General features: G+C 61.7%; 49 protein-coding genes (2 of these 49 running past the window's edge). 22 read left to right on the forward strand and 27 right to left on the reverse strand.

Annotation, left to right across the window (positions count from 1 at the left end):
* Together RB548_RS00805 and RB548_RS00810 are read right to left on the reverse strand one after the other, a co-directional pair.
* A protein-coding gene (locus tag RB548_RS00805; RefSeq protein ID WP_331373183.1) for a S24 family peptidase crosses the window boundary here: on the reverse strand, window positions 1–403 show its 5' portion. The gene continues 257 nt to the left of window position 1, outside the view; 403 of the gene's 660 nt are visible here — the first part of the coding sequence; its start codon is at window positions 401–403; its stop codon lies beyond the left edge, outside the window.
* A 193-nt stretch (window positions 404–596) separates the two neighbouring features.
* Complete coding sequence (locus RB548_RS00810; protein WP_331373184.1) at window positions 597–1112, reverse strand: winged helix-turn-helix transcriptional regulator; 516 nt, start codon at window positions 1110–1112, stop codon at window positions 597–599.
* 283 nt (window positions 1113–1395) lie between these two features.
* On the opposite strand from RB548_RS00810, the gene RB548_RS00815 reads away from it, so the two are divergent.
* Window positions 1396–1869: an SRPBCC family protein gene (locus RB548_RS00815; RefSeq protein ID WP_331373185.1), complete on the forward strand. Its 474-nt coding sequence runs from the start codon at window positions 1396–1398 to the stop codon at window positions 1867–1869.
* A 27-nt stretch (window positions 1870–1896) separates the two neighbouring features.
* Here RB548_RS00815 and RB548_RS00820 read toward each other — a convergent pair whose 3' ends face one another.
* From RB548_RS00820 to RB548_RS00845, 6 genes are all read right to left on the reverse strand, one after another.
* Window positions 1897–2475, reverse strand: coding sequence for a LysE family translocator (locus RB548_RS00820; protein ID WP_331373186.1), 579 nt, complete (start codon window positions 2473–2475; stop codon window positions 1897–1899).
* Between the two features lie 69 nt (window positions 2476–2544).
* Entirely contained in the window at window positions 2545–2958 is a 414-nt protein-coding gene (locus RB548_RS00825) for a TIGR02391 family protein (RefSeq protein WP_331373187.1), read from the reverse strand.
* Window positions 2959–3100: 142 nt separating this feature from the next.
* Window positions 3101–3805 (reverse strand): hypothetical protein, encoded by a 705-nt coding sequence (locus RB548_RS00830; protein WP_331373188.1) that lies wholly within the window; start codon window positions 3803–3805, stop codon window positions 3101–3103.
* Window positions 3806–4027: 222 nt separating this feature from the next.
* Window positions 4028–6241 carry a 3-hydroxyacyl-CoA dehydrogenase NAD-binding domain-containing protein gene (locus RB548_RS00835; protein WP_331373189.1) on the reverse strand — a complete coding sequence of 738 codons (2214 nt, stop codon included), beginning with the start codon at window positions 6239–6241 and terminating at the stop codon, window positions 4028–4030.
* A 20-nt stretch (window positions 6242–6261) separates the two neighbouring features.
* Window positions 6262–7470, reverse strand: coding sequence for an acetyl-CoA C-acetyltransferase (locus tag RB548_RS00840; protein WP_331373190.1), 1209 nt, complete (start codon window positions 7468–7470; stop codon window positions 6262–6264).
* A gap of 109 nt (window positions 7471–7579) precedes the next feature.
* Window positions 7580–9376: an acyl-CoA dehydrogenase C-terminal domain-containing protein gene (locus RB548_RS00845; protein ID WP_331373191.1), complete on the reverse strand. Its 1797-nt coding sequence runs from the start codon at window positions 9374–9376 to the stop codon at window positions 7580–7582.
* Window positions 9377–9806: 430 nt separating this feature from the next.
* Here RB548_RS00845 and RB548_RS00850 point away from each other — a divergent pair, with 430 nt between their 5' ends.
* From RB548_RS00850 to RB548_RS00870, 5 genes are all read left to right on the forward strand, one after another.
* A complete protein-coding gene (locus RB548_RS00850; RefSeq protein ID WP_331373192.1) occupies window positions 9807–13493 on the forward strand; it encodes a peptidoglycan-binding protein in 3687 nt (1228 codons plus the stop codon).
* A gap of 614 nt (window positions 13494–14107) precedes the next feature.
* The gene (locus tag RB548_RS00855) at window positions 14108–15034 is read left to right on the forward strand and encodes a sulfite exporter TauE/SafE family protein (protein WP_331373193.1); all 927 of its coding nucleotides are present in this window, start codon (window positions 14108–14110) and stop codon (window positions 15032–15034) included.
* Entirely contained in the window at window positions 15034–15837 is an 804-nt protein-coding gene (locus tag RB548_RS00860; protein ID WP_331373194.1) for a TIGR02186 family protein, read from the forward strand. The genes RB548_RS00855 and RB548_RS00860 overlap by 1 nt, the downstream gene beginning before the upstream one ends.
* Before the next feature lie 335 nt (window positions 15838–16172).
* A complete protein-coding gene (locus tag RB548_RS00865; RefSeq protein ID WP_180940087.1) occupies window positions 16173–16409 on the forward strand; it encodes an Lrp/AsnC ligand binding domain-containing protein in 237 nt (78 codons plus the stop codon).
* 259 nt (window positions 16410–16668) lie between these two features.
* Window positions 16669–17226, forward strand: a complete 558-nt coding sequence (locus RB548_RS00870) for a dihydrofolate reductase family protein (protein WP_331373195.1) — start codon at window positions 16669–16671, stop codon at window positions 17224–17226.
* Window positions 17227–17416: 190 nt separating this feature from the next.
* Here RB548_RS00870 and pdeM read toward each other — a convergent pair whose 3' ends face one another.
* The 4 genes from pdeM to RB548_RS00890 form a co-directional block, all read right to left on the reverse strand.
* Window positions 17417–18142, reverse strand: a complete 726-nt coding sequence (pdeM, locus tag RB548_RS00875) for a ligase-associated DNA damage response endonuclease PdeM (RefSeq protein ID WP_331375038.1) — start codon at window positions 18140–18142, stop codon at window positions 17417–17419.
* A 98-nt stretch (window positions 18143–18240) separates the two neighbouring features.
* Window positions 18241–20793 (reverse strand): ligase-associated DNA damage response DEXH box helicase, encoded by a 2553-nt coding sequence (locus RB548_RS00880; protein ID WP_331373196.1) that lies wholly within the window; start codon window positions 20791–20793, stop codon window positions 18241–18243.
* Window positions 20794–20921: 128 nt separating this feature from the next.
* Window positions 20922–21557, reverse strand: coding sequence for a YitT family protein (locus RB548_RS00885; protein ID WP_331373197.1), 636 nt, complete (start codon window positions 21555–21557; stop codon window positions 20922–20924).
* 152 nt (window positions 21558–21709) lie between these two features.
* Entirely contained in the window at window positions 21710–22648 is a 939-nt protein-coding gene (locus RB548_RS00890; protein WP_331375039.1) for a class I SAM-dependent methyltransferase, read from the reverse strand.
* Window positions 22649–22800: 152 nt separating this feature from the next.
* On the opposite strand from RB548_RS00890, the gene RB548_RS00895 reads away from it, so the two are divergent.
* The 3 genes from RB548_RS00895 to RB548_RS00905 all read left to right on the forward strand — a co-directional run bounded on the left by RB548_RS00895 (window position 22801) and on the right by RB548_RS00905 (window position 25089).
* Window positions 22801–23067, forward strand: a complete 267-nt coding sequence (locus tag RB548_RS00895; protein WP_331373198.1) for a DUF6460 domain-containing protein — start codon at window positions 22801–22803, stop codon at window positions 23065–23067.
* Between the two features lie 2 nt (window positions 23068–23069).
* Window positions 23070–23573, forward strand: a complete 504-nt coding sequence (locus RB548_RS00900) for a CAP domain-containing protein (RefSeq protein WP_331373199.1) — start codon at window positions 23070–23072, stop codon at window positions 23571–23573.
* A gap of 148 nt (window positions 23574–23721) precedes the next feature.
* Window positions 23722–25089, forward strand: coding sequence for an MATE family efflux transporter (locus tag RB548_RS00905; protein ID WP_331373200.1), 1368 nt, complete (start codon window positions 23722–23724; stop codon window positions 25087–25089).
* On the opposite strand, the gene RB548_RS00910 is transcribed toward RB548_RS00905, so the two are convergent.
* Both RB548_RS00910 and RB548_RS00915 read right to left on the reverse strand, forming a co-directional pair.
* Complete coding sequence (locus tag RB548_RS00910) at window positions 25065–26153, reverse strand: quinone-dependent dihydroorotate dehydrogenase (RefSeq protein ID WP_331373201.1); 1089 nt, start codon at window positions 26151–26153, stop codon at window positions 25065–25067. The genes RB548_RS00905 and RB548_RS00910 overlap by 25 nt on opposite strands.
* Window positions 26150–26497, reverse strand: a complete 348-nt coding sequence (locus tag RB548_RS00915) for a DUF952 domain-containing protein (RefSeq protein ID WP_331373202.1) — start codon at window positions 26495–26497, stop codon at window positions 26150–26152. Before RB548_RS00915 ends, RB548_RS00910 begins: the two co-directional genes overlap by 4 nt.
* A gap of 105 nt (window positions 26498–26602) precedes the next feature.
* On the opposite strand from RB548_RS00915, the gene RB548_RS00920 reads away from it, so the two are divergent.
* Window positions 26603–27037, forward strand: coding sequence for a hypothetical protein (locus RB548_RS00920; protein WP_331373203.1), 435 nt, complete (start codon window positions 26603–26605; stop codon window positions 27035–27037).
* A gap of 89 nt (window positions 27038–27126) precedes the next feature.
* Window positions 27127–27774 (forward strand): response regulator transcription factor, encoded by a 648-nt coding sequence (locus tag RB548_RS00925; RefSeq protein WP_331373204.1) that lies wholly within the window; start codon window positions 27127–27129, stop codon window positions 27772–27774.
* A 40-nt stretch (window positions 27775–27814) separates the two neighbouring features.
* On the opposite strand, the gene RB548_RS00930 is transcribed toward RB548_RS00925, so the two are convergent.
* The gene (locus tag RB548_RS00930; RefSeq protein WP_331373205.1) at window positions 27815–31321 is read right to left on the reverse strand and encodes a PAS domain-containing hybrid sensor histidine kinase/response regulator; all 3507 of its coding nucleotides are present in this window, start codon (window positions 31319–31321) and stop codon (window positions 27815–27817) included.
* 354 nt (window positions 31322–31675) lie between these two features.
* On the opposite strand from RB548_RS00930, the gene mscL reads away from it, so the two are divergent.
* Window positions 31676–32101 carry a large conductance mechanosensitive channel protein MscL gene (gene mscL, locus RB548_RS00935; protein ID WP_331373206.1) on the forward strand — a complete coding sequence of 142 codons (426 nt, stop codon included), beginning with the start codon at window positions 31676–31678 and terminating at the stop codon, window positions 32099–32101.
* Between the two features lie 142 nt (window positions 32102–32243).
* Window positions 32244–33410 carry a pyridoxal phosphate-dependent aminotransferase gene (locus RB548_RS00940; RefSeq protein WP_331373207.1) on the forward strand — a complete coding sequence of 389 codons (1167 nt, stop codon included), beginning with the start codon at window positions 32244–32246 and terminating at the stop codon, window positions 33408–33410.
* A 64-nt stretch (window positions 33411–33474) separates the two neighbouring features.
* Here RB548_RS00940 and RB548_RS00945 read toward each other — a convergent pair whose 3' ends face one another.
* A complete protein-coding gene (locus RB548_RS00945) occupies window positions 33475–34815 on the reverse strand; it encodes a TadE/TadG family type IV pilus assembly protein (protein ID WP_331373208.1) in 1341 nt (446 codons plus the stop codon).
* 346 nt (window positions 34816–35161) lie between these two features.
* Here RB548_RS00945 and galE point away from each other — a divergent pair, with 346 nt between their 5' ends.
* A complete protein-coding gene (gene galE, locus RB548_RS00950; protein ID WP_331373209.1) occupies window positions 35162–36166 on the forward strand; it encodes a UDP-glucose 4-epimerase GalE in 1005 nt (334 codons plus the stop codon).
* Window positions 36167–36222: 56 nt separating this feature from the next.
* Here the strand turns inward: galE and RB548_RS00955 are convergent, their stop codons facing one another.
* The 9 genes from RB548_RS00955 to RB548_RS00995 form a co-directional block, all read right to left on the reverse strand.
* Window positions 36223–36528: a chorismate mutase family protein gene (locus RB548_RS00955; protein ID WP_331373210.1), complete on the reverse strand. Its 306-nt coding sequence runs from the start codon at window positions 36526–36528 to the stop codon at window positions 36223–36225.
* A gap of 706 nt (window positions 36529–37234) precedes the next feature.
* Complete coding sequence (gene cydB, locus RB548_RS00960; RefSeq protein WP_331373211.1) at window positions 37235–38239, reverse strand: cytochrome d ubiquinol oxidase subunit II; 1005 nt, start codon at window positions 38237–38239, stop codon at window positions 37235–37237.
* Complete coding sequence (locus RB548_RS00965) at window positions 38229–39647, reverse strand: cytochrome ubiquinol oxidase subunit I (RefSeq protein ID WP_331373212.1); 1419 nt, start codon at window positions 39645–39647, stop codon at window positions 38229–38231. Before RB548_RS00965 ends, cydB begins: the two co-directional genes overlap by 11 nt.
* Before the next feature lie 185 nt (window positions 39648–39832).
* On the reverse strand, window positions 39833–41218 hold the full coding sequence (locus RB548_RS00970) for an ArnT family glycosyltransferase (RefSeq protein WP_331375040.1): 1386 nt from the start codon (window positions 41216–41218) through the stop codon (window positions 39833–39835).
* Between the two features lie 254 nt (window positions 41219–41472).
* Window positions 41473–42642, reverse strand: a complete 1170-nt coding sequence (locus tag RB548_RS00975; protein ID WP_331373213.1) for a M20 aminoacylase family protein — start codon at window positions 42640–42642, stop codon at window positions 41473–41475.
* A 1-nt stretch (window position 42643) separates the two neighbouring features.
* Complete coding sequence (locus RB548_RS00980) at window positions 42644–43582, reverse strand: ABC transporter permease (RefSeq protein WP_408642389.1); 939 nt, start codon at window positions 43580–43582, stop codon at window positions 42644–42646.
* Window positions 43579–44304 (reverse strand): ABC transporter permease, encoded by a 726-nt coding sequence (locus RB548_RS00985; protein WP_331373214.1) that lies wholly within the window; start codon window positions 44302–44304, stop codon window positions 43579–43581. The genes RB548_RS00980 and RB548_RS00985 overlap by 4 nt, the downstream gene beginning before the upstream one ends.
* 140 nt (window positions 44305–44444) lie before the next feature.
* The gene (locus tag RB548_RS00990) at window positions 44445–45227 is read right to left on the reverse strand and encodes a transporter substrate-binding domain-containing protein (protein WP_331373215.1); all 783 of its coding nucleotides are present in this window, start codon (window positions 45225–45227) and stop codon (window positions 44445–44447) included.
* 36 nt (window positions 45228–45263) lie between these two features.
* Entirely contained in the window at window positions 45264–46037 is a 774-nt protein-coding gene (locus RB548_RS00995; RefSeq protein WP_331373216.1) for an ABC transporter ATP-binding protein, read from the reverse strand.
* Window positions 46038–46312: 275 nt separating this feature from the next.
* Here RB548_RS00995 and RB548_RS01000 point away from each other — a divergent pair, with 275 nt between their 5' ends.
* From RB548_RS01000 to RB548_RS01035, 8 genes are all read left to right on the forward strand, one after another.
* The gene (locus tag RB548_RS01000; RefSeq protein ID WP_331373217.1) at window positions 46313–46927 is read left to right on the forward strand and encodes a TetR family transcriptional regulator C-terminal domain-containing protein; all 615 of its coding nucleotides are present in this window, start codon (window positions 46313–46315) and stop codon (window positions 46925–46927) included.
* Window positions 46928–47118: 191 nt separating this feature from the next.
* Window positions 47119–48309: a pyridoxal phosphate-dependent aminotransferase gene (locus RB548_RS01005; protein WP_331373218.1), complete on the forward strand. Its 1191-nt coding sequence runs from the start codon at window positions 47119–47121 to the stop codon at window positions 48307–48309.
* Complete coding sequence (locus RB548_RS01010; RefSeq protein WP_331373219.1) at window positions 48306–49919, forward strand: 5-guanidino-2-oxopentanoate decarboxylase; 1614 nt, start codon at window positions 48306–48308, stop codon at window positions 49917–49919. The genes RB548_RS01005 and RB548_RS01010 overlap by 4 nt, the downstream gene beginning before the upstream one ends.
* Before the next feature lie 191 nt (window positions 49920–50110).
* Entirely contained in the window at window positions 50111–50521 is a 411-nt protein-coding gene (locus RB548_RS01015) for a hypothetical protein (RefSeq protein ID WP_331373220.1), read from the forward strand.
* A 114-nt stretch (window positions 50522–50635) separates the two neighbouring features.
* Complete coding sequence (secD, locus tag RB548_RS01020; protein WP_331373221.1) at window positions 50636–53170, forward strand: protein translocase subunit SecD; 2535 nt, start codon at window positions 50636–50638, stop codon at window positions 53168–53170.
* Window positions 53171–53674: 504 nt separating this feature from the next.
* Window positions 53675–53884 (forward strand): hypothetical protein, encoded by a 210-nt coding sequence (locus RB548_RS01025; protein WP_331373222.1) that lies wholly within the window; start codon window positions 53675–53677, stop codon window positions 53882–53884.
* A gap of 259 nt (window positions 53885–54143) precedes the next feature.
* Entirely contained in the window at window positions 54144–54599 is a 456-nt protein-coding gene (locus RB548_RS01030; RefSeq protein ID WP_331373223.1) for an RrF2 family transcriptional regulator, read from the forward strand.
* 146 nt (window positions 54600–54745) lie between these two features.
* Entirely contained in the window at window positions 54746–55756 is a 1011-nt protein-coding gene (locus tag RB548_RS01035; RefSeq protein WP_331373224.1) for a KpsF/GutQ family sugar-phosphate isomerase, read from the forward strand.
* 7 nt (window positions 55757–55763) lie between these two features.
* Here the strand turns inward: RB548_RS01035 and RB548_RS01040 are convergent, their stop codons facing one another.
* Both RB548_RS01040 and RB548_RS01045 read right to left on the reverse strand, forming a co-directional pair.
* Window positions 55764–57083, reverse strand: a complete 1320-nt coding sequence (locus RB548_RS01040; protein WP_331373225.1) for a capsule biosynthesis protein — start codon at window positions 57081–57083, stop codon at window positions 55764–55766.
* 15 nt (window positions 57084–57098) lie between these two features.
* Window positions 57099–57671 carry the 3' end of an LTA synthase family protein gene (locus tag RB548_RS01045; protein WP_331373226.1) on the reverse strand. Its footprint extends 1020 nt past the window's final position, so only the last 573 of its 1593 coding nucleotides appear in the window; its start codon lies off the right edge, out of view; it ends in the stop codon at window positions 57099–57101.

Consider the following 57671-nt stretch of genomic DNA (forward strand, 5'->3'; position numbering starts at 1 on the left):
CGTAGATGCCAGAGTGGCGCTCAAGCGCTGCAGGAAAGTCGACCACGTCCCAGCCTTGACCGGCGGGGAAGCCGCCGTCGTCGAAGAAGCCGCCGGCGCCGGCCTGGGCAAAGCCAATGAGTGGGATGTCCGCCGATTGCTCCCGCTCGTCCGCCGGCACGCTCTTTCTCGTTGCCGGGCGGATGAGGGCCATGAACTGGTCGACGGACGAACCGGTTGCCTCCAGGATCTTCGAGATCGATTCCGTCGAGGGCCAGCGGTCGCGACCGTCGGCGGATTGGCGCTTCGACTTGTTGAAGGATGTCGGATCGAGACCAGCGCGACGCGCCAGGCCGGACGGCGACAGCCGATGGCGCTCGGCCAGCGCGTCGATGGCGCGCCAGATGCTGTCGTGTGAGAGCATTCGATCCACTCCGGAAGGGCGAGGGACGCCATTCCTTCTGCCTTCCGTCTACATTAGCGAAGCAGGCAATGGCCGTAAAGAATGCGAAGGAAAATAGTCCTTTGTCGGCAACAGCGCCGCGCGTCTGATCAGACGCGCAAAGGACGCCGTAGGACTTTCGGCTACGATTTAAGGAAACATGCAGTGGCTGCGGTCAGGCGAGCTCCTGCTCCTTTGCCTTCCTTGCCATGACCTGATCATAGGCCGCCTGCAGCGTCTGCCGCACCGTGGGTCCGTCCGGAACCGCAGGCGCGGCGCCGAGATGTTCGACCCGCAGTTCGTCCATGAACCGCTCCCAGAGTTCCGGGCCGCCTTCCTCCATCAGCTGCGCGCGGATGCTCAGCTCTTCGCTGACCGGCAGATAACGGCGGCCCCAGGCCCCGAGATGCGCCATGATCGGCACCAATGCGATCGTCATCTCGGTGAGGCTGTAGATCGCCTTCTGCTTGTGGCTGGGATCATCCCTCTTCGTCAGCATACCCATTTCCACCAGCGTCTTCAGCCGATCGGCGAGAATGTTGGAGGAGATGCCCTCCTGCGAGCGAAGAAGTTCGCGGAAATGCCGTTTGCCGCCGAAAATCATGTCTCGGATGATCAGCAGACTCCATTTGTCACCGAAGACTTCGAGCGAGAGATTGATCGGGCAACCGGAGCGATGGTCGTCTGTCATGCTGGTCCCTGTAGATCACGATGATTTTGCGACTGAGCCCAAGATCATGAACGTGAACGATTCTGGCAAGTTGAGATGCGGGATGCTGGCCGGGCCGTTTGCACCTTTCCACATCGGACTAACTGCTTGCATTATCGCATCAGTGGAGTTAATCTGCAACTGCTTTCATTTCGATATCAGATTGCCGCCGAGCGATGCAGTCGCGGGATTGCCGGCGATGACGTCGGTCTCGAAAGTTCCCGGTGAGAACTGCCGGGCGCGGCCATTGAAGAGGAGAAAGACCATGGCAAATCCATCCGCAGAGCACACAAGTTTCACCATAGAACGTATCTTCAAGGCATCGCCCGAGCGGGTTTTTCACGCCTTTGCCGATCCTGCAACGAATGACCGATGGTTCGTCAAGGGCGACAATTGGCCGGTCGCGGAATACCGGCACGACTTCCGCGTCGGCGGGCGCGAAAGCGGCCGTTTCAGCCAGGACGGCAAGACCTTCTATTTCAACGAGACCGTCTATCTCGACATCGTCGAGAACAGGCGGATCGTCTCGGCTTACACCATGGCGAAGGATGATCGGCGGATTTCTGCCTCGATCGCCACCGTCGACCTGCTGCCCGAAGGCAAGGGTACCCACGTCATCTTTACCGAACAGGCGACCTTCCTCGACGGGCTGGATAAGGTCGAATATCGCCGGGAAGGCTGGGAGCAGTTGATTGGGCGTCTCGCCGCTGAACTTGGTGAAGCGGCCGAAGCGGCCTGACATCGCGGCGCGATTTGTCGAATAGCCTTACAGCATCGATGCCAGAGCGCTGCCGGCCATGCCGACGGAGAACACAACGAGGCAGGCGGCAGCGATGCGGCGGGGTAGCCGCGGACCGATCGGCTGCCTTGGCAGCCGCGCAACGAAGGTGCCGGCGATGATCCAGAGCGAGCCGGCACTCACCACCAGCGCGGCGAATGCGGCAAGCCAGGGCAGCATCGCTACCAGCCCCGCCTGCGGCATGATCGCCAGCGCGATGATCAGCCCCTTTGGATTGAGCACGGTGGTGATGAGCACCTGCCCGAGCGTGATCGGCCGCACCGCAGCCTCGCCTATTGGAGCCCAGAGCGCATAAGCCATAAAGAGGACCCAGCAGGCGGCGACGAGCTTGACGATAAGGCCGATCTCCGGGTGGGCGGACATGAACGGCGCGGCCAGCGCCGCGACCGGTACGATCACCGTCAGATAACCGCCGAGCTCGCCAAGAAGCAGCGGAGCCGACCGCCGCACTCCGACCGCCGCACCGGAAAGCCACAGCAGCGTGTTGGTTGGCCCGGGCGTTGCCAGGAGCAGGAGGATGGCGAGCGCGAACTTGAGCGGCTGCATGGACGGTGTTCTGGCTGTTGGCTATGATCACGCTCTAATCCAGTCGCTAGACCGAGAACTTGATCTTGGTCAACCATTGGCTCCGCCGGTCACGTTCTCTTTCTGAATAGCCTCCATTTTCGCAGATTTGGCTTTGCGGAGCAGGTGCTGTGCAAAGACAATTAGCTCCAAAGCCATCTCAGGTTCGTCAACCCAATTAAACTCGTGCGTCACCGGATTTCTTATACCTAGCATCGCGCCTGCATAAAGACGCTGATAACCCTTTTGTTCATCGACCTCAGATTGAGTGCTGCGTTCTGTCCAGTACAGCTTTGGTGAGCTTGGACTGAACACGGACTCCATCAATTGAGTGCCGGTTACCGAGCGCGAGCCCACTCTTTCGGCGATGAACTTGTCAACCGCCTTGTAGGCCTCCTGCACAGCAACAGAGTAATGCCCAGAAACAAAAAGATCGCGTGAGACGCGCTCTATTTCGGGCTCCACGATGACTCGTGTGAACACACTTGCTGGCTCAGAATCTTCCGCTGTCGGCGATGATACCCCAAGCATCCTTGGAGCTGGAACCGCCAAAACGGCTCGGGCCAATCCCAACTCAAGTAAATGCTCCTGAAATCGCCGTATGCCTTCAATTATTCGGTATGTCATACAGATAACGCCTCATAGCGGCGAAGATCGACTCTATTTGCTCAGAGCCGGCATCAGCACTGATGTGAATCTGTACGTTAACATTCAAAGGAAACGCTTCCTGTGCTTTTGCCGATGCTCGCGCAAAGCCTTCTGGTTCACTTCCGGAGGACCGCGTAGCCCCGCCCGCGGCACTGCGTTTCGGTGGTGAGGCATTGCCTCGCTGGTTCACCTTGCTGGACTTGTCGCCATTCTCCTTTGGTGATCGGCCGTTTGCCCGCGATGGTGCCTCATTTGGACTAGGGCTACCGATCAGCAAGTACGTTGCCGTTTTGTTTCCGGCTGCGCCTTGACCTAAGCCTTCGCGGAGAAACCAATTTACTATCTTTTGCCTGTCTCCTTCTTCAACTGGAGCGAGGTGAAGCAAACCTTCGGGATAGTTCGCGGCGACTAGTTCTTGAGCGGCTTCGCCGTAAGTATCGTCCATTCGCCACTTCTGGGCCGTGGACGTTGCCTTCCCATCATCAGTGAGGATTCCCACAGCTTTCAATTCTGCGACGTACGCGCGAGCGGCTGCTTCTTGAACGTCAAGTTGAGCGCCCAACAAGCGCTCATCAATAGTAGCCGTTGGCGTCCTTTTGAGAATTGCTCTAACACCCCACCAAACAGTACTTGGAATTTGGGGATAGCGATTTTTCTCGGCCATACTACTCTCCATGGTTGCAAATGGATGCTCTCACACAGCATCATTTTGTCAAGTGTAGAATATGATAGCAATTTCAATAGGATGAATGGCGATTGGGAGGGATTATCCAGAGAATGAAATCGCCCACACCGAATCGGCCGCGGCGTGACTCGCGATAACCTCAGTATAAAAGAAAAGGGCCGCATCATCAGACACGGCCCTCGGTTTCGTAGGGTAGGCGGTTTACGCCGCCTTCTTCGCCTCTCCATAGGGATCGAAGCGTCCGTAGAAAGTCTCGCCCTTTTCCGCCATCTCCTTTAGCAGCGGCGTCGGCTTGAAGTGGGCTCCATAGTTCTTGGCGAGCTTCTCGCAGAGCTTGACGAAGGCTTTCACACCCATGCCGTCGATGTAGGACAGCGTGCCACCGGTATAGGGCGCGAAGCCGAAGCCGAGGATGGAGCCGACATCGGCCTCGCGCGGGTCGGTGACGATGCCTTCCTCGATGGTGCGGGCGGCTTCCAGCGCGATGGTTGCGAGGAAGCGCCGTTTCAGAACCTCGACGTCGATCTTGTCGGCACTCTGCTGCGGATAGAGCGTTTTCAGCTCCGGCCAGAGATATTTCTTGGCGGGTTTCGCTGGATATTCGTAGAAGCCCTTGCCGTTCTTGCGGCCGCGGCGATCGAGTTCGTCGACCATCTTGTTGATCAGCGCCATATGCCGCGGATCGACGGCCTTGTCACCGAGATCGGCGACGGTGGCCTTCAGGATCTTCTGGCTGAGGTCGATCGCCACTTCGTCGTTGAGCGACAGCGGACCGACCGGCATGCCGGCCATCTTGGCGGCGTTCTCGATCATTGCCGGCGGCACGCCTTCGATCAGCATGTCGTAGGCTTCGTGGATATAGCGGAAGACGCAGCGGTTGACGTAGAACCCGCGGGTGTCGTTGACGACGATCGGCGTCTTCTTGATCGCGGCGACATAATCGAGTGCGGTCGCGAGCGCCTTGTCGCCTGTCTCCCTACCGAGGATCACTTCGGTCAGCATCATCTTCTCGACCGGCGAGAAGAAGTGGATGCCGATGAATTGTTCCGGCCGCTTCGAATTCTTGGCAAGGCCGGTGATCGGCAGCGTCGAGGTGTTGGAGGCGAAGATTGCGTCCTCGGCAATCACCGCTTCGATCTTCTCGATCACATCCTTCTTGACCTGCCGGTCCTCGAAGACCGCCTCGACGACGAGGCTCGCATCCTTGAGGTCGCCAAAGTCGGCCGAAGGCGTGATGCGGGCAAGCAGCGCTTCGCCCTCTTCTTTGGTCAGCCGGCCCTTACCAATCGATTCCTTCACCAGCCCTTCCGAATGCGCCTTGCCCTTTTCGGCCGTTTCCATGTCGCGGTCGATCAGCGTAACGGGGATGCCGGCGGCAGCGGTGACGTAGGCGATCGAGGCACCCATGAAGCCGGCGCCGACAACGCCGACCTTTTTGAATTCGGACTTCGGCACGCCGGCGGGGCGGCGCGCGCCCTTGCCGAGTTCCTGCATCGAGACGAACAGCGAGCGGATCATCGAGAAGGCTTCGGTCGTCTGCAGGATCTCGGTGAAATAGCGCTGCTCGATCTTGAGAGCTGTGTCGAACGGCACTTGCAGGCCTTCGTAGACGCATTTCAGGATGGCGATTGCACCTGGATAGTTGCCATAGGTTTCTCGCCGAAGAATGCCGGAGGCGGCGGGCCAGAGTTGGGCCGAAGCCGGCGTCCAGATGCCGCCGCCCGGCACTTTGAAGCCCTTTTCGTCCCAGGGCTGTACCGGCTTCAGGCCGTTCTTGATCATCGCCTTGGCGGCGTCGATCAGCTTGTCCGGATCGACGACTTCGTGCACAAGCCCCATCGCCTTGGCACGTGCCGCCGTCAGCGACGAACCGGTCGTCATCATCTGCAATGCGTCCTGCGCGTTGGTGAGGCGCGGCACGCGCTGGGTGCCGCCGGCGCCAGGGAAGATGCCGACCTTGACTTCCGGCAGGGCGATCTTCACCGCCTTGGAATTCGAGGCGACACGGCCGTGGCAGGCAAGCGACAGCTCGAAGGCACCGCCCATGCAGGTGCCGTTGATCGCCGAGACCCACGGCTTGCCTGAGGTTTCGAGCTTGCGGAAGAGGCCTGTCATGCGACCGACGAGGTCGAAGAGCTTTTGCGCGGCGTTGGCCGGGTCTTTCTTCTTTTCCTCCGCCTGGAAGGTGAACATCGACTTGATCATCGAGAGATCGGCGCCGCCGGAGAAGGACGACTTGCCAGAAGTGAAGACGACGCCTTTGACGGCCGTGTCGGCGGTCGTCTGGTCGACGATCGCGTTGAGTTCCTCCATCACCTCCTGGGTAAAGACGTTCATCGACTTCTCAGGCATGTCCCAGGTGACGAGCGCGATGCCGTCGGCGTCGGTTTCGATCTTGAAGTTCGTGTAAGACATTTTCTCTCTCCCGGATCGGATCAGACGCGTTCGATAATGGTGGCGGTGCCCATGCCGGCGCCGATGCAAAGCGTGACGAGCGCGGTGTTGAGGTCGCGGCGCTCCAGTTCGTCCAGAACGGTACCGAGGATCATTGCGCCGGTAGCTCCGAGCGGATGGCCCATGGCGATCGCGCCACCGTTGACGTTGATCTGGTCATGCGGGATGTCGAAGGCCTGCATGTAGCGCAGGACGACGGCGGCAAAAGCCTCGTTCAGCTCGAAGAGATCGATATCGGAAAGCTTCATGTCGGCACGCTTCAGGAGCTTTTCGGTGACGTCCACCGGACCTGTGAGCATCAGCGCCGGGTCGGAGCCGATATTGGCGAAGGCGCGGATGCGGGCGCGCGGCTTCAGTCCCATGGATTCGCCGCCGGCCTTGGAGCCGAGAAGAACGGCGGCCGCGCCGTCGACGATGCCGGAGGAGTTGCCGGCGTGGTGGACGTAGTTGATCCGCTCGATTTCCGGATGCGCCTGGATGGCGACGGCCTCGAAGCCGCCCATCTCGCCGGGCATCTGGAAGGAGGGGTTGAGCGATGCGAGCGCCTGCATGTCGGTGGTCGGGCGCATGTGCTCGTCACGGTCGAGAATAGTCAGGCCGTTCTGGTCCTTGACCGGCACGACCGAGTTCTTGAAGTAGCCCTTTTCCCAGGCACTGGCTGCACGCTTCTGGCTTTCGACCGCATAGGCGTCGACGTCATCGCGCGAGAAGCCGTATTTCGTGGCGATGAGATCGGCCGAGACGCCCTGCGGCATGAAATAGGCCGGCAGGTTGACGGAGGGGTCCATGAACCAGGAGCCGCCGGACATGCCGAGACCGACGCGCGACATGGATTCGACGCCGCCTGCGATGACGATGTCGTCCGCCCCTTGGGCGATCTTCGCGGCGCCGAAGTTGACGGCATCGAGGCCGGATGCGCAGAACCGCGAGATTTGCATGCCCGGCGCGCGCGTCGAATAGCCGGCCTCGAAGGCGGCCGCCTTGGGGATGACCGAGCCTGCATCCATCACCGGATCGACACAGCCCATGATGATGTCGTCGACGGTCGACGTGTCGAGGCCATTACGGTCGCGCACCGCCTCCAGCATCTTGGCCGCGAGGCGGACGGACGGCACCTCGTGCAGCGATCCGTCCTTCTTGCCACGGCCGCGCGGTGTGCGCACGTGGTCGTAAACGAAGACTTTCGTCATCTCTCGATCTCCCTTTGGGCGGCATCGCTTCGAGCCGCGCTTGATGCATTGGAGCGGGATGCTTGCCGAAGCCGCCTCGCGCTTTCCTCATCCCGCTCCGAGTGTGAAATCAGAACGCCGCCGCGTCCAGCGCCATCAGCGTGTCGGCGCCGGTTTCGATGCGGGCCTTCCGCAGCGCCGTTTCCGGCATGATGCGCTCCATGAAGAACCTGGCCGTGATCAACTTGCTCCTCAAATAGTCCGTGCGTTCGGTTTCTCCAGCGGCGAGCTTCTCCTCCGCCGTCTTCGCGATCCTCGCCCACATGTAGCCGAGCACGACCAGGCCGAAGAGATGCATGTAGTCGGTCGAGCCGGCGCCGGCATTGTCGGGTTTCGCCATGGCGTTCTGCATGAACCACATGGTCGCCGCCTGAAGATCGTTCAGGCCTTTCTTGAGCGCCTTCGTATAGCCCGACAGCTTCTCGTCGTTGCGGTTTTCCTCGCAGAAATCGCCGATTTCCTTGAAGAGCGCCATGACAGCGCGGCCGCCGTTCATCGCCAGCTTGCGGCCGACGAGGTCGAGTGCCTGGATGCCGTTGGCACCCTCGTAGATCATGGCGATGCGGGCATCGCGCACGTACTGGCTCATACCGTGCTCTTCGATATAGCCGTGACCGCCGAAGACTTGCTGCGCCATGACCGTGTGGTCGAACCCCTTGTCGGTCAAAACGCCTTTGAGGATCGGGGTCATCAGGCCGAGAATGTCGTCGGCCGCCTGGCGGTCCTCTTCGCTGTCGGAGCGGTGGGCGATATCGGATTTCAGCGCCGTCCAGAGCGTGAAGGCGCGGCCGCCCTCGTTGAAGGCCTTGATCGTCATCAGCGTACGGCGCACGTCCGGGTGGACGATGATCGGATCCGCATTCTTGTCTGGTGCCTTCGGGCCGGAAAGCGAGCGGCCCTGCAGGCGCTCGCGGGCGTAGTTGGCGGCGTTCTGATAGGCGACCTCCGCGATCGCAAGCCCCTGCATGCCAACGGCAAGACGGGCCTCGTTCATCATCACGAACATGGCGCTGAGCCCCTTGTTCTCCGCGCCGATCAGGTAGCCGGTCGCCGCGTCGTAGTTCATGACGCACGTCGAATTGCCGTGAATTCCCATCTTCTCTTCGATCGCGCCGCAGGAAACGCCGTTGCGCTCTCCGGGTTCGCCGCTGTCGTTGATCTTGTGTTTCGGAACGATGAAGAGCGAGATGCCCTTGACGCCTTCCGGGGCACCCTCGATGCGGGCGAGCACCAGATGGATGATGTTCTCAGCCATGTCGTGTTCGCCTGCGGAGATGAAGATCTTCTGGCCGGAAATCCTGTAGGAGCCGTCGCCGTTCGGCACAGCCTTGGTGCGCAAGAGGCCGAGGTCGGTGCCGCAATGCGGCTCGGTCAGGTTCATCGTACCGGTCCAGGTGCCGTCGACCATCTTCGGCAGATAGGTCCGCTTCTGTTCCTCCGAACCGTGGACGAGGATGGCGGCGATCGCCCCTTGCGTCAGGCCCGGATACATCATCAGCGACATGTTCGCGGCGGACAAGAATTCACCGACCGCCGTGTGCAGCGTGTAGGGCAGGCCCTGTCCGCCGAATTCTTCCGGTGCCGCAAGGCCCAGCCAGCCGCCTTCGCGATAGAGGTCGAAAGCCTCCTTGAAACCGTTCGGCACGCTGACCGAGCCGTCCTCATGGCGCGTGCAACCCTCCTGGTCGCCGGTGAGGTTGATCGGGAAAAGAGCCTCTTCCGCAAGTTTGGCAGCCTCGCCGACGATCGCCGCAATCGTGTCGGGTGTCGCATCGGCAAAACCCGGCAGATTGTTGTAGCGCTCTATGCCGAGCACATCGTTGAGGATGAACAGGGTGTCGTCGACCGGGGCCTTGTAGATGGGCATTCGTTCCTCGCCTTTATGTCCCTTCGGGCACGCGCCAGGGTGGGGCTGCCCGATTCTCAATGCTTTGAGCGTATACCGCTGGGCGCAGTCTCGCATCGTCGGCAGGATGCTACAAAATTTTGACGTTTGCGTAAACGTCAAAATTGGCGATGTTGAAAAGTTTCGCAGACGCGCCGCCCGAAGGGGAAACCCGCGCGCCGAGCGCGCGCGACAGCCGGGATCCTGACAAAACGTTAAAAAATTTAAGGTGATTAACTGCTTATTTACCACGTTTAATGAATTGTGGGTGGTGAGATGGTCAAAGCTGCAACCGGTCCCGTCCTCGCGTTGTCGTTGTTGCTTTGATCGCATCGATCGTACCGCGACCTCGGAGGCTGGATTCCTTCTTTCGCGGCTTTCGATGATGGTCAACGACAGGGGCGAAGAGACAATGAACGGATCGCGATCCAATCCTCAGCGCGCAAGTAACCCGTCCTATGGCGACAGGCCGTCGCTTGATGCCCTGAACCGCACGATTGAAGGCCTCGAGGCGCGCATCGAGGGCTTGATGAGCGGGGCGGGACGCGAGGTTCAGCACCGTCAGACCGAGCGCTCGACGACGACCAGCGACGCTGTCTCCGAAATTCTGCAGCGCCAGCGCGCTTTGAGCGCCAGCCGCGAGCGAACGTCGCTGCGCGAACGCATTGCGGCGCGAGAGGCCGATCGCTTTTCCTCCGGCCGTGCACACGAAGACCCGCGGCCGCAGGTCGCACCGGCGCGATCAGCATCGGCTGCGGCCGACATAGCCGAAGCACTGGTCGGCCTGAGGCAGGAACTGAAGCGCGACATAAACGATGGACTCGTTCGCGAACTGAGTGCTCTGCGATCGGAAATCCGCGGCATCAAGGCCGAGGCGCAGGATCATCTTTTCGCCGAGGACATTCGGGCAGATATGCAGCGCCTGGCGGACGGCATCCATCAGCTCGCCCGACAGGCGTCGCCTGCTCAGGCGGACGCGCTGCGTGTCGAATTCGATGGCCTGAGGGCGCTGATCGACGGCCTTGCGCGCGAAGACGGTATCCGCCGCCTGGAAGACCGCTGGAGCGGCGTCGAGGACCGCCTGAACGCCTTTGACCGGAACCGTGACGACGAACTGGTGGCGCTCGCCTGCAGACTCGATGACATCAAGTCGCAAATCGGCGCACTGAACAACGGAGCGGCCTTCGACGTACTGGAGGAAAAGCTGCTCGCGATCGCCGATGCGATCGAGCTCTTGGGACGGCAGATGCAGCCGGATGACGGCCGCCTCGTCTCGCAGCTCGCGGATTTTGATGCACGGTTCGATGAAATCAGCCGGGCAATCGCCGTCAGTAGCCGCAGTGCAGCGGACTCTGACAATGCTTTCGTCAGTCGGCTCGAAAGTCGACTTGGCGATCTCTCGCGCCAGATCGACGAAGTCGCTCGTCCGGTCGAGGCCGGGCTCGGTGCACGGATCGAAGCGTTGACGGCGCGCATTGAGGAACTGTCGAGCGAGAAGGCGGCCGCGCGGCTCGAGGAGCGCCTCGAGGGGCTCTCGATGCTGCTCGAAAGCAACCAGAAAAATGCGCAAGCGGAACTGGCTGACTATCTTGCCGACATTTCCCAGCGAATCGAGGCTCTGGACCAGGGCAGCGTCAACACGGCTCTAGCAGAGCGCCTCGACTATCTCGCGCGCCGGATCGATGACCTGGGCATGCACGGGCAGCAGCCCGTGACGGACCAACGCTTCGAGCGTCTGGAAGACCGCCTCGCGGATATCGCGCAACGCCTGGAAGAAACGCATGCCGCGCCGTTCGACGACCGTGAAGCGCTGCGCAACCTTGAGTCCCAGATCGCCAACCTGTCGACGTTGATCAGCCAGCCGCGCGTCGAGGCCGGTGTGGCTCCGGTGGATTTCGAAAGCCGGATGAGCGCGCTTGAAGACTATCTGGCAACCAGCGACGAATACATTATCGAAGCAGCCCGCCAAGCGGCCGAAGCAGTCATGGAGGCCTTTACCAAGAATGGCCCGATGCATGCCAGCGGCGACATGGCGGCAATCTCGGCGCTCGCCGAGGATCTGAGGACGCTCGAGGACCTCAGCCGTTCGACCAACGAACGCACTGCGCAGACGTTCGAAGTCCTGCATGAGACCCTTGTTCAGATTGCCGAGAAGCTGGAACTGCTCGAAGACCGCGCGCCTGTCGCTGCCGCTGTGCGGCCCGACGCAGCGATAACGCGCGACATGCCCGCAATGCCGAGAGCTGCGCAACCGGCATTCGGCAACCCTTTCGGCAATGCCGATCTCGATCATCGCGACGACGATCTCGAGCGGAATGTCCAGGTGCTGCAGGCCGAGGACGAGGCGGCTGCCGCGCCGACCTCCGCCACAGTCGATGATCTGGTGGTTGCCGAGGCGGCTTCGACGGTCGAAAGGGACGAGATCCGGGAGCCGGCGCCCGCCGCCCGGACAGGACTGCTCGCCGGGCTGACCCGTCGCTTCAGCGGAAGACGAACCGCGGTGATGCCCGAGCGTGTGCGGCAGGTGGTCGAACCCGCTCCATCGATCGACCCGTGCGAGATGCTCGCCCCTGAAGATGCCAACCAGCTGCTCGAGCCCGGCTCCGGTGCGCCGGACGTCAAGAAAATCCTCGAGCGCGTCCGCGCCGGTCAGATGGCCCGCAGCGGTCAGCCAGCCGTCGAGGGCGACAAGGCCGATTTCATCGCTGCTGCGCGCCGGGCCGCGCAATTGGCGGTCGAGGAAGCGGATACACTGAGCGGCGTGAAGGACGGCAGCGGTGCGTCCGGTGCCGGCGCCTTCGCCCGTCATCGCCGTCCGATCCTGATGGCGGTCGGTGCGGTGCTCCTGGCGATCATGTCCTATCCGCTCGTCAGCACCGTCCTCAAGGGCAAGGACATGCCCGAAATCCAGCCGGCAGCGGTGATCGAGCAGAAGGCGGGTCCGCAAGTTGCAGAAGGGAAGGCCGCGGACGACCGCCTGACGGAAACGGCCTCTGCCCCCGTCGTAAAGACACCGGCCGCGACGCCGGCGGCAAAAGCGGCGCCTGCCGCAATGGCGGCCGCCACAGCAAATGCGGCTCCGGCGACAAAGGCCACGGCTGAGACGGCGCCCGCCGGCAGCAGCCACGCGCCCCTGCTGCATCCGGCAAGCGAACCGGCACAGGCGAGCGCATCGACCTTTCGGGTCGCTCCTGCCGTGACTGCCAAAACGGAGACATTCGAGCCGATCGCCAAGGCCGGCGACATAGTCCTTCCCGAAGGCTTTGGTCCGCCAGCTCTTGTCACCGCCGCCAAGGGTGGTGACCCTCTGGCTTTCTACGAGATCGGCACACGCTTCACCGAAGGCCGAGGCGTCAAGGAAGATCCCGCGGAAGCCCTAAAATGGTATCAGCGCGCGGCGGATGCCGGCGTGATCCCGGCCGAGTACCGGCTCGCCAATCTTTATGAAAAGGGGTCAGGCGTCGCGCGCGACCCGGTCAAGGCGAAGACGCTTTATCTCAAGGCTGCCGCCGCAGGCAACGCCAGCGCGACCCACAACCTCGCGGTCATGCTCGCCAGCGGCCGCGACGGGGCTCCGGATTTCGACGAAGCCGCCAAATGGTTCGAAAAGGCGGCGAGCCTCGGCGTTCGCGACAGCCAGTTCAACCTCGCGGTGCTTTATGCCCGCGGCAATGGCGTCAAGCAGGACCTGGAAGAATCCTACAAGTGGTTCTCGATTGCAGCCCGCGACGGCGACAAGGATGCCGGCGAAAAGCGCGACGAGATTGCCAAGGCGATGAAGCCGGAACAACTGGCGAACGCCATGGCGAAGGCCGATGCATGGAAAGTCCAGCCGGTCGACGCCAAGGCGAACACCGTCGATGTCCCCGACGCGTGGGTCGGTCCGCCGACCAAGACAGCCACGGTCGACATGACCAAGGCCGTGCGCAATATCCAGGCTATCCTCAACAACAATGGCTTCGACGCCGGGACACCGGATGGGTATTTGGGCAAGAAAACGATTACTGCCATCAAGGCCTTCCAGAAATCCGTTGGCCAGGAACCGACCGGAGAGATCACCGACGCACTCGTCAAGGAACTCTTGAAGCGGAACTCCTAAGGCAATTCCAGGGGGCGCGTAACGGTTTTCCGTCCGGAATAGCGTCGTTTCGAGAGCTAGCTTATTTCACTGTTTCAACGAACGATGAAATGATCTGCAGCGCCGCGCGTCTAATCAGCGCGAAGGACGCTGTAGCACTTTGATTGCTGCGGACACCAAGCGTACGCTGCTTTCAGCAGCCGACTTCGCCGCAATAAAGCCGCAGATCGGCGCGACAGGGTTCAGGGGCGAAGTCTGGGGCCATGTGCCTGAAAAGGTTGACAGCTCCGGCCCTGGGGGCGCATGAGGAAATTTCCGCTTGTTCCTCGTCGCTGCGGGGGCGGTCGCCATACATCCCTGCTCGTGGTGAATCACTTGCCACTTTGAAACGTCGCGCCGCACGTCTCTCCGGATGTGCGCAGGAAGCGAATAAATTCTACAGCGCCGTGCGTCTTTTCAGACGCACAAAGGTCGCTGTAGCGCTTTGAATTGCTGCATGTTTTTGTCCTTAAATCGGTTCCGATTTAAGGAAACATGCAGTAGGCATTGCACAATTCCTAAATCCATTCCGGTTAGGGATTGTGGAGTCGCAATTCCGCCCGCGTCGCGGGCCTTTGTCGTATCGAGGTTCGGCCGTGACGGTCTATCTGCCCATTGCAGAGTTGTCGGTGAACATACTCATCATTCTCGGCATGGGCGCGGCCGTCGGATTTCTGTCCGGCATGTTCGGCGTCGGCGGCGGTTTTCTGATCACTCCGCTCCTGATCTTCTACAACATCCCGCCGGTGGTGGCGGTGGCGACGGGCGCCAATCAGGTCGTTGCCTCGTCGATCTCCGGTGCCATTACGCATTTTCGCCGCGGCACGATCGATATCAAGCTCGGCACGGTGCTGCTCTGCGGCGGCCTCGTCGGCGCAACGCTGGGCGTCTGGCTTTTCTCGCTGTTGCGCCGAGTGGGGCAGCTCGACCTCGTGATTTCGCTGCTTTACGTCGTTTTGCTCGGTTCGGTTGGCGGCCTGATGCTCTGGGAGAGCATCGGCGCGATGCGGAAGGCCGCGAAGAACCAATCGACGCCACTCCGCCGGCCGGGGCAGCACAACTGGATCCACGGCCTGCCGCTCAAGATGCGGTTCAAGAAATCGAAGATCTATCTGAGCGTCATTCCGGTCGCCACGCTCGGTTTCGCAATCGGCATCCTGACCTCGATCATGGGCGTCGGCGGCGGCTTCATCATGGTGCCGGCGATGATCTACCTCCTGCGCATTCCGACGAGCGTCGTTGTCGGAACCTCGCTCTTCCAGATCGTCTTCGTCTCGGCTTACACCGTGATCGTCCAGGCATCGACAAATTACACGGTCGATATCGTGCTCGCCTTCGTGTTGATGATCGCCGGCGTCATCGGGGCGCAATATGGCGTTCGCGTCGGCCAGCGGTTGCGTGGCGAACAGTTGCGGGCGCTGCTTGCCCTCCTTGTCCTCGCCGTCGGTATCCGGCTGGCGATCGAACTCATCATTCCGCCGAAGGATATCTATTCGGTCGTTTCAGCGGGGCTCGGCTTCTGATGTTCGATCTCGCGCGCCTATGCCTCGTCTTCATGGTCCTTGCTCTCGCAGCGCCGGTCGCTGCCCAGGTTCGGGAAGACGACCTCTCGGAGTTCTCGGAGAAGCTCGAGATCGGCATCTCTACGGACGAAATCTCCATCACCTCCGACTTTCGCGGGGCGGACCTGACGATCTTTGGTGCCATCGACGGGTTTGACGAGAAACTCCTCGCCCAAGGAAAGTACAGCATCATCGTCACGCTGGAGGGCCCCAAGGAAAACGCGACGGTACGCAGGAAGGAGCGAGTCTTCGGCATCTGGGTGAACACTCGTTCGATGACCTTCGAGCTGGTGCCGGAATCCTATTCGCTGTCGAGCACGCGTGACATCGAGACGATCGCTCCGCCGGGTGAAATGGGCAACATGGGCATAGGCGTAGACCATATGCGCCTGGTGCCCGTGGGCTTCGTCGGCGACGGCAGCAATCTAGGCGAGTTCCGTAACGCGTTCCGTCGGATCAGGGAGGAGAGCGGTGTTTTTCAGCGCGACCCGGGCGGAGTGCAGTTCATCAGTTCGAGCCTGTTCAGGGCGTCCGTGCGCCTTCCCGCCAACGTGCCGAATGGCGTCCATATCGTGCGCGCCTATCTTTTCCGGGATGGCCTTTTCGTCGCCGCGAAGGCGCTGCCACTGACGGTCGTCAAAACCGGCCTCGAGCAGGCGATCACGCGCGCAGCGCACGACCAGCCCCTGATCTACGGTCTCTTTGCCGTGCTTCTGGCGATTATCACTGGTTGGGGAGCCAGCCTGCTCTTCCGCAAGGAATAGGCCTTTATATCGACATGGGCCGCCTTCGCGTTTTCTTTTGTCCGGTGGCGGGCTAGAGCATCCCGCTTTCAAGTGGAATCACTGAAAGCGGATAAGATGCTCTAGAATCAAAGTGCTAGAGCGTCCTTTGTGCGTTCACTTGAACGCACGGCGCTCTAGAGCAATTCCAGGAAAAGTGTGCCACGGTTTTCCGTCCGGAATTGCACCGTCTCAAAGAGTTAGAGCATTTCGCCGTTTCATTAAAACGGCGAAATGCTCTAAGGAGGGGGAAGGTATTTTGACATCGGAGCGCTGTTGAAGACGGGCGCGGCACTCCGGGCAGCAGAGGAAACTCCATGAAACCGATTTTTGTCCAGTTGCAATGCGCTCCCGGCAAGACCTACGAGGTGGCCGACGAGATCTACCGCAAGGAGATCGTGTCGGAGATGTACTCGACGAGCGGTGATTACGATCTGCTTCTGAAGATCTATATTCAGGAGGGCGACGATATCGGCAAGTTCATCAATGACAACATCGCATCGGTTCCGGGCATTTCCCGGTCGTTGACCACTTTGACCTTCAACGCCTTCTGATATCGCTTCCGGCGCGGGTTGTTTCGCCCTACAGCGCCGCGCGTCTTATCGGACGCGCAAAGGTCGCTGCCTCCCTTCTTCGGGGAGGCAGCCTTCCCGTACTTTTCAATAAATTGCGCTACCAATCTCGCGCGCCGCGTCCCGCAACGGCGCCGGATGGGGCCGAAGTGCTCCTCGAATAATCTGGTTGCAAATTGAAAGCAGTTAGCTATGATGAAACTGCTTCAGTTGTGCAATCAGTTTCACGGAGAATGGAATCATGGGCAAAGTCATTGTCTGGAATTTGGTCACGCTCGACGGGTACTTCGAAGGCACGAAGAAATGGGACCTCGACTTTCATAACCGTGCCTGGGGGCCGGAACTGGAAGCGCTCAGCCTGGAATTCGGAGACAAGGCGCAGGCGCTCGTCTTCGGTCGGGTCACCTATGAGGGCATGGCGGCCTATTGGCCGACGGCGGAAGGGGAGGGTCAGGTGAAGACCTATATGAATGCTCTTCCGAAGATTGTTGCCTCGCGCACGATGGAAAAGGCGGATTGGAACAACAGCCGCGTCGTTCGGGACGTCGCCGCCGAATTGCGGCGACTGAAGGGGGAGAGCGAGAAGAACGTCTATATCTTCGGAAGCGCCGACCTCGTCGCGTCGCTGTTGCCGGAGGACGTCGTCGACGAGATCATGCTTTGCCTCGTTCCCGTGCAGCTCGGTGATGGGACGCCGTTCTTCAAGAAGGCCGTGGCCGCGAAGCGGTTCAGTCTGCTCGAGGCACGACCGCTTTCCAACGGCTGCGTCATTCTGCGCTACGCCACGCAAGCAGCCTGAACCGCCTGCCGGGACCGAACACCTCACAGCGCTGCGCGTCTTGTCAGACGCGCAAGGGACGTAGCACCTTGAATTGCTGCATGTTTTTATCCTTGAATTGGCTGTGATTTAAGGAGGTATGCAGCAGAGCGGGATGAGGAAAAATGTGCGCGGTTTTCCGCCGGCTGTGGGTGCGGTCCGTTGGGCCGCCTCAGCCGAGGAGATTGGCGAACCGCACCGAATAGATCCGATCCCGGCCGAGCATGTGGGCAACGAGTTGCTGGCGATCGAACAATCCGCTCATGGCGCGATGCCTGAGGTCGAGCCCACCGGTCGTAACGCCGAACGCCGGCATCACCAGGCGCTTTCCATCTGTTGCGAAGCAGGCGCGCCGGACCGATTTTTCCCGACGCCTGACCGTCGCCGCCGGATGCAGGTGACCGGCGATCTCGCCGATGCCTTCGCCTTTGGACGGCTCATGGCGGAAGACCAGCCCAGCGTGGCGAAGTTCATCCATGGAGGCTCCCGGCAGCCCCGAAGCGCCGTCAGGGTCATGATTGCCGTTGATCCAGATCCATTCTCGTCCGTTGGCCATGGCAGCGACCATGTGGCGGAAAGTCTCCGGCATCGCCGCTGATCCTTTCCGGTCATGAAAATTGTCGCCGAGGCTGATCACGGTCGCGGGGTTGTGACGGGCAACGACCGTCTCCAGAATACGCAGCGTCGCGAGCGTGTCATAGGGCGGCAGCATCATCCCCCGCCGGGCAAAGGCCGAACCTTTTTCGAGATGGAGGTCGGAAACGACGAGCGTTCGACTTTCGGGCAGGTAGAGGCCGCCCAGCGGGTCACAGATCGCGATGACGCCGTTGACTGTCGTGCGCGACTGGAAGAAGCCGTCCGCGTCCGGAGTCGAGATCGCGTGAACGAGCCTATGCATTGTCGCCCCGATATTCTCGGGCATGATCCGTCCCGACCTGCGCCCCCCTCGGAACACATCGTCTGAACGAGAGGCTCGCAATCTCTCTCATATCGCCCCTACTCATCGGCATCGTGGCCGCCGCCCATCGCTTCGTTGATCAGGTCGTCGGCCGCTTCCGAAAGCAGGAAGTCGTGCGCCTCGCCCTGGACCGCTTCGCGTCCGATCTCCAGCATGACCGGGACCGCAAGCGGCGAGATATGATCGAGTCGGCGGTGGGTGATGTGCCCCTTGATTCGCTTCAGCATAGAGCCGAGCCGGCCGATGTCCAAAAGTCCCGTCGCGGCGTCGCTGCGCGTTGCCTCCAGCAGGATGTGGTCCGGCTCGTGCGCCCGCAATACGTCGTAAATGAGATCGGCCGAAACGGTAATCTGCCGCCCGGTCTTCTCTTTGCCCGGATGGCGTTGATCGATCAATCCGGCGATGACGGCGCAATTGCGGAAGGTGCGCTTCAAGAGGAAGGATTCGTTCAACCAGGCTTCGAGGTCGTCGCCGAGCATGTCCTCGTCGAAGAGTTGCGCGAGCGACGGGCGGCGCGCCCGGAAGGCGCTGCCCAGATCGTCGAGCCCCCAGACGGCAAGCGAATAGTCGGTGGCGACGAAGCCGAGCGGTTTCAAGCCGGTGCGGTCGAGGCGACGGGTCAAGAGCATGCCGAGCGTCTGATGGGCGAGCCGCCCTTCGAAGGCGTAGATCACCATGTAATGCCGGCTGCCGCGCGGGAAGGTCTCGATCAGCAGCTCGTCCTCGCGCGGCAGCATGGAGACATCCTTCTGCAGCGCCAGCCAGTCGCGCACCTGTTCGGGCAAGGAAGCGCGCCGCGCGGGATCGGCGAGCATCTTGCGGACCTGCGCCGCGAGGTAGGTGGAGAGCGGGAATTTTCCGCCGGCATAGGTCGGTACCTTCGCATCGAGGGAAAAAGCCTGGGAGACGAGGCATTCGTTTTCGCGGATGCCCTCGAAACGCACGACCTTGCCGGAAAACAGAAATGTGTCGCCCGGTGACAGCATTTCGAGGAAATATTCCTCCACCTTGCCGAGCGTCATGCCGCCGCGGCCAAGCGAGCCGCGGGCGTTGCGCTTTACCATTCGCACGTTCAGCATCGGGGATTCGACGATGGTTCCGACATTGAGGCGGTATTGCTGGGCGACCATCGGGTTCGACACCCGCCAGAGCCCATCCTTCGTCTTGCGGATGCGGGCGTAGCGCTCGTAAGTGCGAAGTGCATAGCCGCCGGTGGCGACGAAATCGACGATGCGCTCGAAAGTCTCCCAGGACAGGTCCGCGTAAGGCGCCACGCTGGTGATCTCCCGATGAAGATCGACGGCATCGAAGGGTCTCGCGCAGGCAGTTCCCAAGACGTGTTGGGCCAGCACGTCGAGCGCACCTCTGCCGATGGGCGGCGTATCCTGGGCGCCGATATAATTGGCGTCGAGCGCCGCCTGGCATTCCATCACTTCGAAGCGGTTGGCAGGCACGAGAATCGCCCGGCTCGGTTCGTCCATGCGGTGGTTCGCTCGGCCGATGCGCTGGGCAAGGCGGCTCGCCCCTTTGGGAGCGCCGACATGAACGACAAGATCGACATCGCCCCAGTCGATGCCGAGATCGAGCGTCGAGGTGGCGACGACGGCGCGCAGCCGGTTTTCCGACATGGCGGCCTCGACCTTGCGGCGCTGCGCGACATCGAGCGAACCATGATGGAGCGCGATCGGCAGGTTGTCGTCGTTGATCGTCCAGAGCTCCTGGAACAGCATTTCCGCCTGGCTGCGGGTGTTGACGAAAAGCAGCGTCGTGCCGTGATCCCTGATCGCGGCATAGACGTCGGCGATCGCATACCGCGCCGAATGCCCGGCCCAGGGCACGTGCTCGTCGGTGCGCAGGATCGAAATCTCCGGCTTCGCGCCGCCGGAAACGGTGATCAGTCCGGCACGATTCTCGTGTTCCTCAGCCTGGGCCACGAGCCAGCGCTGCAAGTCCATTGGCTCGGCGACAGTTGCCGAAAGGCCGATCGTCTGAAGGTCGGGCGCGAGCCGGCGCAGGCGCGCAAGGCCGAGCGAGAGCAGATGCCCACGCTTGGAGGTCACGAGCGAGTGCAACTCGTCGAGTACCACGTAACGCAGATCCCTGAAGAAGCGCTCCGCCTCGCCATTGGCGATGAGGAGCGCCAGTTGCTCGGGCGTAGTCAGCAGGATATCGGGCGGATTGAGCCTCTGGCGCTGCCGCTTGCCCTGCGGCGTATCGCCGGTGCGGTTCTCGATCCTGACCGGCAGGCCCATCTCCGCCACCGGCTTCATCAGGTTGCGCTCGATATCGACCGCAAGCGCCTTCAGCGGCGATATGTAGAGCGTGTGGATGCCGATGAAGGGTGAGCCGGGCGGGATCTTGCCGCGTCGAGTGAGATCGACAAGCGACGGCAGAAATCCGGCAAGCGTCTTGCCCGCGCCGGTCGGCGCGATCAGAAGCGTGCTTTCTCCCGCCTCCGCACGGGACAGGAGCTCAAGCTGGTGGGCGCGGGGTCGCCAGCCCTTCTCGGCGAACCACCGGAGAAACGGCGCCGGCAACGTCAGCGCGTCGCTATCCGGCAATGGAGAATCGATCCTGTTCACGGGGAACAAAAGTAGATCATGTTTGGGAAAAGAGAAGCCCGCATAGCCCTGCCGGTAACGGCTTGCATTTCGCCGAACCGGCTCGGCCTTGCTTTCCGCGCGCTGCTGCCGATCGATGCTCGGCAACGGCCGCGCGGTTAAAGCGCGATATAGCGATCGGCGCGGTGGTTGATGGCCACGAACAGGTTGAGGACGATCGCGCCGAGCACCGACCAGATGACGACGGACGGCGTCGTTACGGCAAAGGCAGTAGCGAGCACGACCATGTCGATTGCAAGCTGCACCAGCCCGGCGCGAATGCCGAAGCGCTCCTGCAGATAGATGCCCAGTATGCCGACTCCGCCGAGGCTCGCGCGGTGGCGATAGAGCGCCAGCAGCCCGTATCCAAGCAGCAGGCCGCCGAGCAGCGCGGCCCAGGCGGGATGGATTCCGCCGACCTGAAACAGGCGCGACTGCATGTCGGTCAGGAACGACGTCAACGCGATGGCGATGAAAGTCTTGATCGTGAAGGCCGGCCCGAGCCGCTTCAGCGAGAGATAGAAGAACGGCAGGTTGAGGAGAAAGAAGGCAAGGCCGAAGTTCACGCCGATGGCGTAATGCAGCAGGAAGGCGACCCCGGCGGTGCTGCCGGTCAGAAGTCCGGCACTCGCGAGGAAATAAAGCCCGAGCGCAGCGACGAGGCTGCCGGAAAAGATGCCCTGCACGTCCTCGACCGGCGTATGCCGGGTGGGGCTGGTGTTCCAGAGACCGAAGACGCTGCTGATCTGTGCCATGGCGAAACCCCGTTTCAAAGTGCTACGGCGACCTTAGCGCGTGCGATCGGACGCCCTGCGCTGTTGGTCATCAGCATTGCTGCAATGCACAAAAACATTCAAGAAAAATATGTAAGCAATGCTGACCTATTTTCGGGTGGCAGCTTTGCGTTCTATGCAGGCTTCCGCGCAAGGAACAGTATGCCCGCGATCGGCTTTCCGACATCGCTGCGAATGACCGTGCGCTCCGCTGCGATCAGCGAAAATCCGCGTTCGTCGCAAAGATCGGCGATATAGGGCTCGGAATGCGCGTACCGCAGCGACGGCCGGAGGATGAATCCCTCCTCCGTTGCAGCGTCCTCGACCGAAAAGGCGAAGAGACCGCCGGGTGCGAGCAGTCTGTCCGCAATCATGAAGACACTTTCGAGATTGCCGAGATACATCAGCACATCCGCCGCGCTGACAAGATCGGCCCTTGCGGCCGGCAAATCGCCGAACGCGCCCGATCTTTCCGGCGCAAGCGACAGGTCCGCCTGCGCCAGACCGTTGTAGATCGCCTTTGCCTCCGCCTTGGCCAGCATGTTGGCGGAGAGATCAAAGCCTTCGAGATAGTCGCAGCGATGGCGGATGCGCTCGCCGAAGAGGCCGGTGCCGCAGCCGAGATCCGTGACGTGATGAAAACGGCGGCTGCCGGTCGCTCGGTCGATCAACGCTGCGAGCTTTTCGGGCACGCTGTAGTCGAGCTTTTCGACGAGGGCCTTGTCGAAGCGCTCCGCATAGTCGTCGAAGAGGCGTTCGACATAGACGCTCGGTGGCTGTTCGGGTGTCTCGGCCGCGCCGAGAAGGGCGAGTTTCAGGCCAGCGCCGAAAATATCCTCGGGATTGAGCCGCAGCGTGTTGCGGAGTGCCTCGATCGCTGCCTCTTTTCGGCCAGATTTTTCCTCATAGTCCGCCAGCCGAAACCAGCCGGCGGCCCAGTCGGGCGCGCGTTCGAGCGCCTGGGCCATCAGTTCCGCCGCACTTTGCGGTTCACCGGCTTCGGCGAGCATTTTGGCGTAGTCGGCGCGGCGATCGGCGATCAGATCGCCGGAGGAGAGCTGGTTGAGGGTCATCGACATGACGGCGTGGTTGCGATGCACGCTTTTGGCGCTGGCCACGGCAAAATACAAGCGGAATCTGAAAGACGACGCAACTCGCTTCCTCTTGCGACTTGCGACCTTGGTGACGGCGGCTTATTTGAAGGGAAACAGGAGAATTTTCGCCGATGTCGGACGGCCTTAACAAGTTTCTGGGGGATACGCCGCTGCGCGTGCTGGTCAAGCTCGTCGTCGTGTCGATCCTGGTCGGTTTCGTCATGACCGTGTTCGACTGGTATCCGGTCGACGTCTTTTTTGCCATTCGCAATTTCCTGCTCGACCTGTGGCGTACGGGTTTCGCGGCCCTCGGAAGGGTCGGCGACTATCTGTTGCTCGGGGCGGCAATCGTCATACCCGCCTTCCTCATCCTTCGTGTTTTGAGTTATCGACGGTAACCATGCAGCATCAGCAGTTCTTCATCCGCAGGCGCGTCCTGTTGCGGGCTGGCGGTTTCCTCTCACTCGGCGTGCTCGCCGGCTGCACGACATCAAACCTCCTATCTACCGGCGAAGGCAGCGGAGGCGACCAGACGACGGCGACGCTTGGCTACGTCAACACGCTGCGGAAGGATCGCGGGCTGACGTCGCTTGTTCACGACCCGGTCGCGTCGGTCGCGGCGTTGAGCCAGGCGGCGCGCATGGCGCGTGTCGGCAAGATGCAGCACAACATTGGCTGGCGCGACAGCTTCCACGACCGGATGAAAGAGCAGGGCGTTACGCTTCCGGCTGCGGAAAATATCGCCATGGGCCAGGACGATGCGGAGAGCGCTTACAACGCCTGGTTCCGTTCTCCGAAGCACCTCGAAAACATGCTCGGCAGCTACCGCGGCCTCGGTGTTGCGGTGGCGCAGAATTCCGCTTCCGGAAACCGCCCCTATTGGGCCATGGTGCTCTCCGGCTGACCTGATTCCCCGCTGCATGTTTCCTTAAATCGTAACCGATTTAGGATAAAAACATGCAGCGATTCAAAGTGCTACAGCGTCCTTTTTGCGCGTCTGATTAGACGCGCGGCGCTGTAGTGGGCGGTCATCCCGCTCTAGGAATTTGACGATGGCCGCCACGGAAACCCTCGAACGTGACCCGCATGCCGGCGAAGCCGGCCCTTTTCACGTCACCAATCGGCTGATTTTTTCGATCGCCCTGCCGATGACGCTGGGGTTCCTCACGACGCCGCTGCTTGGTCTGGTCGACACCGCGGTGGTCGGCCGCCTCGGCCGTGCGGATCTGCTGGCCGGGCTCGCGATCGGCGCCGTGATGTTCGACCTGATCTTCACGACCTTCAACTTTCTCCGGGCGTCGACGACAGGTCTCGTGGCGCAGGCATATGGCCGGGGCGACCGGCGGGAGCAGCAGGCGGTCTTCTGGCGCTCGCTGGTGATCGCGCTTGTCTCGGGCGTCGCGATCGTCCTGCTCTCGCCTTTGCTGTTTGTCGCCGGTCTGTGGCTGATGGCGCCCGGTGCCGATGTCGAAGCGGTCACGCGCACCTATTTCTTCTATCGGATCCTTTCCGGGCCGGCGGCGCTCGCCAATTATGCGATCCTCGGCTTCGTCCTCGGCCGCGGTGAGGGCTCCATCGGACTGTTGCTGCAGACGCTCATCAACGGCATCAACATCGTGCTGGCCGTCCTGCTCGGCCTGGTCCTCGGTTGGGGCGTGACCGGTGTGGCGCTGGCGACCGTGACCGGCGAAGTCATCGGCGCAGTCGCCGGCTTCGCGATCGTCTACGGACGATTTGACCGGCGCGATGCACCGGACTGGGGCGCCATCTTTGCCCGCGAGCGGCTGACGCCGCTGTTTGGTCTCAACCGCGACATCATGATCCGCTCCTTCGTGCTGCTCGCCGCCTTCGCGCTGATGACGCGGATCGGCACGGCCTTCGGGCCGGTGACGCTTGCCGCCAACGCCGTGCTGATGACGATCTTCCTCGTCGCGGGATACTATCTCGACGGCCTCGCCAATGCGGCCGAGCAGCTTACCGGACGGTCGATCGGTGCCGGATATCGTCCGGCCTTCGATCGCGCTCTGCGGATGACCGCGTTTTGGTCGCTGGGGCTCGCCGCCCTGACGACGCTCGCCTTCCTCGTCTTCGGCGATGCCCTGGTCGACGTGCTGACGACCGCGCCAGACGTGCGGGCGCTCGCTTACGAATACATGCCTTGGGCGGCGCTGACGGCGCTGACCGGCGCGCTCGCCTTCCTAATGGATGGCGTTTTCATCGGCGCGACCTGGTCACGCGACATGCGCAACATGATGCTGGCGGCCTTTATCGGCTATGTGCTCGCACTCGGCATACTGATCCCGTTCTTCGGCAATCACGGGCTTTGGGCAGGACTCAACCTGTTCCTGCTCATGCGCGGCGCGTTCCTGCTGATGCTTGTACCGCGCCGTGCCGCTCAGGCGTTTCGTGCAGCCCAATAGCCCAGCCGGCTATCGCGGATGTCGCGGATGGAGGCAAGCTGCTCGCGATCGCAGAGCTCGGATAGGCCTCGCACGATCCGGCTAGGCAGCCCCGGCCCCTCGTAGACCATGCAGGAATAGAGCTGGACGAGATCGGCGCCGGCGCGGATCTTCTCCGCCGCTGTTTCCGCCGAGTGGACGCCGCCGACGCCGATGATCGGCAGGGCGGGGCCGACACGCTTGCGCATCCGCGCGAGCACTGCCGTCGATTTTTCGAAAAGCGGCTTGCCGGAGAGGCCGCCCGCTTCCCTGGCCTGTCGCTGATCCTTCAATCCGTCGCGCGCAAGCGTGGTGTTGGAGACGATCAGGCCGTCGAGATTGTGCGCCAATACTTCTGCCGCGATGTCGTCCATTCCTTCTTCGGTAAGATCGGGGGCGATCTTCAGGAAGACGGGGATTCGTTTCGCGCTTTTCGTCGCTTCCTCGTTCCGGGCTGCGAGGACGGCCGAAAGCAGTGCTGCCAGGCTTTCGCGAGCTTGGAGGTCGCGCAGGCCGGGCGTGTTCGGCGACGAGATGTTGGCGGTGAAATAGCGTGCGACCGGGTAGAACGTCCGGATCCCCGCCACATAGTCGCTGATGCGGTCGGCACTGTCCTTGTTGGCGCCGATATTGACGCCGATCAGTGCCTGGCGCGAGCAGCCCTGAAGGCGCGCGAGCGCGGCACCGTGTCCCTCATTGTTGAACCCAAGGCGGTTGATGACCGCCTGGTCTTCCACCAGCCGGAAGATGCGGGGCTTGTCGTTGCCGGGCTGTGGCTTCGGCGTGACCGTGCCGATTTCGGTGAAGCCGAAACCGATCTTCAGGAGTGCCTCCGGCACCTCCGCATTCTTGTCGTACCCGGCCGCCATGCCGATCGGATTGGCGAAGGTGAGGCCGGCGATTTCCTGTTCGAGGCGCGGATCGGCCGGCGCCGCGCAACTTGGCACGAGCCCGCTCTTGAGCGCCTTGATCGATAGACCGTGCGCGGCCTCCGGATCGAGAAGGAACAGGCCGCTGCGTGAGAGGAATTTCAGTGTGTCGATCATGGTAAAAACTCGGGAAAGACGTGGAGGCCGTCGGCACCCAATGGCAAGGGCTTTTCCCAGATCACCGCATCGAGCGGGAGCGGCCCGTAGAGATGCGGAAACAGCGCGCCGCCGCGCGAAGGTTCGTAGACGAGCTTTTCTCCAAGGGCGGCTCCGTCGATGGCGACAAGCAGCAAGTCCTCCTGCCCTTCGAAGTGTCTTGCGGCCGTTTCGACGACCTGGTCCCCGGTCGAGAAGTGGATGAAGCCATCGGCAAGGTCGACTGGCGCCCCGGTGAACTGTCCTGCTCGCCGCGCCTCCTGCCATAGAAGTGCCGGAACGATCTTGTATATAATGGCGTTCATGTGCCCGCTTGTCCGTCGTGAAACCCAATCGTGGCCTTGCCGCAAATATTGGCGCTTGTCCACCACGGAAGGCGGATTTCCGCAGCATCCAATGGAGTGGCTGTCATGAGGAACGTGGTTGCGGCAATGGCGATGGGCCTGACGCTCGGCTGGGTCGCGTCGGCCGACGCGCAGGAGGTACCTCCGGGGCGCTACAGCATGCAGAAATCGGACACCGGTATAGCGCGGCTCGACACTGAGACGGGCGAGGTTACGCTGTGCCGGGAGAAGGACGGCGAGCTCGTCTGCCGGATGGCGGCCGATGAGCGGGCGGCCTTCGAGCGGGAGATCGATCTTTTGACCAAACGCGTCGAGGCACTGGAAAAGGCCGTCAAAAGCGGTGAAACTGCGATGAAACCGGCTCTTCCGAGCGACGAAGAGATTGACCGGACGATGAGCATCATGGAAAGAATGATGCGCAAGTTCATGGAGATCGTGAAGGATCTCGAAGGGAGCGGAGACGGTTCCACCGATGGTTCCGAGGTGCCGCAAAAGACCTGACGGGCACGGGCACGAACCATTGAGACGCGATCCGGCGCGTTGGAGGATGCGCGGGGTCCGGGGCTGAGGCTCTTGGGAGGGAGCATCCAATGCCGGAAATGACCATCATCATCGCCGATGACCACCCGCTTTTTCGTGGTGCAATGCGCCAGGCGCTGAGCGGCATGGCCGATGCTCCGGGCATAGTCGAAGCCGGTGACTTCGCGGCCGCACGCAAGGCTGCGGCGGATTATCCGGATGCCGACCTGATGCTGCTGGACCTCACCATGCCCGGCGTCAGCGGTCTTTCGGGCCTGATTGCGTTGCGGGCGGAGTTTCCGAGCCTCCCGGTGATGATTGTCTCGGCCCACGACGACCCGGCGACCATTCATCGTGCGATCGATCTTGGCGCCGCCGGTTTCCTCTCCAAGTCTGCCGGCATCGACGAAATCCGCGAGGGCATCACCAAGGTGATTGCCGGTGAGGTTTTTGTGCCGGCCGGTTACGACCAGAATCAGGAATACGAGCCGGAAGTGGCCGATCTCCTGCATCGGCTGCAGACGCTGACGCCGCAGCAGTCGCGCGTGCTAAGCATGCTTGCCGAGGGCCTGCTCAACAAGCAGATCGCCTACGAGCTCGGCGTCTCGGAGGCGACGATCAAGGCCCATGTTTCAGCGATCCTGCTGAAGCTCAACGTGGACAGCCGCACACAGGCCGTCATCCAGTTGTCGAAGATAGGCACGGTTGCGGCTGCCTGATCGGGCGCTCGCTCGTTCTTTGAGACTACGCACTGCTTTGTTATTCCGCAGCCGCCTTCCCCGCAATAGAGAGCTGGGTCAACCATGCGCGCATGGCTGCCGGACGTACTGGCTTGTTTTGCAGGGCGACCCCGTCGCGTTCGGCGGAGCCGCGCACCTCCGGCGAGCGGTCGGCCGTCACCAGCAGGGCCGGAATGCTTTCCTCCCAAAGCGCGCGGATGCGGGCAATCGCTTCGATGCCGGTGCCGTCGCCGAGATGATAGTCGGCGATGATCGCATCGGGTCTCTTCGCCTGATGGCCGGGGCCCATTTCCGAACAGCCGGCAAGCGATTCCACCGTGGTGACGTTGCAGCCCCAACCTCCAAGCAGCAGTGCCATGCCGTCGAGAATCTTCGGCTCATTGTCGATGCAGATGACGCTCAGGCCGGTCAGCGCGTCATGCGTCTTCGCGGCCGCGACATCTCGCGGTTTGGCACGTTCGCTGACGCTTGCCTCGAGCGGCACCGTGACCTTGAAGCCCGTACCTTTGCCATGCTTCGACTGAAGGCTGACCGGGTGCGTGAGGACGCGCGAGATACGGTCGACGATCGAGAGGCCGAGCCCGAGCCCGGAGGCCGTCCGCGCCCCCTCGTCGAGGCGTGCGAACTCCTTGAAGACGGTGCGGAATTTCGAGGGGGGAATCCCGATACCGGAATCGAGCACCTCGATCGTCGCGGTCCGGCCGCGCCGGCGCACCCCGACAAGCACCTTGCCCGTCAGCGTGTACTTGATGGCGTTCGAGACGAGATTCTGGACGACCCGCCGCAGAAGGTTCGGATCGCTGCGCACGACGAGTGATGTCGGCATGACTGTGAGTTCGAGACCCTTTGCCCGCGCCATTGGGGCGAAATCCGTCTCGATGCGCCGGAGCAATTCGTTGAGCGGCACCGATTGCAGGCGTGGCTTCATCGCCCCGGTGTCGAGCCGGGAGATATCGAGCACCGCGCCGAGAATGGCTTCCACCGATTCCAGCGAGGAATCGATGTTCTGGACGAGCGTACTGTTATCGGAATCGCCGAGGCGCTCGACGAGCGACGAGGAGTAAAGGCGCGCCGCGTTCAATGGCTGCAGGATGTCGTGCCCGGCGGCGGCGAAGAAGCGGGTCTTGCCGATGTTGGCTTCCTCCGCTGCCGCCCGCGCTTCGGCGAGCTCCCGGTTGACGCGCGTCAGTTCTCCCGTCCGTTCGGTGACGCGCAGTTCCAGCGTCTCGTTGGCTTGTTTCAGAGCCATGTCGGCTGCGACGCGCTGCGTGATGTCGGTATAGGTGGTGACGATGCCCTTGTCCGGCATCGCATTGGTTCTGACTTCTATGATGCGTTCGCCATTGGCGAGTTCGAGCAGGAAGGGCTTGTCGAGCGTCAGGAAATTGGCGATCAGCGCCTTCTCCTGATCCTTGCGGATATCGCCGCGTCTCGTCAGGATCTCGACGATATCGGCGAGCGGGAAGCCGACCTGGCCGGCGGCTTCGGGCAGATCGAGCAAGTGCCTGAAGCGGCGGTTCCAGATGATCAGGTTGTTGGCATTGTCGAAGACGGCGATGCCCTGGTCCATCTGCGAGAGCGCCGTTTGCAACATGTCCTGGTTATATTGCAAGGCCTCGCTCGCCTGATCGAGCAACCAGGCCGTATCCGACGAGGCGTCGTCCATCCGCTGCAGCACGAGCGATAGCACGAGGCGGGCCGAAGATGAGCCGATGGCGCTGCCGAGCAATTGTTCGGAGAAATGAATGAGCGCCATGTCGGCCGACCCATTTTCGTCGAGCCAGCGTCCGGATTGCTGCTCATAAGTGTGGAACGAGCGCTGCATGCGTTCCTCGCCCATGTAGCGGGCGATCGTCGTCTTGAGGTCGCGCACGGTGACCTTGGTCTTGCGCCCGCGGAATGTTCCTTCCGTGCGCGAACGACGCGTGATGAACACGCCGGCCTGGAAGCGTTCCAGCGGCTTTGGTGTCCGGGTCAGCGACGCGAGCACGTAGGTCGTCATGTTGACGAAAAGGCTCAGCGCTGTGGCGTTGACCAGAGGATCGGCGTCCGGTCCCGAAAAGAGATCAGTGAACGGCAGAAGAAAGCTGAGGATGGTCGTCGCCACGTGTGAATTATCAGGCCCGCCGAGGCTTGGCAGGAACAGGAGATAGGCCCAGACGAGAAAGCCGCAGACCATTCCGGTGATCGCGCCGCGGGCATTGGCCTGCCGCCACACAAGACCGCCGAGAAGCGCGGGCGCCATCTGCGATACAGCGACGAAGGACAGCAGCCCAAGCGACGCGAGGCCTGCACTGATATCGGCCGAGCGATAATAGGCATAGCCGAGCAGAAGGACGACGAAGATCGCGGTCCGGCGAATGTTGAGCAGCGTCCCCGCCATGTCCTCCTGGAGTGCCCCACGCGAGCCGAGCCGCCGGCGCAGGAACACCGGCATGACGATGTCGTTGGAAATCATGATCGACAGCGCAACCGATGCGACGATGACCATGGCGGTTGCCGCGGAAAAGCCGCCGATGAACGTCGTCAGCGAAAGCAGCGGGACTTCGCCGGCAAGCGGCAGCTTCAGCAAGTAGAGGTCGGCGTCGCCGGAGCCCGAGAAGGTCAGAATGCCTGCGATGGCGATCGGCAGTACGAAGAGGTTGATTGCGATCAGATAAAGCGGAAAGAGAACACCCGCAGTGCGCAACTCGGTTTCGGTGCGGTTCTCGACCACGGTTACGTGGAATTGCCGCGGCAGCATGATGATAGCGAAGGCCGAAAGCGCGATCAGCAGGATCCACCGCGCCGGCGGCGTGCGGTATTCGAGGGCGGCGAGGACCGCAGGACTTTGCTGGGCTTGCGCCCACAGGTTCGCGGGGCCATCGAACAGGACGAAGACGACGTAGGCGCCGATCGTGAGCATCGCCACCAGCTTCACGAGCGATTCCATGGAGATCGCGAGGATCAGGCCGTCCTGGTGCTCGGTCGCATCCGTATGGCGCGTCCCGAAGACAATCGCGAAGCAGGCGAGGAAAAGTGTCACGAGCAGCGGCAGATCGATGAAAGTCTGCCCGGCACCGATGCCGTAGTCGCTCGTATTGATCATAGCGGCGACCGAACTCGAGACCGCCTTGAGCTGGAGGGCGATGTAAGGAATGGCTCCGACCAGTGAAATCAATGCGACGATTGCGGCGACGGCGGGGTTCTTGCCGTAGCGTGCCGCCATGAAATCGGCGACGGATGTCAGCCTTTCGGTCTTGGCGAGCTGGATGATGCGGCGGACCAGCGGCATGCCGAGCGTGAACATCAGGATCGGTCCGATGTAGATGCCGGTGAACTCGAGCCCGCGTTCGGCCGCCAGTCCCACGCCGCCGAAATAGGTCCAGGACGTGCAGTAGATTGCGAGGCTGAGCGCATAGACCAGCGGCCTGCCCTTGCTGGCAGCGCTGTTTCTCCTGGCTCGCCGGTCGCCATAGCTTGCGACTGCGAAGAGCAGCAGCAGATAGGCGAAGGCAGAGGCGAAAATTACAGAACCCGAAAGCATGCCTCACTCCTCAGCAAAGCAGCATAGGACAAGTCCAGCGGGTTGAGAATTGCCGGCCTATGCGTCTTAAGTCCAAGAAAGAAGCGGGCATTCCCTCGGCCGGGGAGGCAATCCCCGGAGATACTTGATGCGATTTGACCAAATGCAAAGAACGGTTCCCACTACGCGACCTTTGGTCTAGATTCCAAACCAGCGGTTGCCGCCACGGCATGTTTCCGTAATCGTAGGCGATTAAAGCCAAAAAACATGCCGCAGTTCAAAGTGCTACAGCGACCTTTGCGCGTCCGATAGACGCACGGCGCTGTGGGACAGACGCGGTTGCCGTTGTCAAACGGGGACTACACGGAGAGACGCATGCTGAACGAATTCAAGGAGTTTATTGCCCGCGGCAACGTCATGGATCTTGCGGTCGGCGTCATCATTGGCGCCGCCTTCAGTAAGATCGTCGACTCGGTCGTCAACGACCTCGCGATGCCGATCGTCGGCGCCATTACCGGCGGCGGCTTCGACTTCTCGAACTATTTCCTTCCGCTTTCCGCAAACGTCACCGCACCCGCGCTTGCGGCGGCGCGTCAGCAGGGCGCCGTGTTCGCCTATGGCAATTTCATCACCGTGCTCATCAATTTCCTGATTCTTGCCTGGGTCATCTTCCTGATGATCAAGGTCGTGAACCGGGTGCGCGCTTCGGTCGAAACGAAAAAGGAAGCGGCGCCTGCAGCCCCGCCGCAGGATATCGTGCTTCTTTCCGAGATTCGCGACCTGTTGAAACAGCGCGCCTGACAGCCTCCCGGGCGGCGATTGCGGCTTCCGGTTCACTCGGAAGCCGCGGAAAGATCACAAAAATCGATAAATCGGTCAGATAATGTCGCGTGATCGTCTGCGCAAAAGCGTCTAGAAGCGGCCGACAGCGCAGGAGCCCGCCATGACGATCATGAACAGCCTCAGCCCCCGTTCTCTTTCGGCCCCCGAAAGCGGCATCGTCGAGGTTGTGAACTACGCGCGTGGCCGGGAAGGCGTGATCCCGCTCTGGGTCGGCGAGGGGGATCTTGCCACGCCAGACTTCGTCAGCCGGGCCGCCGCTGCGGCGCTTGCGGCCGGTGAGACCTTCTACACCTGGCAGCGTGGCATCCCGCCGCTGCGCGAAGCGCTTGTGCGCTACTATCGGCGCCGGTTCCAGAAGACGCTGTCTCCGGAAAACTTTTACGTCACGGGATCGGGGATGCAGGCGATCAAGCTTGCAATCGAGGCCGTAACGTCGCCCGGCGACGAAATGGTGCTGCTGACGCCGGCCTGGCCGAATTTCGCTGCTGCCGCCGAGATTTCAGGAGCGCGGCCGGTTTCCGTGCCCCTGCGTTTCGAGCATGGCAAATGGCAGTTCGACTTCGAGCGGCTCGAGGCCGCGATTGGCGAGAAGACGCGGGCCCTGTTCATCAACACGCCGTCGAATCCGACTGGCTGGACCGCGACGCAGGATGATCTCAAAACCATTCTGACGCTCGCGCGCAAGCACGGTCTCTGGATCATCGCCGATGAGATCTATGCACTGTACTACTATGTCGGCGGACGGGCGCCGTCGTTCCTGGACATCATGGACGATGACGACCGAATCCTGTTCGTCAATTCCTTCTCCAAGAACTGGTCGATGACAGGGTGGCGCGTCGGCTGGATCGTTGCGCCGCCGGCGATGGGACAGGTGCTGGAAAACCTGATCCAGTATTCGACGTCCGGGGTTGCGCAATTCATGCAACGCGGCGCGGTTGTCGCCCTCGACGAGGGGGACACCTTTGTCGACGAGAACATCGCCAAGGCGGCGCTGAGCCGCGACCTGCTCTGCGACGCGCTGATCGCGACCAATCGCGTCGAAACCCTGAAGCCGGATGGCGCGCTCTATGCATTCCTGAAGATCGACGGCGTCACTGACTCACGGCAGGCGGCGCTCGACATCGTCGACAAGACCGGTGTCGGTTTGGCGCCCGGAACCGCCTTCGGCGAAGGCGGCTCGCTCTTCATGCGCGCCTGTTTTCTGCGTGATCCGGCGCAGGTGGCGGAGGCCGCTGAGCGCCTCAGCCGTTATATACTGAGCCGGTAGAGTTGTTCTCCCGGCTCGATCGAAGCAAGCCTCAAGTCGTCCCTCGCTGGAGCAACATCCCAATCTAGCGCACGAGCCTTATTGCACCCGGATAGTAGATGCCCTTGTCGGCAAGCTCCGTCGTGCAGTCCATCTTGAATTTGCTGTTGCCGGTCAGGGTGATTTCCTGAGCGATCAGCCGGATGCACTCGCCGCCCGTCGCGCCATTTCCCGAGTATTGCAGTTCCGCGACGTCCGGGAGATAGACGATACCGGTCAGCGATGACTGGCTGTTTCCGTTGATGATCGCGGTTTCGACGTTTCCATGCTCGGCGACGATCGAGAACCCGGCCCAGTCGCCTTCGAGTGACGGGGAAATATCGAACGTGGCGCTGCCGTTGATGCTGAGCTGGGCGCCATTCATGAGGAAGAAAGTGACGCCCTCGCCGGTTACGTTGGCTTGGCTGCCGAATTCCAGGCGCCCGCCGTCAATGATGTAATTGCCCGGCAGGAGATTTACGGCGCGCTTGATGTCCAGGGTTTGATAGGTTCCGGGCTTCAAGGTGACGACGTAGCCCTCGTTGTTGTTCTTGGGCGTCTTGCCGGTGCCGTTACAGTCACCGCTGCCGCCGCCGCCGCTGATGAAATCCTGCCCGCAGCCGGAAAGGTCGACCCACGCCGATGTCTTCGGCAGCACCTTGTTCTTGAACGGGTCGGCGACGCGCGACGCGCCTTCCATCGCCTTGTCGCAAGCAAGTTCGACCGATAGCGGCGCACTGTAAATGGCGCCGGCGGCGTAAAGACATTCCGCCTTGAGTTTACCTGTGCCGCCGACATAGATCGATTGGCCGTGGTTGGAATTCGAGATGACGGTGCATCCGGTCAGGTCGACCGCTGCGCTACCGCTGACATCGAATGCCCGATCGGCCGTGTGATGCAGCGCCAGAATGCAGGCTTCCGCGCTGGCGGCCCGCGCAGCCACGGCCTGGCGCCGGATTTCGAGCGGCAGGCGCTCCAGGAAAATCGGCTTGTAGTCGAAGCTGAATTCCGCTGCGGCGACGTCTTCGGTTGTGCTGCGCGTGAACGCGACGGACAATGCGCCTTGCGTCGGCGTGTCCGCGAGGCTGGCTCCCTCGACGATGACGTTTTCTTGCGGCAGCGCGTAGTTGCTCCAGAAGAATTTCTTCGCTGTTTCGGAGGCTTCGCTCTCATCCGCGCCTTCGCCGTAGGCTCGCACTGAACCGAGCGCGGCGGCGTCCAGCGCCGCCTGAAGTTTCTCGGCCTCGAGATAGGCACCGACGAAATCGAGCGTCAGGCCGACGGCGGCGATGATGGGTACGACCGCGATTGCTCCAAGGACGGCGAAATTGCCGTTTTTGTCGCGGGCCAGTCGTTTCAGTTGGGCATGGAGCTTCGCACGTCTCATTCGTGGTTCCCCCTGGAAGGCCAATATTTTGAAAGGCTAATACATGCCCGCTTCAGAAACCGTTATTGAGCGTCCGTGTATTTTAATAAAATTTAATATTTGAGGATTTCAGGTGAGAAGGGCGTCCATGGCCGGTCGTCACGCCCGGTCATGCGGGACGGAAGAGGTACGCATTCGGTACAGATGCGGCGTCATCCATAAAACTCTCGATAATCGGCAGATCGGTGCTTAACCACAGCCACGAGAATATAGCGCGAGGGTCGCTCGGGGCGCCCGGAGTTTACCAATTCAGAAAGCTCAGCTCGTCTTTCCTGTCTCCATCTTTCAGCGGGTGGAAAATCGGGCAATGGCGATATTGGTAACGGGTGGAGCGGGTTACATCGGCAGCCACATGGTGTGGTCGCTGCTTGATGCGGGCGAGTCCGTCGTGGTGGTCGACAGGTTGTCCACAGGTTTCCGCTGGGCGGTCGCCCCGGAAGCAAAGTTCTATTTCGGGGACGTCGGCAACCGGACGCTGCTTGGCAGGATCTTTACGGAAAACGAGATCGATGCGGTCATCCATTTCGCGGGATCGGCGGTGGTGCCGGAATCCGTCGCCGACCCGCTTGCCTATTATGAAAACAATACGGCCAACACGGGCACTTTGATCGCCGCAACGATCGCGGCCGGTATTCGCCACTTCGTCTTCTCGTCAACCGCGGCGGTTTACGGTACGCAGGATACCGCCGATCCGGTCAAGGAAACGGCCACGTTGCGTCCGGAGAGTCCCTATGGCCGCTCGAAGCTGATGTCGGAAGTCATGCTGGAGGATGCCGCGGCCGCTCACGATTTTCGTTATGTGGTGCTGCGCTATTTCAATGTCGCCGGGGCGGATCCGCTCGGTCGCGCCGGGCAATCGACGGCCGGTGCCACTCACCTCATCAAGGTCGCATGCGAAGCCGCTCTCGGCACACGCCGCAAGGTCGACGTCTACGGAACCGACTATCCGACCGCCGACGGCACCGGCATTCGGGACTATATCCACGTTGCCGACCTGGTTACGGCACACAAGGACGCGCTCAGCTATCTGAGAGGCGGCGGTGAACCGCTTACGAGCAATTGCGGTTATGGCAAAGGCTTTTCGGTGCTCCAGGTTCTCGACACGGTGCGGCGGGTTTCGGGGCGTGCTTTCCGCATAGATTATGCAGCGCGGCGTCCGGGCGACGCTGCGCAGGTCGTCGCGGACTCCTCGCTTGCGCGGCTGAAACTCGACTGGGTGCCGACCCATGCAAGCCTCGAAGACATCGTCCGGAGCGCCTTCGACTGGGAGGGGTATCTCAGCCGCAAGAACAGCTACGACAAGGCGGGCTGAAGGACAGGGTCAGGAGGACCGGTTTCAAGAGTGAGAAAGCCGGTGAGAAAGCGGGCCTACTCGTCGGCCTCGCCGAGCAGCCGGCGTTCGTGCGCAATGGCATGATCGATCAGCTGGGCCCAGATGCCCTCGTAGAAATCGGGATCGAGGCCGAGTTCGCTCGCGCGCCTGCGCGCATTTTCCCGCACTTCGGCCACGCGTGCCGGGATATCGGCTTTCAATTTGAGCGGGCGCTTTATTTCGGCCGCGCGATCGATGTAGCTCCAGCGCTCCGCGAGCAACGTCATCAGGGCGCGGTCGAGCCGATCGATCTCGACACGCACATCCGCCATTGTCGTGCATTCTGCGGGGGTCTTCTGCATCGCTCGTCCAACTCCTGCAGGGCGGAAGCCGCCCTACTGCATATTTCCTTAGATCGAAGCTGATCCAACGATCAAAACACGCAGCAATTCAAAGTGCCACTGCGTCCTTTACGCATCAGATAAGACGCGCGGCGCTGTAGGATTCGTCGCGGCCGAACTGCTAGCAAAGGTAAGCGTGGCTGAGAAGAGGCAAAACGGCCGCAGCGACTTGGCGGGATGAGGAAAAGTGTGTGTGGTTTTCCGCCCGCATCCCGCTCTTACTTATTAGAATCGATCACGTTTATGATTTGGGTCGATTTGACCCAAAATCATCGTGATCTACAGCGCCGCGCGTCTTATCGGACGCGCAAAGGTCGCCGTAGCACTTTGAACTGCTGCATGTCCTTAAATCGAGGTCGATTTAAGGACATGCAGTAGGCACCGCAGCTTCTGGAGTGGTCACCTCGGCGGGTGATCGCCGGAGAGGAGGGTGCGGTCCTGTCTCCGCCGACGATCGCCCGCCGATGTGTATGAAGACATTAGGTCATCAAACTGGAGCGAGGCTTTTTTCGCTGGCTGCAGCGCCGCGCGCCTCATCAGGCGCGCAAAGGACGCTAAGTGCCCAACACCAGTTTGATCGCGAGGCCGACGAGGCTGACTGCAGCCACCCCGGCAAGCCAGAGCGCGACAAACCAGAGAAGTTTCCGGCCCGTGCCACCCGCCCGCATCAATGGTAGCCCTCCTCCGGATCGACCTTGCCGCGGAAGACCCAATAGGCATAGCCGGTATAGGCGAGAATGATCGGGACGAGTACGAGGGCTCCGGCAAGCAGGAAGGCAAGGCTTTCCTCCGGCGCGGCCGCTTCCCAGATGGTGAGTGACGGCGGCACCATATAGGGATAGAAACTGATGCCGATGCCGATGTAGCCGAGGACGAAAAGGCCGAGGGCCGCCACGAATGGCTGCGCGTCATGCCGGTCGCGAATGCCCGTGATGAGAAGATAAAGGCAACCAAGGACGAGCAATGGAACGATGACGCTGAAGATCGCTGTGGGCCAGCCGAACCAGCGTTGTAGATAGACCGGCTCGAGAAACGGCGTCCAGAGGCTGACGACACCCATCGCCCCGACGGTCGCGAAGCAGCATTTGAGTGCAATTGCGCGTGCCCGCTCGGCGAGATCGCCATGAGTTTTCATGACGAGCCACGTGGCGCCGAGCAAGGCATAGCCGACGACGATCGCGATGCCGGTCACGATGGAAAAAGGCGTCAGCCAGTCCCACCAACTGCCGGCATAGGCGCGGTCTTCGACTGGTATGCCCTGGACAAGCGCGCCGAGTGCGATCCCCTGCGCAAAGGCGGCCAGCATCGAGCCGCCGGCAAAGGCCCAGTTCCACAGAAATTCGGCGCGCTTGGTGCGCCAGCGATATTCGAACGCGACACCCCGGAAAATGAGTCCGATCAGCATGGCGATGATCGGTGCATAGAGCGCCGGCAGGACCGTCGCATAGGCAAGCGGAAATACGGCCATCAGGCCGCCGCCGCCGAGCACGAGCCAGGTTTCATTGCCGTCCCAGACGGGAGCAATCGAGTTCATCATCACGTCGCGATCGTGCTTCTCGGGGAAAAGCGGGAAGAGGATACCGACGCCAAGGTCGAAGCCGTCGAGAACGACATAGGCCAGAACGGCAAAGGCAATGATGGCGGCCCAGATCAGTGGCAGATCAAAGTCCATGATGCGCTCCATGAGATTTGGCGCTCGCCGGGCCGTGTGCGGCGGCACCGGCCGTGCGGATCGGTCCCTCGTCCAGTTCCGGCATGGTGTCGCGCGGCAGCCGCGCCATAAGCCGCAGGATGTAGAAGGTTCCCGCGCCAAAGACGAAGAAGTAGACGATGATGAATGCCAGAAGCGAGGCGGAAACGGCGGGAGCTTCGATCGGCGCGATCGAGTTGGCCGTCAGCAGGTGGCCGTAGACCGTGAAAGGCTGGCGACCCACTTCCGTGGTTACCCACCCGGCCAGAACCGCTACGAAGCCGGCAGGACCCATCAGCACGGCGGCGCGGTGGAGCCAGGGATCGGTGTCGAGCGTACCGCGGTAGCGACACCAGAGCGACCACAGCCCGATGCCGAGCATGGCGAGGCCGATGCCGACCATGATGCGGAACGACCAGAAAATCACACCGACCGGCGGATGCAATTCGTCGGGGATCGTGTCCAGTCCGGCAAGCGGCGCATTGAGATCGTGTTTCAGGATGAGGCTCCCGAGTCTCGGCACCTCGATCGCGTAATCGATGCGTTTCTCGGCCGAATTGGGGATGCCGAAGAGCACCAGCGGAGCGCCGTCGGGGTGGCTTTCGAAATGGCCCTCCATCCCCATCACCTTGGCAGGTTGGTGTTCGAGCGTGTTGAGCCCGTGCTGGTCGCCGGCGAAGATCTGGATCGGCGCGACGATCGCCGCCATCCACATCGCCATCGAGAACATGGTGCGGGCCCGGCGTGGTGCTGTCTGGCGCAAGAGATGCCAGGCGCCGCAGGCGCCAACGACGAACGCCGTCGTCAGATAGGCGGCAAGCACCATGTGGACGAGGCGGTATGGGAAGGATGGGTTGAAGATGATCGCCCACCAATCAACCGGCACGAACTGACCGGCTTCGTTCATCGCAAACCCCGCCGGGGTCTGCATCCAGGAGTTGGCAGACAGGATCCAGGTGGCCGAGATCAGTGTGCCGATCGCCACCATGGCGGTTGCGAAGAAATGCAGTCTCGGACCCACACGGTTCAGGCCGAAGAGCATGACGCCGAGAAAGCCGGCTTCCAGGAAGAACGCGGTGAGTACCTCGTATCCCATCAGCGGGCCGATGATCGGGCCGGCCTTGTCGGCAAACACGCTCCAGTTGGTGCCGAACTGATAGGACATGACGATGCCCGAGACGACGCCCATGCCGAAGGTGACAGCGAATATCGTCTTCCAGAAATTGAAGAGCTCCAGGTAGACCTCGTCCTTCTTCCACAGCCAAAGGGCTTCAAGGACGGCGAGGTAGCTGGCAAGCCCGATGGAGAAGGCTGGAAAGATGATGTGGAACGAGACGGTGAAGGCAAACTGCATGCGGGCGAGCATGGTTGCATCGAAGGATTCGAACACGACGTGATCCTCTTGGGCATTGCCGAAAAGCCGGGCGCCCGCCTGTCAGCTGGAGCCGTCATTTCATCGCGTGATTGAATCTGAAGCAAAACTGCCAAACGTCAATGACGGGCGAATCGCCACGTTGTCACACTGCGGCAATCTTTCGCCTGCGGCATTTCGCGTGGACCCTGGGGTGTCACCCGTCACCGAGCAGAGAGCACGACCATCCTCTTGCCGCGATAGGGATGGTCCATGACGGCCTGGTAGCCGGTGACGTCCTTCGCGTCGCGGCATATGACGATTGCGCGCCCATCGGGATGGTCGACAAACCATTGCGCAAGCCGGCGCGGAGCGACATCGTCAACGGGTTTCTGAAGGCGCGCCAGGAAGCCAAGCTCCGCATGATAGTTGGTGACGAAAGCCCAGTCCTTGTCGCGATTGGCACGCACATAGGCGGCCACCGGCTCCAGATCGTAGCGCTTGAGGATCGTCGCCGATGCGATGGCCTGGCCGGCGACGATGGCGAGAACCATGACGGCCAGGCTCTGCGCCAGTTGGCGGGTCGGGACCTCCTTCAGGCAAAGAGCCGCAGCAAGAACGACAGCTGGCACGAGCGGTATCAGATAATGCGGCTGCTTCTCGCTGATGAGGGAGAAAGACAGGAAGGTGGGCACGGCCCAGCAAATGAGGAACCGGGTTCCTTCCATCTTCCACAAGCCTTCGCGCAGCACCGCGGCGCCCTTCCAGAAGCGGGGGAAGAAGACCCACGGGATAAGCGCTGCGGGCAGGAAAGGCAGATAGAAGTAGAAGGGTTGCACGTGGGCGTCGAACGTTCCGGTCGCGCGACCAACCGTCTGCACCCAGAGCAGCGCATAGGCAAACTTGCCGTCGGCCTGCCGCAGCACCGGGATGAGCCAGCAGAGAACGATGACGGCCGCCACACCCAAAGCTGCAAGACTTCCGAGGTACCACCTCACCGGCTGCCTTAAGCCGCTGGCCCAGAGCGGCGCCAACAAGATCGGGAACAGTACGTGGAGGAGGGCCACCGGTCCCCTGGCGAGAATCCCCAGTCCCAGGGATACGCCGATAAGAACCACGGAACGCCAATCCCGCTGGCGGGCATAGAGGACCGTGCCGATGAGGGACAGCAAGACAAAAACGGTCAATGTGAAATCGAAGTAGATGAGGGTGCTGTAGACGAGAAACGGCACGCTCGCGACCATGATCATGGCCGTGCGATCACCCTGGTTGTGAAAGCCGGGAAACAGCAAGCGGCCGAGAGCGACCGTGAGGTATACGCTCGCCAGGGACGAAAGCACGACCGGAAGCATAGCCGCCCAGCGAGAGACCCCGAAGATCGACCATGAGGCGTTGATGAGCCAGAACAGGAGGGGGAGCTTGTGGTGATAGGCTACGAAGTTCATCGTCGGCGGCGCGAGCCAGTCCTGGCGCAAGTACATCTCCCAGGCGATGCTGGTGTAGCGCGTCTCGTCGATGGGCAGGAGTGGCCTGAAGGAGATCGCTGCCAGCAACAGGACAAAAACGACGACGGGCAGCCAAACGAGCCTGGTCCGTGTGAGAAGGGCCATATGCACGCAGTGAAATTCCGCTGATGTTGTTGCTCTCGCCAACATGAACGGGGAACCTGTCTGGTCGCTGTCAAACACACAAACTACTCGAAACAGGACGTGCCGCATGAATCCGTTTTCATGCATGCGCTTCAGATCACGATGAATCTAGGTCGAATCGGCCTAAATTCATCATGATCAGTCACAATTGGTTGAGACGCGGGATGCGGGCGGAAACCGCGCACACTTTTCCTCATCCCGCTCTACTGCGCCGGTTAGAGCCGGGTGAGATAGGTCTCGGCGAGCTCGGTCCAGAAGGCGGCGCCGATCGGCAGGAGATCGTCGTTGAAGTTGTAGCCGGGATGGTGGAGCGGCTTCTCGTCGCCCGTCGCTTTGGTTCCGAGGAAGAAATAGCTGCCGGGCCGCTCTTTCAGCATATAGGCGAAGTCTTCGCTGCCCATGAAGGGGCGAGCAAGATCAATGACCTTGTCGGTGCCGGCGAAGCGGATTGCGAGGTCGCGCACGAAATCGGTCTCGGCCTTGTGGTTGATCGTCGCGTCGTAACTCCGCTGGTAATCGACGGTGGCACGCATGCCGAAGCTTGCCGCCTGCGCTTCCGCGATCATGCGGATACGGCGTTCCAGTTCGTCGCGAACGGCGGGATCGAAGGAGCGAATACCGACGACGATCTCAGCCCGTTCCGGGATTATGTTGCTCGCGGAGCCGGCGTGAAAGGCGCCGACCGTGACGACGGTCGGGTCCATGGGGTGGATGTTGCGCGACACGACAGACTGCAGTGCCATGACGATGCTCGCGCCGCAGACGATCGGATCGGCGGTCTCCTGCGGTTCGGCGCCGTGACCGCCGCGGCCATGAACGGTGATCCGCGCCTCGTCCACAGCCGCCATGATCGGGCCTTCACGCAAGGCGAACTGGCCGAAGGGGAGGTTCGGTTCATTGTGGAGCGCGAACACGGCATCGCAGGGAAACCTGTCGAACAGGCCGTCATCGATCATGATTTTCGCGCCGCCGAAATTCTCCTCGGCCGGCTGGAAGATGAGATGGATCGTGCCGTCGAAATTCCTCCGTTCGGCGAGCTTGCGAGCCGCGCCGAGCAGCATCGCCGTATGGCCGTCATGTCCGCAGGCATGCATCAACCCGGGCGTCTTGCTGGCATAGTCGAGACCGGTTTCCTCGTGGATCGGCAGGGCATCGATATCGGCACGGATGCCGATCGAGCGTGACCCGGTGCCGTTCCTGAGCGTGCCGACGACACCGGTCTTTGCAAGTCCCGTTGTTACCGTGTAGCCGAGTGTATCGAGGTGCCGGGCAATGAAGGCGGAGGTTCGCGTTTCCTCGAGACCCAATTCCGGGTGCGCATGCAGGTCGCGGCGGATGGAGACCAGCTCCGGCATGGCGTTGTCGATGGCGCTGGAGAGCTTCATGTCAGGCACCACGTGTCGGTATGCGGTTTTCGAAATAGCGGAAGGCGACCACCAGAATGCCCGTAAGGCACAGATAGATCAGAGCAAGCAGCAGCAGCGGTTCGTAGGTGAGATAGGTTTCCTGCCGCACCTTCGAGATGACCGCGTAGACATCGACGACGGTGATCGTCGCAACCAGGGGCGTCGACTTGAGCTGCAACACCGTCTCTCCGTTGAGCGTCGGGAGCGCGCGGTGGATCGCACGCGGCAGCCAGATCCGCCGGAACGTCGTCCAGCGGCCCATGCCGTAGGCCCGCGCCGCTTCCAACTCGCCCGCCGGCACACCGGCAAAGGTGCCGCGCATCACTTCGCCCTCGTAGGCGGCAAAGGAGATGGTGAGCGCCGCAACGCCGTAGGGCCAGGCTTCGCGCAGATAAGGCCAGAGAAACGAGTGGCGGATCGCCGGAAATTGCGGAAACAGCGAGCCGAGCCCGTAATAGAGCAGCCACAGCTGCAGGAGCAGCGGCGTCCCGCGAATGACCGTGCAGAAGATCTTGGCAAAGCCTTTGAGATACCAGGGCCCGGTGACCTGGACGAGACCCAGCGGCACGGCGAAAAGAAAACCGAGGATCGACGTGCCGAACAGCATCGCGATGCTGACAAGGATGCCCCAGCCGAGCCTCGGCAGGTAGCGCGGCAGCCAGTCCCAGCGCATGAGGACGGCGACGGCGACAATGAGTGCGGCGGCGAAGAGCATGAGAACGATGCGGTGAGGCTTGAAGAAGTTCTCGCCCTTGGGCAGGTCCTCGGGGGTGAAAGCTGGAGCGGGATGAGGAAAAGTGTGAAGCGGTTTTCCGCCGGCATCCCGCTCCAACTTATTAGAGTCGACCACCTCAATGCTTTTGGGTTGATTCAACCCAAAAGCATTGTGATCGAGAGCGTGGGTCGTTTCGTTGGTCATCGCTGCTCCACGAAACCGCGCCTGGCATGCCTTTCCAATGCGCCGATGAAGACGTTGGAAACGAGCGTCAGCGCAAGATAGAGCGCGCCGGCCGCGCAGAAGAAAAGCAGATAGGCCTTGGTTGCGCCGGCCGCCTGGCGGGTCACCAGCGTCAGTTCGCTGAAACCGACGACGGCGAGCAGGGCGGTATCCTTGGTGGCGATCAGCCAGAGATTGGCAAGGCCGGGTATGGCATAGGGCAGCATCGCGGGGAGGGTGACACGACGCAGGACCTTTCCGGGCGACATGCCATAGGCGCGCGCCGCCTCGATCTGCCCGGCGGGTACGGCCTTGATCGCGCCGCGCAGCACTTCCGTCGAATAGGCCCCCTGGACCACGCCAATGACGAAGATACCAGCCATCAGGCCGCTGATGTCGACAGTCCCGAAGCCGATAGCGCCGAGAAGCTGGTTCAAGAGGTCAGTACCGGCATAGTAGAGGAGGAGGATGAGGACGAGTTCGGGCACGGCCCGGACGATGGTGGTGTAGCATTCGAGAAGATCGCGCGTAACCGGCCCGCCATAGAGCTTGCCGAAGGCGCCGCCGACGCCGAGCAGCAGACCGAGCGCGTAACCGCCGACCGCGATCTGGATCGAATGGAGAAAGCCTTGCAGCAATACGCCGCCCCAGCCGGGCGCCGAGAGCGAGAGCAGGCTCCAGTTGATGATGGAATCCGCAGCCATGGCGACTTCATGCTCCTTCTGCATATTCCCCAGCTCGGAACCGAACTGGGGAGATGCAGCAACTCAAGGTGCTACAGCGTCCGTTGCGCGTTTGATAAGACGCACGGCGCTGCAGGACTGCCGGCCGCCGGCCGGGGCGCTTAGCCGCCATAGATGTCGAAGTCGAAATACGTCTTCGAGAAGGTATCGTAGGTACCGTTCTCGCGGATCGCCTTGATCGCCGCGTTGATCTTGTCCTTGAGCTCGGCTTCGCCCTTGCGCAGGCCGACACCGACGCCGGGGCCGAGGACGGCGAGATCCTGGGCGACATCACCCTTGTAGTCGCAGCATTCCTTGCCCTGGTCGCTCTTCAGGAAGGCGTCGAGTGCGATCGCATCCGCCTGCACCGCGTCGACGCGGCCGGCGGCCAGATCCTGGTTTGCTTCGTCCTGCGTCTGATATTCTTTGACCTCCACGCCGGCCGGCGTGAAGTGCTTGGTCGCATAGGCCTGATGCACAGTCGAAACCTGCACGCCAAGCGTCTTGCCCGAAAGGCCTTCTGGCGTCGGCTTGATGTCCTCGCCCTTGGTGCCGATGATGCCGGTCGGCGTGTTGTAGTACTTGTCGGAAAAATCGATGGTTTTCAGGCGCTCTTCCGTGATCGACATCGAACCGATGATCATGTCGATCTTCTTGGAAGTCAGCGCCGGGATGATGCCGTCCCAGGCGACCGGCGTGATGACGCAATCGAGTTTCGCCTCGGCGCAGATCGCTTTCATGAACTCGACTTCCCAACCTTCCCAATTGCCGTTGGCGTCAGGGGACGTGAAGGGCGGATAGGGCTCGGCGGCAAAGCCGACCTTGACCGTTTCCGCCTGCGCGGCGACAGCGCCGCTGATCGACAATGCGGCCGCGACCGCCAGGAGTTTCAATGTCTTCTTCATGCTGTTCCCTTTTTTGGTTGTTGAGCATTGCGGAATTCAGTGAATGGAGCTGATGAACCTCTTGAGCCTCTCGGATCTCGGCGCACCGAAGATCGCCTCGGGCGACCCCTGTTCTTCGATGACGCCGTTGTGCAGGAAGACGATGTGATTGGCGACGTCGCGGGCGAACTTCATCTCGTGAGTGACGAGGATCATCGTGCGCTTTTCGCGCGCGAGATCGCCGATGACGGAGAGCACTTCGCCGACGAGCTCCGGATCGAGGGCCGAGGTCGGCTCGTCGAAGAGCATCACCAGCGGCTGGATCGCCAGCGCCCGGGCGATCGCCGCCCGTTGTTGCTGGCCGCCGGAAAGGAAGGCCGGATAGGCATCGCGTTTCTCGTAAAGGCCGACCCGGCGCAGCAGCGTTTCGGCCGTCTCGATCGCCTCGGCCTTCGATTTGCCGAGCACATGCACCGGCACTTCGATGACGTTTTGAAGAATGGTCATGTGCTGCCAGAGATTGAAACTTTGGAAGACCATGCCGAGCTCGGTGCGGATTCGCTGCACTTGCTTGCGATCGGCGGGCATCAACCCGCCATGGCCGTCTGACTTCATGCGGATTTCTTCGCCGTGAACGCTGACGCGCCCGGCCGACGGCAATTCCAGCATGTTGATACAGCGAAGAAGGGTGGATTTGCCAGAGCCGCTGCCGCCGATGATCGCGATCACGTCGCCCTGTCGGGCCGTAAGCGATACACCTTTCAGCACTTCCAATGGCCCGAAACGCTTGTGCAGGTCAGTGACCGCGATTGCCTGGGCCGTACCCGTCATCGACGCGCCACTCCCGTGGCTCGAAGAGCTTTCCGTGAAAGCATGAAAACAGTTCCCCTGGTCGTTCTCTCGTGCAGCATCTTCGGCTTGTCACGCTGTTTCATTGGGGGGGAATGTTGCACTTGTGCCGATATTATTCAAGCGTATAATAACCCCATCGCGGTTTTTTTGGCCGCGCTGACTGAACAGGCATCACCGCAGGAGCAACGCATGAGGCGATCCGGTTCGCTGACACTGACGATCTGGTTCCGCGGCGCTGCGTACTGGAGGTTGCAGTGAATCGCCGCACATTTCACCGCGCTCCCGAGGGCGAGCGGCGCCAGGAACTAATCGAGGCGACGCTCGATTGCATCTCGGAATTCGGCCTGAAGGGCGCGACCGTCCGGCAGATCGCGATCCGCGCCGGCGTGACGGCGGGGCTTGTCCGCCACTATTTCGATTCCAAGGACCAGATGGTCGCGGAGGCATACCGTGCCGTCATCGCGTCCCTCACCGAGAAGGCACAGAATGTCGAGGGCGATCCTGCGACGCGGCTAAGGGAATTCATTGCTGTCAACTTCACCGAACCGGTTGCCGACAGCCGCAGCGTCTCTCTCTGGGCAGCCTTCATCAGTCAGGTGCGGGTCGATCCGGTCCTCGCAGAGATTCACCGCGAAGGCTATCTTGCCTTCCGCAACACGTTGCAGGAACTGCTGAGCGAATTTCTTGCCGCCAAAGGCAGACCCGCAAGCGAGGAGGAGTGCCGCCGCCATGCGATTGCGATCAACGGCCTCATAGACGGGCTTTGGGTCGAAGGCTGCCTTGCCGGCGACCTCTTTCGCGACGGCGAACTGGTCAGCATTGCCATGGCCTCGGTCGAGGCCGTCCTCGGCCTGCCGATAGAAAACTAATGCATGTCTCCCAAAAGTGTGCAGCGGTTTTGGGTTAACGACATGCATAAAAACAAAGGCACGTCGCCCAAAAGTGTGCAGCGGTTTTGGGATAACGACATGCACAAAATCAAAGGCATGTCGCCCAAAAGTGTTCAGCGGTTTTGGGTTAACGACATGCATAAAAACAAGGATCAAAAGGGAGCAAACATTTGCGCTACGCGTCGATCACCTCACGTCTTGCTGATCTCGGCTCCGGTAAATGGACGTTGCACATCCGCGCGCGCCAACTGAAGGCAGAAGGGGCCGACATAATCGAGCTGACGATCGGCGAGCCGGATCTGCCGCCCGCCCGCTCCCTGCTTGACGAATGCCAGCGTGCCATGAATGCGGGGCGGTACCGCTACTCGAACGGGCGCGGCGAACCAGCCGTCGTCACTGCTCTCACCGAAAAATACCGACGGCGCCGCGCTGATGTGACTGCCGAAAACGTCCTGTGCTTTCCGGGCACGCAGACGGCGCTCTTTGCCGTCATGCTGGGCCTCGTCGAGGCCGGCGACGCCGTGCTCGTCGGCGATCCGCTCTATGCTACCTATGAAGGCGTCATCCGGTCCACGGGTGCCCACCATGTCCTCGTTCCGCTGAAACCCGAATTCGGTTTTCACATGCGGGCGGAGGATCTGGAAAAGGCGATCACGCCGGAATGCCGTGTGCTGCTCCTCAACACACCGCACAATCCGACCGGTGCGGTGCTGACCGCCGCCGAGATTGCCGCCATCGGCGAAGTCGCCCGTCGCCACGACCTCTGGATCGTCTGCGACGAAGTCTATGAGGAACTGGTCTTCGATGCCGCGTTCGCGTCGCCCTTCGACAATCCCGATCTCGCCGAGCGCACCGTGGTCGTCTCTTCCATCTCCAAGTCGCATGCCGCACCCGGCTTTCGCAGCGGCTGGGCGGTCGGTCCCGTCGAATTCGCGAATCGTCTCCTGCCGATCTCCGAAACCATGCTTTTCGGCGTGCAGCCCTTCATCGCCGATATGACGGCTTACGCGCTGACGCACGAGATCGACACGGCGAAAAGGATGCGCGAAGCCTACAAGCGGCGTGCCGGGCGTATCGTTGACGGTCTTGCCGACGCGCCGGGCGTCTTTGTCCTGCCGCCGGAAGCAGGCATGTTCACGCTGATCGACGTCTCGGGCACCGGCCTGTCCGGCGAGGCGTTCGCCTGGGCGCTTCTCGAAGAGGAAGGCGTGGCGGTGATGCCGGGTTCTTCGTTCGGCGAGGAAGCGCAGAATTTCCTGCGCGTGAGCCTCACCGTTCTCGATTCCGATATTGACGAAGCATGCCGGCGCATCAACGCCCTTGCGGAACGCTTGACCGCCCGCAAGGAGCGCCGCGCATGACTGCTGAAATGAAAACCGTAGGCGAGGTCCTTGTCGATCTCCTCGAGGCAAACGGTGTCGAAGTCGTGTTCGGCATTCCCGGCGTGCATACGGTCGAGCTCTATCGCGGACTTGCATCATCGAAGATCCGCCATGTCACGCCGAGGCATGAGCAGGGCGCGGGCTTCATGGCCGACGGATATGCCCGCGTCAGCGGCAAACCAGGTGTTGCGCTCGTCATCACCGGCCCCGGCCTCACCAATACCATCACGGCGATGGCGCAGGCTCGCCAGGATTCGATCCCGATGCTCGTCATTTCCGGCGTTAACCGTCGTGATTCGCTCGGCCATGGCCGCGGCCTGCTGCATGAGTTGCCCGACCAGCACGGGATGATGAAGACGCTGGCGCTTTATTCCCACACCTTGCTTAACCCCGCCGACTTGCCGCTGGTGGTGGACCGGGCCTTCGCAGTCCTGCTTTCCGGGCGGCCCGGGCCAGTGCATATCGAGATTCCGACCGACGTGATGGCTCTGCCGATCGAGAGCAAGCCGCCGCGACCCGCCGCTGCGACCCGCCCGCGGTCAGACAGCGAAACCTTGCAGAAGGCGGCGATCCTGTGCGCCGACGCCGCCCGCCCGGTGATCCTGTGCGGGGGTGGTGCGCTGACGGCGGAGGCGGAAGTGCAGCAACTCGCCGAGCTGATCGGCGCGCCGGTGGTGACGACCGTCAACGCGCGCGGCATGCTTGCAGGCCATCCCCTGAGGGTCCCGGCGAGCCCGAGCTTGAAGGCCGTTCGCGCCCTGCTGCGGGCCGCCGACCTTGTCTTGGCGCTCGGCACGGAGATGGGCCAAACGGACTACGATCTTTATGCCGATGGCGGCTTCCCGGAACTCCGTAATCTCGTCCGTACCGACATCGATGCCGCGCAGCTTGCCCGCGGGCCGCAGGCAGCACTTTCGATTCTGTCGGGCGCAAAGATGGCGACGGCGGGCATCCTGGGCTTTCTGCCCGGCCATGTGGCTGCAAAAGACGGCGCAGAGCGTGCGGAATTGGCCCGCAAGGCAGCGCTGAAGGAATTGTCCGCCAAGATGCGTGCGGAAGTGGCCGTCATCAACATGATCTATGGGGCACTTCCGGATTGCACGATTGTCGGGGACTCAACGCAAGCCGTCTACGCCGGCAACCTGTATTGCGATGCGCCGCGGCAACGGAGTTGGTTCAATTCCGCGACCGGTTACGGCGCGCTGGGTTATGCGCCGCCGGCTGCGGTCGGCGCGGCCGTGGCGGATCGCAGCAAGCCTGTCGTCTGCATCGTCGGTGACGGCGGCTTCCAATTCTCGCTGGCCGAGATCGGCTCGGCCGTCGATGCCGCGGCCAGGGTGATCTTCCTCGTCTGGAACAATGACGGCTATCAGGAAATCGAGTCCTACATGGTCGATTCCGGTATCACCCCGGAAGGCGTGAAGCCCTCCGCTCCGGATTTTCTGATGACTGCCGGGGCCTATGGTGTCCCGGCCGAGCGGCTGGCCGATGTCCGCGATCTGCCGCGCGTGCTCGCTGTGGCCGCTGCGCGATCCGGACCCTCGCTGATTGAAATCCATCAGGCAAAGACCGTTGGCGTTACTGCCTGACAGAGCAACGAGCCGAGCCGGATTTGACTTTTCCGCCTCGGAATGGTGTTAAGAGCGCCGCACGCTCGAATCCGGCCATGTTCTTTCGCTAGGCTGTAGTAGTCGGGCTGAATTTCGTCTCGCCGGCATCCCGGTCGAGAAAAAGGCCGATCGAGAAAAAGGGCCGGTCGAGAAAAGGGATAGAGTCCTCGATGGACCTCTTGGGTGGTGGCAGCAAGAGCATGCAGGCCAGCCGGCTCCTTGCCGTGCTGTGGCTATTCTGCGCCTCCTTTGCCATGCAGGTCATTGCCGTTGGGCAGAGTGTTTCGAGCCGCGCCGCAGGTGCGCCGACCGGCAACGTTGCTGTGCCGGACACCGGTTCCTCCGATCGTCCGACAGTGCGGCAGGGTTCCAGGGCCGTTACCTTGCCCGATCTCCGTTTCGTCGGCGAGCGGGCGGATGGAAAATCGACCACCGGGGGCGATCTCCCACCGGTTCTTCCCTTTGACTTCGCCAGCTTGCCTGCCCTTAACAACGCTCGACCGCCGTCGGTTCCGAAAGCGGACGTCGTAGCAGGAGCGCCGTTTTTCAGCGAACGCATTCGCGCTCCACCCCAGGCATAAAGCATCCTTCAGTGTGTTTGGTGGGCCGGCGATCTCCGGTCCGCCGGAGTTTTGATGAAAACCTGACCCGGACGCCGCTGGTTGAGCGCGTTCAGGCGTTTACGGAATTTCCAAATGCGTACATCCAGATGGGCGGTTCTCGCCTATGTCGCGATCATAATCTTCGGATGCCTCGCGGCGGTGCCGAGCGTTCTGCCGCAAGCCATGAGAGAGCAATTCACGTCGGTCCTGCCCTTCAAGCCGGTCACTCTCGGCCTCGATTTGAGGGGCGGCTCGCACCTCGTTCTCGAGGTCGACGGCGCCGGCCTGCAGAAGGCGCGGCTCAATACGCTTCTTGACGATACCCGCCGGGTTCTCCGCGGCGAACGCGTTTCCGCCTCGTCGGCGCGCATCAGCGGCAACGCCGTAACGGTCAGCATCGCGGATGCGGCCGATCGCGAAAAGGTGCTGCCGAAGCTGCAGGAGCTGGCGACGCCCGTCGGCGCGATCGGCTTCGGCGGCGCCGCTCCCGAGGTCGAGGTGACGACGAACGGCGACGTGGTAACGCTCGCGATCACCGAGGCAGGGCTTGCCGACCGCATGACCAAGGCGGTCGAGCAGAGCCTGGAAATCATCCGCAACCGCGTCGACCAGGTCGGCGTGGCCGAGCCACTGATCCAGCGCGTCGGCTCGAACCGCATCCTCGTCCAGTTACCTGGTCTGCAGGATCCGACCCGTCTGCGCGAGCTCCTGGGCTCCACGGCGCAGATGAGCTTCCACATGCTCGATCAGACCGTGGACGTCACGCAGCCGGCACCGCGCGGCGTCGACATCCTTCCTGGCGCCAATGACGGCAACCGCTATCCGGTCGAAAGCCGCGTCGCCATTTCCGGCGAGCGTCTCGACGATGCCAAGGTCGGCTTCGACCAGCGTACGAACCAGCCGGTCGTGGACTTCACCTTCGATTCGCTTGGCGCCCGCCAGTTCGCTGAGATCACGCGCGAAAATGTCGGCCGTCCCTTCGCAATCGTCCTCGACGGCAAGGTGCTGACCGCACCGGTCATCAACGAGCCGATCCTCGGCGGCCGTGGCCAGATCAGCGGTAATTTCACCGCTCAGGAGGCAACGGTTCTTTCCGCGCTCCTTCGCTCGGGTGCGTTGCCGGCGCCGCTCACGATCATCGAAGAGCGTTCGGTCGGCCCGAACCTCGGCAGCGATTCGATCCGCATGGGTCTCTACACCGGTCTCGCCGGCTTCGGCCTCGTCGTCGCCCTCATGGTCGTCCTCTATGGCGCCTGGGGCATGATCGCCAATGTCGGCCTGGTCCTGCACACAGCCCTGACGATCGGCGTTCTCGGCATGATCGGCTCGACGCTCACCCTGCCCGGCATTGCCGGTATCATTCTCGGCATCGGCATGGCCGTCGACGCCAACATCCTTATCAACGCGCGCATCCGCGAAGAGACCGAAGGGGGCGCCGGCGCGATGAAGGCGCTGGATGTCGGCTTTAACAAGGCCTACGCGACGATCCTCGACTCCAACGTCACCACGCTCTCCGGCACGGTGCTCCTGTTCTGGCTGGGCAGTGGTCCGGTTCGCGGGTTCGCCGTCACCATGATGCTCGGCATCATCATCTCGATGTTCACGTCGGTCACCGTCGTGCGCCTCTTGATGCGCGAGGTCGTCGTCCGCCGCAAGATGAAGAAGCTGGAGATTCCGTCGCTCTTCGGCGGCGTCCCGCACCTGCCGACCATCTCCTTCATGAAGCGCCGCTTCCAGGCGATCGGCTTCTCCGCCTTCCTGTCGATCAGCTCGGTCGTCCTGTTCTTCACGCCGGGCCTTAACTACGGCATCGACTTCGTCGGTGGTATCCAGGTCGAAGCAGCGGCCAAGGAGAAGATCGACCTGCCGACGCTGCGCCACGGGCTCGAGGCGCTCAATCTCGGCGAGGTCGCCCTGCAGGACTTCGGCGGGGGCCAGTCCGTGCTCATCCGCGTCCAGCGGCAGCCGGGTGGCGAGCAGGAGCAGACGGCGGCGCTGAACCGGATCAAGGATGCGGTGACGGCGTCCGTTCCGGGCGCGACCCTGGAGCGGACCGAGGTCGTCGGGCCGACGATCAGCGGCGAGTTGCAACGCTCGGGCTTCCTTGCCGTCGGTCTCGCGATGGTGGCGATCCTGCTCTACATCTGGTTCCGCTTCGAATGGCACTTCGCCGTCGGCGCGATCGCGGTGCTGTTGCTCGACATCACCAAGACGGTGGGCTTCTTCGCGCTTACCGGCGTGGACTTCAACCTGACGGCAATCGCCGCACTGCTGACGATGATCGGCTATTCGGTGAACGATAAGGTGGTCGTCTACGACCGCATGCGTGAAAACCTGCGCAAGTACAAGTCGATGCCCTTCTCCGATCTCATCGACATGAGCATCAACCAGGTGATTGCGCGATGCATTTTCACCTCGATGGCGACGGCCCTTTCGCTGGTGCCGATGGCGGTCTGGGGCGGCGAAACGGTGCGCAGCTTCGCTTGGCCGATGATCTTCGGTGTCATCGTCGCCACAACCTCGTCGATCTATATCGGTGGGCCGATCCTGCTGTTCCTGAGCCGCTGGTGGAAGGATCGCGAGGCCGCTCGCACCGCGGCGCAGCAGCCGGGAACGCCATCCGCGTGATCCGATCACAAATGGCAAAACCAAAAAGGGGCGGCCGGCCGGCCGCCCCTTTTTCGTCCGAAAGTACTGTCTTTATACCAGTCGTCCCTTGCAGATTGATTCGTCGCTACCTAGATAGCGTCGGAGTCCCACCGGGGACGACAAAAATAGAATTGTCGCCATGACGGTTCAAAACAGGATCGGAGAGAATTATTTTTCTCCTCTTTGTTTTTGGAATTGACTAATTTGGTAGATTATTCTAGTTTGCGAACCGTGATGCGGCAGGAGTCCGCCTCACATTGTTCATGAACCGCCGCGGCGCGATGCGCCGGGCCCAGCCAAAGGAGAGTGACATGTCCGGAATCGTCTCGACCGCCGCTTTCTGCGGCTCGCGTTCCTATTGTCGTGCAACAGTGAAACGTCACCTTCGCGCACTTCGCCGAATGTGACCGTCCGAACTTCCAGAATTCACCTTTTGCCGAGAATCGAATGATCCGCGCTGCGAGGCGTGGAGGAGCGTATTACATGAGCAAGCAAGTTATCGAATATGGCGGCGAGGCCGTCGGTGTTGTTGTCCCTGACGAGGACCGGTTGAAGTTTTTGGCCGTGAAGTATCACGTCTGGGACTTGGACGCGCAACGTTTCCGCTCTGCCGATGAAGCGCGTGCGGCCATCGGCCGCCTGCTCGCCGGCCAGAGTGCCCGCAACCATCAGGTTGGCATTGCAGCGGCGTGACCTACTGCATGTTTCGTTAAATCGTGAAAAAACATGCAGCGATTCAAAGTGCTACAGCGCCCTTTGCGCGTCCGATAAGACGCGCGGCGCTGTAGCGTCCGTCGCAATGCGGCAATAAATCCATCAATTTCGAATTTCATCCTCCCGAATTGTCGACCAAAATTGTGTACTGGCGACGCGTTTCTTGTGTTATGCCAAGACGAGATGTGTTGCTGCCAACGGTCCCGGCGTTCGGGGACCGGGAGGAGAATTTCTGGGAATGCTGACGAAGAAAGGCAAATACGGCCTCAAGGCCCTCGTCGACCTGGCGCGGCTCGAACCTGGCGAGACCGCTTTCATCAATGAAATCGCCCTGCGCAACAACATTCCGAAAAAATTTCTCGACACAATTCTGCTCGAATTGCGCAACGCCGGCATGCTGCGTTCCAAGAAGGGACCGGGTGGCGGCTATTCGCTTTCCCGCCCGGCATCGGAGATTCGCATCGGTCACGTCATACGCACGCTTGACGGCCCCCTCGCACCGATCCGTTGCGCCAGTCGCACGGCCTATGAGGTCTGCGAGGACTGCAGCGACCCCGAGACCTGTCGTGTACGGATATCGATGACGACCGTCCGTGACGCGATGGCCTCCATCCTCGATTCGATGACGCTTGCGGAATTTGCGGGTGATGGCGAGCTGCCGCACGAGGTTATCGAGGAAAAGCGTGCGGGCTGACGGTCGAGCACGGCCGGTTTCAGTGCAAACAGGCGCAAATAGACTTGGTTTGCCAAGAAAAAGCGCTTATCAGCCTTTTATATGCTTCGACTGCCGCTGAAACGGCGGGCTTTCGGACAATTTCGTCGCGGAAACTAGGGTCAACGATGGGCTTGAGACAAGTGAAAGCGGATGGGCAATCCCGTTCCGCCATGCTGGATTCGATCGGCAGGACGCTGACGACCGCAACCAATGGGATCAAGGCTCTCGCCGATCACCTGACGACGGATGAAGCCTTTGCGCGCAGCCTTGTCGATGCGATCGAATTGATCGGCGACAGCGAGGGCCGGGTCGTCGTGTCAGGCGTCGGCAAGAGCGGGCATATCGGCCGCAAGATCGCGGCGACCATGGCGTCCACCGGTACGTCCGCCTATTTCGTCCATCCGACCGAGGCGAGCCATGGTGATCTCGGCATGGTCACGTCGCAGGATGTCCTGATCCTGCTTTCCTGGTCGGGAGAGACTGCCGAGCTTGGCAACATGCTCACCTACGCCAAGCGCTTCAAGGTGCCGGTCATCTCGATCTGCGCCAATCGCGACAGTATTCTTGCCCGCAATTCCGAAATCGCCCTGGTGCTGCCGAAGGTTCCGGAAGCCTGCCCGCACGGCCTTGCTCCCACGACGTCGGCCATGCTGCAGCTCGCCGTCGGAGACGCGTTGGCGATCGCGCTCCTGGAGCGTCGCGGCTTCTCGGCTGAAGATTTCAAGACATTCCATCCCGGCGGCAAGCTCGGCGCACAGTTGCGCCTCGTGCATGAACTTGCGCATGTGGCGGAACAGGTGCCGTTGCTGTCGGTCGGCCGTCCGATGAGCGAAGCGGTCATCGAGATGTCGTCGAAGGGATTTGGCGTCGTCGGCATTGTCGACGAACGGGGTGCGCTGATCGGCGTGATTACCGACGGCGACCTGCGCCGCCACATGGCAGGCGACCTGCTGCTTCAGCCGGTCGAGGACGTGATGTCGCACAATCCGAGGGTCGTCAAAGGCGACGTGCTTGCCAGCGTCGCCATGGAGTTCATGCAGGAACACAAGGTGACGGTCCTGTTTCTCGTAGACGACGCCGGACTCCCGATCGGCATCCTCCATATCCATGATCTCTTGCGCGCCGGCGTGGCGTGATCGGGCTCTAGCGACTGGCAAAGGCGGCGGGCAGTGTGCTTTTCGCCGGCTTTCGCCGGGGCGGAGGGTCGACGAAAGCCCCGGGCTCGTTGACGACGCCCCGATGCAAACGCTCCGCGATCGCGTTTGCGCCGGCGCTGGTGCCTGCGCTTGAATAGAAATTGCCACGGACCTGGATGGCCGCGGCCATCAATCTGAACAAGGCCATGCTCAAGTCCGGATCAGGCGCTTGCGGGGACAGCCAGAACGCGTCGAGCGGCTGCTGATCGGTCAGCCCCGCAATGTCGAATACGGCACTGCCGAGCACTTTTACGGGCTTGCCCTGCTTCAACGCATGCAGGCCGGCGGTCGAGTTGACCGTAACGACGCCCGCGCTCCCCAGCACCAAAGCGTCCAGATTGCCGCCATCGAGAAAGGTGACACGGTCTGCGATTCCCATCTTGCCGGCTTCTTCAACGACGATCTTGCGCCAGCGGATGAGGCCGTTGTCGAGTGGATGGGTCTTGATTGCCAGTTTGATGGCTGCGGGTGCGTGGCGCGCGAAGGAGGCAAGGATCGCGCGGATCGCCTCCGTCTGGCTGTTAAACGGCGAGTGCGCACGCAGTTGATAGTCGGTCTCCAGTTGCAGCGGATAGACGAAATAATCGCTCGCCTCCGAGGTTAGCGAGCGGATGAGGGCACCGGCTGCCCGTTGTCGCCGGCTCTGCGTGCTGAGGCGCAAGAGCCACCCCGCATATTCCGCTAGGGGATGAAAGATCCCGTGTCGGCGATAGCCCGGAAAAAGAAACCAAAGGAAGACGTTCGGAAGATTGTAAAGCAGATCGTAGGCTGCTTCGGCGAGGAAAGACTGTTCGTAACGCCGCCGCCAGTCCGGTTCCGGCAGGCCAGCAGCCGCTCGCAGGATCTGGTCCGGCTCGACCGGAAAATGCGAATTGGACGACATGCCGCCGCGCTCCAGCGTCAACCAGTCCGGGCGCAAATAGCCCATCTCCACGATGAAGACGGCAACGCCTGTCTGGCGGGCTGCGGCGATCGCGGCGTTATGGCAGGGGCGCTCTTCGCCAAGCAGCACCAGGTCGCTGACGGCGTGGCGCCGAATAAAGGCCTCAACATAGGTCGGCCACGCCGACATGGAGCCGCGATAATTGAAGGCGCCCCCGCGTCGCCAGAAGATCTGGTCGCCGACGTTGAGGTTGATGCGCAGACAGGTGTGGCCCAATGCCTCGAGCCGGGTGGCGATCTTGGCAAAGATCGGCGACGAGGGGCCCTGCAGAAACAGGAACGTCCGTGGTGTCGAGCTATTGATCGTCGTGTCCGCTGCTGTCATTGTCAGTCGCCGCCGCTATTGCAGCGTGTCCTTCTGCAGGTTCGCATGTCTGAGCAGCGACCGTATCAGGTTCCATGGGTCCTCGTCCTGGGGTGCTTTCGCACCGGATTGGGCGGGGCGGGCCTTGGCGAGCGGCACGATGAAATAGTCCGTGCGGGGATCCGGGAAAGGGTCCGCAAAGGATTTCAGAAGAGGCGCATGGTCGCCGTAGAAGACGAGCCACACAGGACGCTCAAGCTTGTTGAGACGGTTGACCAACTGCTTGAGGGCGGCATCCGACTGCTGCAGGATTGCCATATAGATATCGACCGGGTTCGTGAGCGTACCCACGCGGCCGGGCTCCCATGGCCCGTGATTGGCCATGGATGCGACGAAGAAAAAGCCGCTCTCGTCTTCCGGCAGTTTCTCCGCTTCCGCGATCACTCTCGCTGTCAGCGTCGCGTCGGAGACATAGAGCCCGTCGCGCTCGGGCTTGTGGTCGAAGGCGTCCAACATGGTGAGCTTGTCGAAGCCAAGCTGCGGCATTGCCTTGTGCCGGAGAAAGAAAGTGCGGTCGTAGGGGTGGATGAAGTGTGTTTGCCAGCCGGC

Source organism: Sinorhizobium chiapasense, from assembly GCF_036488675.1.
GTDB classification, from domain to species: Bacteria; Pseudomonadota; Alphaproteobacteria; order Rhizobiales; family Rhizobiaceae; genus Sinorhizobium; species Sinorhizobium chiapasense.

What these genes read in the sequence shown, in the direction of transcription:
- RB548_RS00810 (WP_331373184.1), bottom strand. Translation starts at nt 1,112, where the DNA reads ATGACAGACGACCATCGCTCCGGTTGCCCGATCAATCTCTCGCTCGAA.
- RB548_RS00815 (WP_331373185.1), top strand. Translation starts at nt 1,396, where the DNA reads ATGGCAAATCCATCCGCAGAGCACACAAGTTTCACCATAGAACGTATC.
- RB548_RS00820 (WP_331373186.1), bottom strand. Translation starts at nt 2,475, where the DNA reads ATGCAGCCGCTCAAGTTCGCGCTCGCCATCCTCCTGCTCCTGGCAACG.
- RB548_RS00830 (WP_331373188.1), bottom strand. Translation starts at nt 3,805, where the DNA reads ATGGCCGAGAAAAATCGCTATCCCCAAATTCCAAGTACTGTTTGGTGG.
- RB548_RS00835 (WP_331373189.1), bottom strand. Translation starts at nt 6,241, where the DNA reads ATGTCTTACACGAACTTCAAGATCGAAACCGACGCCGACGGCATCGCG.
- RB548_RS00840 (WP_331373190.1), bottom strand. Translation starts at nt 7,470, where the DNA reads ATGACGAAAGTCTTCGTTTACGACCACGTGCGCACACCGCGCGGCCGT.
- RB548_RS00845 (WP_331373191.1), bottom strand. Translation starts at nt 9,376, where the DNA reads ATGCCCATCTACAAGGCCCCGGTCGACGACACCCTGTTCATCCTCAAC.
- RB548_RS00850 (WP_331373192.1), top strand. Translation starts at nt 9,807, where the DNA reads ATGAACGGATCGCGATCCAATCCTCAGCGCGCAAGTAACCCGTCCTAT.
- RB548_RS00860 (WP_331373194.1), top strand. Translation starts at nt 15,034, where the DNA reads ATGTTCGATCTCGCGCGCCTATGCCTCGTCTTCATGGTCCTTGCTCTC.
- RB548_RS00865 (WP_180940087.1), top strand. Translation starts at nt 16,173, where the DNA reads ATGAAACCGATTTTTGTCCAGTTGCAATGCGCTCCCGGCAAGACCTAC.
- RB548_RS00870 (WP_331373195.1), top strand. Translation starts at nt 16,669, where the DNA reads ATGGGCAAAGTCATTGTCTGGAATTTGGTCACGCTCGACGGGTACTTC.
- pdeM (WP_331375038.1), bottom strand. Translation starts at nt 18,142, where the DNA reads ATGCATAGGCTCGTTCACGCGATCTCGACTCCGGACGCGGACGGCTTC.
- RB548_RS00885 (WP_331373197.1), bottom strand. Translation starts at nt 21,557, where the DNA reads ATGGCACAGATCAGCAGCGTCTTCGGTCTCTGGAACACCAGCCCCACC.
- RB548_RS00890 (WP_331375039.1), bottom strand. Translation starts at nt 22,648, where the DNA reads ATGACCCTCAACCAGCTCTCCTCCGGCGATCTGATCGCCGATCGCCGC.
- RB548_RS00895 (WP_331373198.1), top strand. Translation starts at nt 22,801, where the DNA reads ATGTCGGACGGCCTTAACAAGTTTCTGGGGGATACGCCGCTGCGCGTG.
- RB548_RS00900 (WP_331373199.1), top strand. Translation starts at nt 23,070, where the DNA reads ATGCAGCATCAGCAGTTCTTCATCCGCAGGCGCGTCCTGTTGCGGGCT.
- RB548_RS00905 (WP_331373200.1), top strand. Translation starts at nt 23,722, where the DNA reads ATGGCCGCCACGGAAACCCTCGAACGTGACCCGCATGCCGGCGAAGCC.
- RB548_RS00910 (WP_331373201.1), bottom strand. Translation starts at nt 26,153, where the DNA reads ATGATCGACACACTGAAATTCCTCTCACGCAGCGGCCTGTTCCTTCTC.
- RB548_RS00915 (WP_331373202.1), bottom strand. Translation starts at nt 26,497, where the DNA reads ATGAACGCCATTATATACAAGATCGTTCCGGCACTTCTATGGCAGGAG.
- RB548_RS00920 (WP_331373203.1), top strand. Translation starts at nt 26,603, where the DNA reads ATGAGGAACGTGGTTGCGGCAATGGCGATGGGCCTGACGCTCGGCTGG.
- RB548_RS00925 (WP_331373204.1), top strand. Translation starts at nt 27,127, where the DNA reads ATGCCGGAAATGACCATCATCATCGCCGATGACCACCCGCTTTTTCGT.
- RB548_RS00930 (WP_331373205.1), bottom strand. Translation starts at nt 31,321, where the DNA reads ATGCTTTCGGGTTCTGTAATTTTCGCCTCTGCCTTCGCCTATCTGCTG.
- mscL (WP_331373206.1), top strand. Translation starts at nt 31,676, where the DNA reads ATGCTGAACGAATTCAAGGAGTTTATTGCCCGCGGCAACGTCATGGAT.
- RB548_RS00940 (WP_331373207.1), top strand. Translation starts at nt 32,244, where the DNA reads ATGACGATCATGAACAGCCTCAGCCCCCGTTCTCTTTCGGCCCCCGAA.
- RB548_RS00945 (WP_331373208.1), bottom strand. Translation starts at nt 34,815, where the DNA reads ATGAGACGTGCGAAGCTCCATGCCCAACTGAAACGACTGGCCCGCGAC.
- galE (WP_331373209.1), top strand. Translation starts at nt 35,162, where the DNA reads ATGGCGATATTGGTAACGGGTGGAGCGGGTTACATCGGCAGCCACATG.
- RB548_RS00955 (WP_331373210.1), bottom strand. Translation starts at nt 36,528, where the DNA reads ATGCAGAAGACCCCCGCAGAATGCACGACAATGGCGGATGTGCGTGTC.
- cydB (WP_331373211.1), bottom strand. Translation starts at nt 38,239, where the DNA reads ATGGACTTTGATCTGCCACTGATCTGGGCCGCCATCATTGCCTTTGCC.
- RB548_RS00970 (WP_331375040.1), bottom strand. Translation starts at nt 41,218, where the DNA reads ATGGCCCTTCTCACACGGACCAGGCTCGTTTGGCTGCCCGTCGTCGTT.
- RB548_RS00975 (WP_331373213.1), bottom strand. Translation starts at nt 42,642, where the DNA reads ATGAAGCTCTCCAGCGCCATCGACAACGCCATGCCGGAGCTGGTCTCC.
- RB548_RS00980 (WP_408642389.1), bottom strand. Translation starts at nt 43,582, where the DNA reads ATGACCAACGAAACGACCCACGCTCTCGATCACAATGCTTTTGGGTTG.
- RB548_RS00985 (WP_331373214.1), bottom strand. Translation starts at nt 44,304, where the DNA reads ATGGCTGCGGATTCCATCATCAACTGGAGCCTGCTCTCGCTCTCGGCG.
- RB548_RS00990 (WP_331373215.1), bottom strand. Translation starts at nt 45,227, where the DNA reads ATGAAGAAGACATTGAAACTCCTGGCGGTCGCGGCCGCATTGTCGATC.
- RB548_RS00995 (WP_331373216.1), bottom strand. Translation starts at nt 46,037, where the DNA reads ATGACGGGTACGGCCCAGGCAATCGCGGTCACTGACCTGCACAAGCGT.
- RB548_RS01010 (WP_331373219.1), top strand. Translation starts at nt 48,306, where the DNA reads ATGACTGCTGAAATGAAAACCGTAGGCGAGGTCCTTGTCGATCTCCTC.
- RB548_RS01015 (WP_331373220.1), top strand. Translation starts at nt 50,111, where the DNA reads ATGGACCTCTTGGGTGGTGGCAGCAAGAGCATGCAGGCCAGCCGGCTC.
- secD (WP_331373221.1), top strand. Translation starts at nt 50,636, where the DNA reads ATGCGTACATCCAGATGGGCGGTTCTCGCCTATGTCGCGATCATAATC.
- RB548_RS01025 (WP_331373222.1), top strand. Translation starts at nt 53,675, where the DNA reads ATGAGCAAGCAAGTTATCGAATATGGCGGCGAGGCCGTCGGTGTTGTT.
- RB548_RS01030 (WP_331373223.1), top strand. Translation starts at nt 54,144, where the DNA reads ATGCTGACGAAGAAAGGCAAATACGGCCTCAAGGCCCTCGTCGACCTG.
- RB548_RS01035 (WP_331373224.1), top strand. Translation starts at nt 54,746, where the DNA reads ATGGGCTTGAGACAAGTGAAAGCGGATGGGCAATCCCGTTCCGCCATG.
- RB548_RS01040 (WP_331373225.1), bottom strand. Translation starts at nt 57,083, where the DNA reads ATGACAGCAGCGGACACGACGATCAATAGCTCGACACCACGGACGTTC.